At 41.8% G+C, this 49,948-nt stretch carries 46 protein-coding genes and 10 tRNA genes; 44 read left to right on the top strand and 12 right to left on the bottom strand.

The genetic code is table 11. The annotated features are described in order from the left end of the window. Positions 1-40 precede the first annotated feature (40 nt). The 22 genes from PV403_RS23170 (at position 41) to PV403_RS23065 (ending at position 15,433) form a co-directional block, all read left to right on the top strand. Positions 41-126, top strand: a tRNA-Tyr gene (locus tag PV403_RS23170). Positions 127-144: 18 nt separating this feature from the next. Continuing rightward, a tRNA-His gene (locus PV403_RS23165) sits at positions 145-220 on the top strand. A 19-nt stretch (positions 221-239) separates the two neighbouring features. Beyond that, a tRNA-Gln gene (locus tag PV403_RS23160) sits at positions 240-314 on the top strand. 9 nt (positions 315-323) lie between these two features. After that, positions 324-399 (top strand) — tRNA-Lys (locus tag PV403_RS23155). 10 nt (positions 400-409) lie between these two features. Next, positions 410-490: transfer RNA gene (locus PV403_RS23150), tRNA-Leu, on the top strand. Between the two features lie 10 nt (positions 491-500). Next, positions 501-572 (top strand) — tRNA-Gly (locus PV403_RS23145). Positions 573-584: 12 nt separating this feature from the next. Then, positions 585-661: transfer RNA gene (locus PV403_RS23140), tRNA-Arg, on the top strand. 30 nt (positions 662-691) lie between these two features. After that, positions 692-771, top strand: a tRNA-Leu gene (locus PV403_RS23135). Between the two features lie 10 nt (positions 772-781). Further along, positions 782-855: transfer RNA gene (locus PV403_RS23130), tRNA-Pro, on the top strand. Between the two features lie 9 nt (positions 856-864). Beyond that, positions 865-935, top strand: a tRNA-Gly gene (locus PV403_RS23125). A gap of 115 nt (positions 936-1,050) precedes the next feature. Further along, a complete protein-coding gene (locus PV403_RS23120; protein ID WP_213536313.1) occupies positions 1,051-2,583 on the top strand; it encodes an Imm26 family immunity protein in 1,533 nt (510 codons plus the stop codon). 428 nt (positions 2,584-3,011) lie between these two features. Next, complete coding sequence (locus tag PV403_RS23115) at positions 3,012-3,593, top strand: hypothetical protein (RefSeq protein WP_332086120.1); 582 nt, start codon at positions 3,012-3,014, stop codon at positions 3,591-3,593. Positions 3,594-3,845: 252 nt separating this feature from the next. Next, the gene (locus tag PV403_RS23110) at positions 3,846-4,940 is read left to right on the top strand and encodes a peptidylprolyl isomerase (RefSeq protein WP_332086119.1); all 1,095 of its coding nucleotides are present in this window, start codon (positions 3,846-3,848) and stop codon (positions 4,938-4,940) included. Positions 4,941-5,327: 387 nt separating this feature from the next. Further along, on the top strand, positions 5,328-5,762 hold the full coding sequence (locus PV403_RS23105) for a GNAT family N-acetyltransferase (protein ID WP_332086118.1): 435 nt from the start codon (positions 5,328-5,330) through the stop codon (positions 5,760-5,762). Between the two features lie 369 nt (positions 5,763-6,131). After that, positions 6,132-6,677, top strand: coding sequence for an RNA polymerase sigma factor (locus tag PV403_RS23100; protein ID WP_332086117.1), 546 nt, complete (start codon positions 6,132-6,134; stop codon positions 6,675-6,677). Then, positions 6,644-7,609, top strand: coding sequence for a hypothetical protein (locus PV403_RS23095; protein WP_332086116.1), 966 nt, complete (start codon positions 6,644-6,646; stop codon positions 7,607-7,609). The genes PV403_RS23100 and PV403_RS23095 overlap by 34 nt, the downstream gene beginning before the upstream one ends. 596 nt (positions 7,610-8,205) lie before the next feature. Next, positions 8,206-9,126 carry an ABC transporter permease gene (locus PV403_RS23090; protein ID WP_332086121.1) on the top strand — a complete coding sequence of 307 codons (921 nt, stop codon included), beginning with the start codon at positions 8,206-8,208 and terminating at the stop codon, positions 9,124-9,126. Between the two features lie 13 nt (positions 9,127-9,139). Beyond that, positions 9,140-10,012 (top strand): carbohydrate ABC transporter permease, encoded by an 873-nt coding sequence (locus tag PV403_RS23085; RefSeq protein ID WP_332086115.1) that lies wholly within the window; start codon positions 9,140-9,142, stop codon positions 10,010-10,012. A 63-nt stretch (positions 10,013-10,075) separates the two neighbouring features. Beyond that, positions 10,076-11,701 (top strand): ABC transporter substrate-binding protein, encoded by a 1,626-nt coding sequence (locus PV403_RS23080; protein WP_332086114.1) that lies wholly within the window; start codon positions 10,076-10,078, stop codon positions 11,699-11,701. Positions 11,702-11,751: 50 nt separating this feature from the next. Next, positions 11,752-12,546, top strand: coding sequence for a Nif3-like dinuclear metal center hexameric protein (locus PV403_RS23075; protein ID WP_332086113.1), 795 nt, complete (start codon positions 11,752-11,754; stop codon positions 12,544-12,546). A gap of 56 nt (positions 12,547-12,602) precedes the next feature. Further along, positions 12,603-13,277, top strand: coding sequence for a GntR family transcriptional regulator (locus tag PV403_RS23070; protein ID WP_332086112.1), 675 nt, complete (start codon positions 12,603-12,605; stop codon positions 13,275-13,277). A 68-nt stretch (positions 13,278-13,345) separates the two neighbouring features. After that, complete coding sequence (locus PV403_RS23065; protein WP_332086111.1) at positions 13,346-15,433, top strand: alpha-glucuronidase family glycosyl hydrolase; 2,088 nt, start codon at positions 13,346-13,348, stop codon at positions 15,431-15,433. Between the two features lie 98 nt (positions 15,434-15,531). On the opposite strand, the gene lpxA is transcribed toward PV403_RS23065, so the two are convergent. Next, positions 15,532-16,341, bottom strand: coding sequence for an acyl-ACP--UDP-N-acetylglucosamine O-acyltransferase (lpxA, locus tag PV403_RS23060; RefSeq protein ID WP_332086110.1), 810 nt, complete (start codon positions 16,339-16,341; stop codon positions 15,532-15,534). Between the two features lie 413 nt (positions 16,342-16,754). Here lpxA and PV403_RS23055 point away from each other — a divergent pair, with 413 nt between their 5' ends. The 11 genes from PV403_RS23055 (at position 16,755) to PV403_RS23005 (ending at position 28,822) form a co-directional block, all read left to right on the top strand. After that, on the top strand, positions 16,755-17,267 hold the full coding sequence (locus tag PV403_RS23055; protein WP_213532752.1) for a sigma-70 family RNA polymerase sigma factor: 513 nt from the start codon (positions 16,755-16,757) through the stop codon (positions 17,265-17,267). 48 nt (positions 17,268-17,315) lie between these two features. Beyond that, positions 17,316-18,485, top strand: coding sequence for a hypothetical protein (locus PV403_RS23050; protein ID WP_332086109.1), 1,170 nt, complete (start codon positions 17,316-17,318; stop codon positions 18,483-18,485). Beyond that, positions 18,482-19,480 carry an ABC transporter ATP-binding protein gene (locus PV403_RS23045; RefSeq protein WP_332086108.1) on the top strand — a complete coding sequence of 333 codons (999 nt, stop codon included), beginning with the start codon at positions 18,482-18,484 and terminating at the stop codon, positions 19,478-19,480. Before PV403_RS23050 ends, PV403_RS23045 begins: the two co-directional genes overlap by 4 nt. Continuing rightward, positions 19,477-20,364, top strand: coding sequence for an ABC transporter permease subunit (locus tag PV403_RS23040; RefSeq protein WP_332086107.1), 888 nt, complete (start codon positions 19,477-19,479; stop codon positions 20,362-20,364). The genes PV403_RS23045 and PV403_RS23040 overlap by 4 nt, the downstream gene beginning before the upstream one ends. Before the next feature lie 317 nt (positions 20,365-20,681). Continuing rightward, positions 20,682-21,458: an ABC transporter permease gene (locus PV403_RS23035; RefSeq protein ID WP_332086106.1), complete on the top strand. Its 777-nt coding sequence runs from the start codon at positions 20,682-20,684 to the stop codon at positions 21,456-21,458. Further along, a complete protein-coding gene (locus tag PV403_RS23030) occupies positions 21,455-22,303 on the top strand; it encodes an ABC transporter permease (protein ID WP_332086105.1) in 849 nt (282 codons plus the stop codon). Before PV403_RS23035 ends, PV403_RS23030 begins: the two co-directional genes overlap by 4 nt. Before the next feature lie 13 nt (positions 22,304-22,316). Continuing rightward, on the top strand, positions 22,317-23,294 hold the full coding sequence (locus PV403_RS23025) for an ABC transporter ATP-binding protein (RefSeq protein ID WP_332086104.1): 978 nt from the start codon (positions 22,317-22,319) through the stop codon (positions 23,292-23,294). Positions 23,295-23,558: 264 nt separating this feature from the next. Next, on the top strand, positions 23,559-25,952 hold the full coding sequence (locus PV403_RS23020) for a glycoside hydrolase family 95 protein (protein WP_332086103.1): 2,394 nt from the start codon (positions 23,559-23,561) through the stop codon (positions 25,950-25,952). Between the two features lie 538 nt (positions 25,953-26,490). Then, on the top strand, positions 26,491-27,267 hold the full coding sequence (locus tag PV403_RS23015; protein WP_213532762.1) for an amino acid ABC transporter substrate-binding protein: 777 nt from the start codon (positions 26,491-26,493) through the stop codon (positions 27,265-27,267). Positions 27,268-27,394: 127 nt separating this feature from the next. Next, positions 27,395-28,054, top strand: a complete 660-nt coding sequence (locus PV403_RS23010) for an amino acid ABC transporter permease (protein ID WP_332086102.1) — start codon at positions 27,395-27,397, stop codon at positions 28,052-28,054. Positions 28,055-28,075: 21 nt separating this feature from the next. Next, positions 28,076-28,822 (top strand): amino acid ABC transporter ATP-binding protein, encoded by a 747-nt coding sequence (locus PV403_RS23005; protein WP_283771272.1) that lies wholly within the window; start codon positions 28,076-28,078, stop codon positions 28,820-28,822. A 113-nt stretch (positions 28,823-28,935) separates the two neighbouring features. Here PV403_RS23005 and PV403_RS23000 read toward each other — a convergent pair whose 3' ends face one another. Genes PV403_RS23000 through PV403_RS22990 form a run of 3 tightly spaced genes read right to left on the bottom strand, consistent with a single transcriptional unit; the run spans position 28,936 to position 31,388 of the window. Then, positions 28,936-29,124: a twin-arginine translocase TatA/TatE family subunit gene (locus PV403_RS23000; RefSeq protein WP_213532765.1), complete on the bottom strand. Its 189-nt coding sequence runs from the start codon at positions 29,122-29,124 to the stop codon at positions 28,936-28,938. A gap of 26 nt (positions 29,125-29,150) precedes the next feature. Beyond that, positions 29,151-29,744 (bottom strand): RidA family protein, encoded by a 594-nt coding sequence (locus tag PV403_RS22995; RefSeq protein WP_332086101.1) that lies wholly within the window; start codon positions 29,742-29,744, stop codon positions 29,151-29,153. A 45-nt stretch (positions 29,745-29,789) separates the two neighbouring features. Then, entirely contained in the window at positions 29,790-31,388 is a 1,599-nt protein-coding gene (locus tag PV403_RS22990) for a flavin monoamine oxidase family protein (RefSeq protein ID WP_332086100.1), read from the bottom strand. A 245-nt stretch (positions 31,389-31,633) separates the two neighbouring features. Between PV403_RS22990 and PV403_RS22985 the strand changes: the two genes are divergently transcribed. Both PV403_RS22985 and PV403_RS22980 read left to right on the top strand, forming a co-directional pair. After that, positions 31,634-31,852, top strand: coding sequence for a MerR family transcriptional regulator (locus PV403_RS22985; protein WP_191803866.1), 219 nt, complete (start codon positions 31,634-31,636; stop codon positions 31,850-31,852). A 178-nt stretch (positions 31,853-32,030) separates the two neighbouring features. Then, complete coding sequence (locus PV403_RS22980) at positions 32,031-33,626, top strand: ATP-binding protein (protein ID WP_332086099.1); 1,596 nt, start codon at positions 32,031-32,033, stop codon at positions 33,624-33,626. Positions 33,627-33,836: 210 nt separating this feature from the next. Here the strand turns inward: PV403_RS22980 and PV403_RS22975 are convergent, their stop codons facing one another. Together PV403_RS22975 and PV403_RS22970 are read right to left on the bottom strand one after the other, a co-directional pair. Then, entirely contained in the window at positions 33,837-34,670 is an 834-nt protein-coding gene (locus PV403_RS22975) for a 1,4-dihydroxy-6-naphthoate synthase (RefSeq protein WP_332086098.1), read from the bottom strand. After that, the gene (locus PV403_RS22970) at positions 34,671-35,321 is read right to left on the bottom strand and encodes a futalosine hydrolase (RefSeq protein ID WP_285746454.1); all 651 of its coding nucleotides are present in this window, start codon (positions 35,319-35,321) and stop codon (positions 34,671-34,673) included. 214 nt (positions 35,322-35,535) lie between these two features. Here PV403_RS22970 and PV403_RS22965 point away from each other — a divergent pair, with 214 nt between their 5' ends. The 4 genes from PV403_RS22965 to PV403_RS22950 all read left to right on the top strand — a co-directional run bounded on the left by PV403_RS22965 (position 35,536) and on the right by PV403_RS22950 (position 39,971). Next, positions 35,536-35,934 carry a GntR family transcriptional regulator gene (locus tag PV403_RS22965; RefSeq protein ID WP_213532769.1) on the top strand — a complete coding sequence of 133 codons (399 nt, stop codon included), beginning with the start codon at positions 35,536-35,538 and terminating at the stop codon, positions 35,932-35,934. Continuing rightward, positions 35,927-36,832, top strand: a complete 906-nt coding sequence (locus PV403_RS22960) for an ABC transporter ATP-binding protein (protein WP_332086097.1) — start codon at positions 35,927-35,929, stop codon at positions 36,830-36,832. The genes PV403_RS22965 and PV403_RS22960 overlap by 8 nt, the downstream gene beginning before the upstream one ends. Then, positions 36,804-38,843, top strand: a complete 2,040-nt coding sequence (locus PV403_RS22955) for an ABC transporter permease (RefSeq protein ID WP_332086096.1) — start codon at positions 36,804-36,806, stop codon at positions 38,841-38,843. The genes PV403_RS22960 and PV403_RS22955 overlap by 29 nt, the downstream gene beginning before the upstream one ends. 315 nt (positions 38,844-39,158) lie before the next feature. Beyond that, on the top strand, positions 39,159-39,971 hold the full coding sequence (locus PV403_RS22950; RefSeq protein ID WP_332086095.1) for a hypothetical protein: 813 nt from the start codon (positions 39,159-39,161) through the stop codon (positions 39,969-39,971). A gap of 146 nt (positions 39,972-40,117) precedes the next feature. On the opposite strand, the gene PV403_RS22945 is transcribed toward PV403_RS22950, so the two are convergent. Continuing rightward, complete coding sequence (locus PV403_RS22945; protein WP_332086094.1) at positions 40,118-41,608, bottom strand: S9 family peptidase; 1,491 nt, start codon at positions 41,606-41,608, stop codon at positions 40,118-40,120. Beyond that, positions 41,575-42,132, bottom strand: a complete 558-nt coding sequence (locus tag PV403_RS22940; RefSeq protein ID WP_332086093.1) for a hypothetical protein — start codon at positions 42,130-42,132, stop codon at positions 41,575-41,577. The genes PV403_RS22945 and PV403_RS22940 overlap by 34 nt, the downstream gene beginning before the upstream one ends. 379 nt (positions 42,133-42,511) lie before the next feature. Here PV403_RS22940 and PV403_RS22935 point away from each other — a divergent pair, with 379 nt between their 5' ends. Next, positions 42,512-43,828, top strand: a complete 1,317-nt coding sequence (locus PV403_RS22935; RefSeq protein ID WP_332086092.1) for a serine hydrolase domain-containing protein — start codon at positions 42,512-42,514, stop codon at positions 43,826-43,828. Positions 43,829-43,908: 80 nt separating this feature from the next. Here the strand turns inward: PV403_RS22935 and PV403_RS25365 are convergent, their stop codons facing one another. Genes PV403_RS25365 through PV403_RS22920 form a run of 4 tightly spaced genes read right to left on the bottom strand, consistent with a single transcriptional unit; the run spans position 43,909 to position 47,062 of the window. After that, on the bottom strand, positions 43,909-44,583 hold the full coding sequence (locus PV403_RS25365; protein ID WP_442951790.1) for an ABC transporter permease: 675 nt from the start codon (positions 44,581-44,583) through the stop codon (positions 43,909-43,911). A gap of 18 nt (positions 44,584-44,601) precedes the next feature. Further along, positions 44,602-45,444 (bottom strand): DUF4097 family beta strand repeat-containing protein, encoded by an 843-nt coding sequence (locus PV403_RS22930; protein ID WP_332086091.1) that lies wholly within the window; start codon positions 45,442-45,444, stop codon positions 44,602-44,604. 17 nt (positions 45,445-45,461) lie between these two features. Beyond that, the gene (locus PV403_RS22925) at positions 45,462-46,142 is read right to left on the bottom strand and encodes an ABC transporter permease (protein ID WP_442951789.1); all 681 of its coding nucleotides are present in this window, start codon (positions 46,140-46,142) and stop codon (positions 45,462-45,464) included. Further along, positions 46,139-47,062, bottom strand: coding sequence for an ABC transporter ATP-binding protein (locus tag PV403_RS22920; protein WP_332086089.1), 924 nt, complete (start codon positions 47,060-47,062; stop codon positions 46,139-46,141). Before PV403_RS22920 ends, PV403_RS22925 begins: the two co-directional genes overlap by 4 nt. Before the next feature lie 456 nt (positions 47,063-47,518). Here PV403_RS22920 and PV403_RS22915 point away from each other — a divergent pair, with 456 nt between their 5' ends. The 4 genes from PV403_RS22915 to PV403_RS22900 all read left to right on the top strand — a co-directional run bounded on the left by PV403_RS22915 (position 47,519) and on the right by PV403_RS22900 (position 49,800). Beyond that, positions 47,519-47,887 (top strand): GntR family transcriptional regulator, encoded by a 369-nt coding sequence (locus PV403_RS22915; protein ID WP_332086088.1) that lies wholly within the window; start codon positions 47,519-47,521, stop codon positions 47,885-47,887. Beyond that, positions 47,888-48,586 carry an ABC transporter ATP-binding protein gene (locus PV403_RS22910; RefSeq protein ID WP_332086087.1) on the top strand — a complete coding sequence of 233 codons (699 nt, stop codon included), beginning with the start codon at positions 47,888-47,890 and terminating at the stop codon, positions 48,584-48,586. It abuts the gene before it with no gap. Next, entirely contained in the window at positions 48,583-49,368 is a 786-nt protein-coding gene (locus PV403_RS22905; RefSeq protein WP_332086086.1) for a hypothetical protein, read from the top strand. The genes PV403_RS22910 and PV403_RS22905 overlap by 4 nt, the downstream gene beginning before the upstream one ends. A 273-nt stretch (positions 49,369-49,641) precedes the next feature. Next, positions 49,642-49,800 (top strand): hypothetical protein, encoded by a 159-nt coding sequence (locus PV403_RS22900; RefSeq protein ID WP_332086085.1) that lies wholly within the window; start codon positions 49,642-49,644, stop codon positions 49,798-49,800. Positions 49,801-49,948 lie beyond the last annotated feature (148 nt).

Genomic DNA, 49,948 nt, shown 5'->3' with positions numbered 1-49,948 from the left:
GTTGGGGGTTCAAGTCCTCTCGCCGGCACCAGTTTCATATGGAGGATTAGCGAAGTGGCCAAACGCATCAGACTGTAAATCTGCTCCCTTACGGGTTCGGTGGTTCGAATCCATCATCCTCCACCAGATTTATTTTAAAGTTTGGCGGTCGTGGCGAAGGGGTTAACGCACCGGTCTGTGGCTCCGGCATTCGTGGGTTCAAGTCCCATCGATCGCCCCATTTTAAACCTTATCACTGTTGGGGATTAGCCAAGCGGTAAGGCAACGGACTTTGACTCCGTCATGCATAGGTTCAAATCCTATATCCCCAGCCATTTTAGTACGAGCCATTAGCTCAGTTGGTAGAGCACCTGACTTTTAATCAGGGTGTCGAAGGTTCGAGCCCTTCATGGCTCACCATCATTTATATGCGCGTGTGGCGGAATTGGCAGACGCACTAGACTTAGGATCTAGCGTCTTTGACGTGGGGGTTCGAGTCCCTTCACGCGCATCCTTTAATTGCGGACGTGGCTCAGCGGTAGAGCATCGCCTTGCCAAGGCGAGGGTCGCGGGTTCGATTCCCGTCGTCCGCTTTTATATTTTTTGCGCCCTTAGCTCAGCTGGATAGAGCGTTTGACTACGAATCAAAAGGCCGGGAGTTCGAATCTCTCAGGGCGCGCCATTATATTTTTAGATAAGAAACAAGAAATAAGCCGGTGTGGCGGAATTGGCAGACGCGCGCGACTCAAAATCGTGAGGGAAACCGTGGGGGTTCGAGTCCCTTCACCGGCATAATATATTACGGGATGTAGCTCAGCTTGGTAGAGCACCTGGTTTGGGACCAGGGGGTCGCATGTTCAAATCGTGTCATCCCGATATTTATACGCGGGTGTAGTTCAATGGTAGAACTTCAGCCTTCCAAGCTGATAGCGTGGGTTCGATTCCCATCACCCGCTTCATAGTAAACCTCTTCGCGAAAGCGAAGGGGTTTTTTTGCTAGAAAATGCGCGAAATCAAATTCACGAAAAAAATGAAGCAAACATGGGATTAAAAGATAATGGAGAATGAATCATGAGGAAAAAGAAAGTGAATATTGGTGATATTTTTACTATTTCACTAGATGAAAATCGTTACGGGTATGGACAAGTAGTTGAGATTGGAGAAATGTATGACATTCTAATTGCCTTCGATTTTATCAGTCGCGATAAAATATTAGATGTGCAAGAAATCTTAAGTAAGGACATCGTGTTTCTTTTAAGGACAACCATTGTAAACATAGATGATGGTTATTGGGATGTTATCGGAAATGCAGATTTACCTACAGACTTAAATATTCCTAAGTACTATATTCGAGATGGATTAGATGATTTTGAGGTAGTTACTGCGAGTGAGCATTTTGTTCGTATAGCTACAAAAGAAGATTTGAATAAGTATTCAGAGAACATCGCATACTCCGCAGGATATCTGGAAGATGCCCTGAATGCCATATTAGATACACAAAATTGGAAAACGTTATTCAAGGAAATAATATATAAGCCTATAAAAGATGATTATTACCCAAATTTCGCGTCTTTACCTAACAAAAAAGTAAACATGTTTAGCGAATTTTCCAGAGGTAGGCTTGAAATCATTAATAAACTGTCAGAAGAAGAAGTGTACAAGCTACTGGCTTATAAAGATTTAGAGATTATCCAGTTCTCAAATCCAGTTGATCATTACACATTAGAATTATTAAATAATATATTATTCTCTGAAAGAGATGATGTTGAACTCCGGATTTATGGAGATTATAACAGTGATTTAAGCTTTCTTTCTATAATGCACAATGTGAGTCGCTTAACTTTAGATTGTATAGTGAGCGAGGTAACGAATTTAGATACGATTACCCAGCTTAATAAATTGAAAGAACTACATATCGGTATTTTCAACTTGGATAGCTTTGAAATATTAAACCGTGTAACTGACAGCTTGGAGTCTATTACTTTAGGTCAGACGAAATCTAAAAAACCTGATCTATCAGTTCTTGAACGGTTCAGTAAATTGAAAAAAATATATATCGAAGGACATACCAAAAACATTGGTGTAATCAGTAGTCTTAATCATCTTGAGAATGTTACGTTGAGGTCGATAACAACAAAAAATATAGAGTTTCTAACATCTCTGAAAAAATTGTCTTCACTTGATATTAAGCTTGGTGGGATAAAAGATTTTTCTGCTATCGAAGGAATGGAAAATATCAAGCACCTGGAGCTATGGCTGATTCGTGGTCTTAAGGATCTATCGTTTATTTCTAGTTTAACCGGACTGCAATCCTTGTTCCTTCAATCACTCAAAAATGTTGAAGTACTACCAGCGTTAAAAGGGTTGTCTCAATTGAAGAAAATAAACATTGAAGACATGAAAGGGCTTAAGGATATCAGTAGTTTAGGAGAAGCCCCTGCACTAGCTGAATTCATACATTCGTCGGCAATGAATATGGATATTGATGATTATATCCCGTTATTAAAAAATCATTATGTAAAAAGAGTTTCTGTTGGGTTTGGTAGTGTTAAACGGAATAAAGCATTTGAAACATTGTTAAAAAGTTATGGTAAAAAAGAATGAAGGTATCATCTTTATTATCTCTGTCTAGAGAAAGAGCAGTCCGAATCAATGTCCGGCTGCTTTTTTTAGGTTTTTCAAACCTATATATGGTAAAATGAGGGTGTGTTTTGGATTTTAGGAGTGAGGTAACCATGAAAGGTCAAAGGGGAGAGAGCTTTGGCATAATTCGGATCTCGTATATTCTAGGAATCATTGTATTATTGTCGATAATGTTTTTACCTATTGTATTTAGCATTACGTTTTCAATATTATCTATAATCGCAAGTTTTATAGCAGTTATTTTTTATAAGAATCGAAGGGCTGTTAATGTGCTCGTATTTAATGTAGTCGTGTTTTTTGTATTTGTTGTAGGGCTGTATTTTCTTTTTTCGAGCTTTGTCATTTTGGAATAGTGATTTTCTAATGAAGTGAGAAAGTAGGGGAATCTGATGAGGAAATTATTGATCGTAGCTATTTGTGGCTTTACACTGCTAACAGCTTGTTCTCAGAAAGATGATTCATTAGAAGGGTATGAAAGTAAGCTTGAAGAAGAAAAAACAAAATTTACGGAAACATTAAATGAAAAAGAAAAAAAGATAGAAGAATTAAATCAAACGATCCAGCAGCTGAATACACAGATTGATAATTATAATACAGAAAAAGAAAACTATGCTTTTATAAGTAATATTTCAATGGAATTTGTTCAAGCTCACACAACAGGAGATAAAGATAAACTTCGCCAATTGTTATCAGACGACATCGTGCTTGAAGTAAAAGATAACAAGTTATACGCCAAAAACGCTCAGGGTTATGAATGGCTCTTATTTAATAATGAAAAAAAGACTCAATTCGATGATTGGGTAATCCAGGGGTATGAATATGATCGTGAATCAAATACATTTCATATCTTTATAAGAGAATTCTACACCAGCTTAAATGTTGAACCTGAAAGTCCTCCAACATTCCTACATTTAAGCTTTATAAAGGTTAACGAGGAGTGGAAGATTCATAGTTTAGAATTTGACGTATAGAAATTAATAGTGTGCTTATTCATTTGAACAAACGTGCAAAAAGACCTTGTTAAGGTCTTTTTTATTTATTATTAGTTTCTATCAAATTTCTATCGAGAGTGAACTCGTGTGGACTAGTCTAGTATCTATCTTTTGGTGAAAGTTATTGAATTTGATATCTTTTAAAATTTTTATGTTATTTTAATGTTTTGTTTTATAAAACCTTTATATTTAATAGAGTGAGAAGGAAATCGCGAAGGGAGATTTTAAAAATTGGATAATAAGCCATTACAAAACGATAATGAAGAAGAAAAGAAAGATTCTTTAACTGAAGAGCAGGAAACAGCACAGCAAGAAACATCTCCAGAGACAGTAGTACAAGAGGAAAATGCGGAGAAGTTAGCAGATGATAAATCTGAGGTTACTACAAAAGGGAAGAGCAGCTTAGTATGGATGATTGTATCAGGAGTTCTTGCTGTAATTCTTATTATCGTACTGATCAAGCCTCCGTTTGGAGGAGACAATGAAGCCGTGGCTTCAGTCAACGGTACCAAGATTACTAAGGATGAACTATATAACGAATTGGTGGCACTCGGAGGCACGTCCACACTTGATAACATGATTACTATGGAACTCATTGACCAGGCGGCTGCGGATGCTAACGTTACTATTACCGATGAAGACGTGAATGCTGAGATTGAATCGCTGAAGACTCAATTTGGCGGTGAAGAAGCGCTGAATTCAGCTCTTGCTCAATCAGGCATGACACTAGATGACCTCAAGAAAAACACAGAAATTCAAGTGAAAATTCGTAAAATTCTGGAGCCGCAAACGAAGGTGACAGACGAAGAGATTAGCACTTACTATGAGGAGAACAAAGATACGTTTGCAACTCCGGAGCAAGTAAGAGCATCCCATATCCTGGTGGAAACTAAGGAAGAAGCCGATGCGATAAAGAAAGAGCTGGATGAAGGAGCAGACTTTGCAACTTTGGCTAAAGAAAAATCTACTGACTCTTCTGCAGCAAATGGCGGAGACCTTGGATTCTTCGGAAAAGGGGACATGGTAGAAGAATTTGAGAAAGCGGCTTTCTCCATGGAGATCAATGAGATTAGCGAACCGATTAAGTCAGATTATGGCTACCATATTATTAAGAAAACAGATTATAAAGAAGCCACAAATCCAACGCTTGAAGATAAAAAAGAAGAGATTCGTAAGTTGCTAGTAGATCAACAAGTTAGTGAACTTTCTTCAACATGGTTGTCCGATCTGCGTTCCAATGCAAAGATAACCAATAAACTTGAGGAAGAAGAGACTACTCAATCTACAGAGTCCACTGATCCTACAGAAACGACAACAACTGAATAAACGACGGAATTCCGAGGAAATAAGAAAAGAAGGCAACCAATAAAAGGGGTTGCCTTCTTTTTTGCTAACAATAGGATCGTTGTATACTTAGCTTGCTATATTTTAAATGTGATAAAAAGTTCGGTACGATTTCTCTCGGTGTTAATGCGATAAGAAATTATATTAATACCAAAAAGATAGTGGTTAATCGGTTTTACTAGTTAATCTTTTTTTGCAGCTGATCAGGAAAGTTTGAACTTAATTAATTATTCCCTTGTCCGAGTGTTGCTAATTATGAAATGATATACCAAAATAAAGAGGGTTTCTCAAATAGTATAAAGTTGAACTAATGGGAAGGGCTGTTCACAAACAAATCGGGATAACTGATAACTTATGGGGGCATAGAATATGATTGAATTTAGGGAGATCGATAGAAATAACTTTTTTGATGTGATTAAGCTGGGTGTGGCAGATAGACAGAAAGAGTTTGTAGCGAGTAATTTGTTTTCTCTGGCACAGGCTAAGGCATTTCCGGAGTGTATCTGTTTGTCGATCTACCACGATGACCTTTTAGTAGGATTTACGATGTACTGTATAGATGATGAGGATCAGGAATACTGGATCTACCGTGTAATGATTGATGAGAAGTATCAGTCAAAAGGCTATGGCAAGGCTGCAATGGAGAAGTTAATCGACAGGATTAAAGAGGATGAAAAGCATGAAGTAATCTACATAAGCTTTGAACCAGAGAATACTTGGGCAAAGCATTTATATGAGAAGTTAGGTTTTGCAGCAGATGGTCGTGTGATTGAGGGAGAAGTAGTTTACAAGCTGGAGTATTAATACGAGATGGAGATGCGAGCCTTGATAGATTATCAGGGTCTTTTTTGTTGTGATGAATGTAAATAAAGCCCCCTTATCATTAGCGGCATAGCAACGTATTAGGGGTCATTTTTAGAAGTAATGTACTTGAATCAATTTCATAATACCTTTCGTTGCTTTAGTCAAGAGTATATATAGATCAAAATGGTTCTATTTGTCTATATATAGTTACAAATTTATCGTTTTAATGAGTTATGAAATTGATTCACTTAAAGAGAATTTATATATTTAGCTTACTGTGTCCGTTTTCTAAGTTCACAACTGTTATATAGATAAACAAGCAGAAAGGGGGAGAGGGAACTGGAGCGAATCGAACAATACATAGCTGACGTGAAGGCCGGAGACATCGAGAAATTCAGTTATATTGTACATCAATATGAAAGGCAGATATTCATCTATTGCAGTCGGATTCTGAACAGCGAACAAGATGCGGAAGATGCGATCCAAGAGATTTTCTTTAAGGCGTACAAGTCGATTGATTCCTATAAACCGAGGTATAGTTTTAACTCCTGGCTGTACAAGATCGCTTATAACCACTGTATTAATGTCTTGAGAAAAAGAAAAGTATATGAAAAGGCTAAGTCTTTGCTTTTTATGGAGGAGAGAAGCAAAACAAATACGGAAGTTCATGAGCGAAGTATTTTTAGTCCTGCATTTGAAAAAGTATTTCTCAGTCTCAGTCATGCGGAGCGGAGTCTACTTATTCTTCATGTATTTCATGAAAAAACCTATCAAGAAATATCGGAGATCACAGGAACCAGCTCAGAAGCTGTCCGAAAAAGAATCAGCAGAACAAAGATGAAAGTGAAAAAAACATGGATGGAGCGGGAGGATGAGGAGGAATGGACATTTTCACTAATGAGAACCAAAGCATAAGGCGGCATAGTGTAACGGACGAAGAACTTAGGCAGATTTCGGTTGCCTCTCGTGTTATAGATCAGATCACGAACTCAACAATGAAGAAAAAAAGTAACCATAGATGGAAAACAGTGTCTTTGTTCCTTCTCTTCTGTGTGTGTATTGCTTCGGTAACAACCTATGCTGCCGAGGAATTTGCGAAAATCTATAATAAGAAGGGGAAAGTCGTCGTTGACACGTATCCTATGAAAGATCGTAACTATTATTCAAAAGAATCTAAACGGATAGAGAAATTGAAACCAGAAGCCAAACCCGGTGAACTCATAGCATATTTCCCCATAGAGACTGACTTGCAAGCCTATCTTGGCCCAACTAAAATTCTTTATGAGTATAAACCCATCCAATATTACGATATCAACGAGTTGTATAAGAAAGCAAAAAGTACAAATGCACCAGATCTGATATCCCCCTCCTATTTGTCCAAAGGATACACGTTTCATTTTGCAACAATCTGGCCGAAATATCCTTCAGCTGGAGATGGAGAAGGTTCTAAATATGATAAGCTGCTTCAAAGGCTTAGTTCGAAGGCAATAGGAACCAACGAGAAAATCACCTCAGAGACTCTGCAGTGGAGTAAGGCCGGTAGCGTTCATCTCTACTTTTCTACAAAGAATGAACCAAACAGTCTTACAGTTATAGCTTCATATGGTCTAGGACTACAGGTACCTCAACCAGCTGGCGCGATAAGCAGGAAAATAAAGATAGGTACACAGCAAGCACTAATTATGCATGATTCAAGTAATACTTACTTTAACACCAAAATCGCTTGGTATGATGAATCAACTTCCACAGCATACTTTATGGAAGATAGTGCAAGTGAAGCTTTAAGTGAAGAAGAGATGGTGAAGATGGCGGATCGTCTAATTCATGCAATATCACAAAAAGAATAGATGAATAACTATAGCACTTTTATAGAATAGGTAACTAACCATAGGGTTAGGATACTTGATTCTTGAGGGTGCTTTTTTGTGAGCAAATGGAAGCAGTTAGAGAGCCTCAGAAAAAAATCGGGACCAAATACAAGAAATATATTGAATTAATGGAAACGGTAGATTACAATAAACCCAACTAACATACTAGTATGACTAGTATTCAAAAAGTAGCTGAAGTCAGTTTTGAGGCATTTCCGTAGTTGCTTGTCATTCAAGGGGCGTTTTGTAAAGAGTCTATTGAAAAAGCGGTGTTGTTTTAAAGTTGTATTGTAAGCGCTTTTTTTAAATGAGTGGGTCCAAAGATACGTTATGTAACATGGAATGTGTCTATTGTAGAGACCTATTGATCTAATAGAAAAGGGGGATTGAATCGCAGATTTAATAGAAGTGTTACTCATCGGGTGATGGGGATATTCATACGTGAGCTCATTCGTGAGTTGAAACTTAGATTCCAAGAACCGTAATGACACCAGTCAGGGCCGAGCTTAAATGGATTGGAGTGAATGATGAACATGGATACGAAAACCGTAAGCAGTACACAGCCCCAAATAAAAATGGCACCCAAAAACAAACTGCATATGATAGGATCTCTTCTTCGTAAAGACTGGCAGCTATACTCCTTGCTTGTACTGCCTATTATCTACTTACTTATATTTAAATACGGACCGATGATTGGAAATGTGATTGCGTTTCGCCGTTTTGTACCGGGAGGAAGTATCTTCGGAGAAAAATGGGTAGGACTGCATTATTTCCAGATGTTCATCCACGATCCTACATTCTGGCGAGTGTTCACAAACACGATTATTCTAGGCGGACTTACGATGCTTCTTACTTTTCCGATGCCGATTATTTTTGCCCTTCTGCTTAATGAAGTGAAGAGCAAAAAGTTTAAGAAATTTGTGCAGACAGCATCTTACCTGCCACACTTTCTATCCATCGTTATCGTCGCAGGGATGATTCTGCAGTTGACTGCTACGAATGGTTCCATCAATGCATTGGTGCAATTCTTCACAGGTGAGACAATTAACTTTATGCAGCGTGCGGAGTGGTTCCGTACCATCTATATTACTTCTGAAATCTGGCAAGGCATGGGCTGGGGGGCTATACTCTATCTCGCAGCACTCACTACAATTGATGACTCCCTATATGAAGCAGCAAGAATTGACGGGGCGAATCGCTGGAAGCAGACGTTGCATGTAACTATTCCAGGTATTTTACCAACGATCGTAACGCTGCTCATTCTAAATATGGGAAGTTTTCTTGCGGTAGGATTTGAGAAAATTCTCTTACTATACAACCCACTTATCTACGAAACTTCCGATGTGATATCCACTTATCTCTATCGTGTCGGAATTGGGTCTAGCAACTTCAGCTATGCAACAGCGATTGGTCTGTTTGAGTCCATTATCGGGTTAATCCTTGTTTTCTCGGTGAATGCCATCTCACGCAGACTGACAGAACGAAGCTTATGGTAAGGGGGAGTGAGATATGAAGGAATCCATGTCCTATAAAATTTTTAAAATTTGTAATGCGGTCTTCTTACTATGTATTGTCTTTATCACTTTGTATCCCTTTCTCAATGTAGTCGCACAGTCGTTCAGCAGTGAAGCCTATATTAATTCGGGAAAGGTGAATCTCATTCCGAAAGGATTTAATATTGACACTTACAAGACCGTAGTAAAAGACAATATGTTCTGGACTAATTACAAAAACACCGTTGTTTATACTTTAGTGGGAACTGCTATTTCTATGTTTTTGTCTACGATTTTTGCCTACGCCTTATCTAAAAAAAGACTCATGGGGCGCAAGTTTCTAACGATGTTTGCCGTCTTCACTATGTTTTTTAATGGGGGACTGATTCCAAACTACGTACTGATTAACAGCCTTGGATTTAGTAATTCCATGTGGGCTCTTGTTATTCCGGGGGCAATCAGCATATATAACATGCTCATTATGAAATCTTTCTTTGAGAATATGCCGGAAGAATTAGAAGAAGCCGCAGCTATTGATGGACTAAGTACGTACGGGATTTTATTTCGTATCATTCTGCCACTTAGTAAAGCGGTTATGGCCACGATGGTTCTATTCTATGCCGTTGGGCACTGGAACTCCTGGTTTCCAGCCTTTCTGTACCTTGATCAAAAAGAAAAGTTCCCGGTTACGATTTACCTTCGAAATATGATTGCTGCTGCTACGGGAGGAACTTCGGCAGGGGCTACATCTGCTGATAATTTGACTCAAATTTCTGCTAACATCAAATCAGTCACCATGGTTTTGACGATTTTACCTATTTTAACGATTTATCCTTTTGTCCAAAAGTATTTTGTATCCGGTATCATGCTTGGATCGGTCAAGGGTTAACACCTAAGACATGAAAAGATCGTTCAATCGTAAGTGAATCATCAAATTATGGGGGGAAACAAAATGAAGAAACCTTCTCTTCGCGTTATGGGAAAAACAGCACTTGCAGCTATACTCAGTCTATCACTGGCGGCATGCAGCAATGGTATGGGCGGAAAAGAAGCAGAGATCCAAAATAAAGGAGCAATGGAATCCTACGCTGTAGGAGAAACTTTTAAAGCAACGGAACCTTTTAATCTATCGATTATGTATAGTGATCAGCCGCTTTATCCTTACAAAAAAGATTGGTTGTTATTTAAGAAAATCACAGAGATGACCGGTGTTACGCTGGATCCTGTTATTGTACCCATGAGTGATTATCCTCAAAAAAGATCTTTGCTCATTAGTTCGGGTGATGCACCGCTCGTTATCCCTAAAACGTATCCGGGTGAAGAATCGGCTTTTGTTTCTTCTAATGCGATTCTGCCTGTCAGTGACTACATTGACTTGATGCCGAATTTCAAGGATAAAGTAGAGAAGTGGGGCCTTGATACTGAGCTAGAAGGTCTTCGCCAAGAAGACGGAAAATACTATGTTCTTCCGGGACTACACGAAGAAATTTGGCCAGATTATACGCTGATCGTACGTACAGATATTTTGGAAAAACATAATCTTACAGTGCCGAAGACGTGGGATGAACTGAAGACGGTCATGCAGCAGCTTAAAAAAGAGTATCCGGACTCTATCCCATTCTCGGATCGTTTTAAATTCCTAAGCACACTGAATGTTGCTTCAACTGGATTTGGAACGAAAGGCGGATGGGGATTTGGCAGCGGCCTGACTTACAAGCCAGAACAAGATGAGTTCGTATATACTGCGGCTACCCAAGAATACAAGGATATGCTGACCTATTTCCACGAGCTCGTAGCAGAGGGTCTGCTGGATAAAGAAAGCTTTACTCAAGACGATGATCAGGCGATTCAAAAATTTATAAACGGGAAATCGTTTATTATTAATGGGAATTCTCAAACCGTTGTTCTGCACCGTAATGATATGAATAAGACCCTTGGTGAAGGTAAGTTCTCAGTTGCCAAAATCACGGTGCCTGGCGGGCCTGCAGGTCAGCTCATGTCTGGAGGAAGACTTGAGAACGGTGTCATGATCTCTGCAAAAGCAAAACAAAGTGAAAATTTCGAAGCGATTCTCCAGTTTATCGATTGGCTGTATTACAGTGATGAAGGTCAAGAATTTGCGAAATGGGGAGTCGAAGGAGAGACATATACGAAAGAAAATGGGGTGCGTAAACTCGCTGATGATATTAACTTCAATGGTCTGAATCCAAAAGGTACAAAAGATTTACGTATCGATTACGGTTTCTCTGGTGGAGTATTCGCCTATGGCGGGACGACGGATTTGCTGCACTCTATGTTTAGTGAAGAAGAACTGAAGTTCCAAAATGACATGAAAGAAGTCAAAGAGGTCCTTCCAGCAGAACCTCCAATCCCGTATTCTATAGAAGAACGTGAGAGAGTTACACTCCTCAGTACACCGCTTAAAGATTATACAGATCAAAATACACTCAAATTTATTCTGGGTGACCGAGATTTGTCCGAGTTTGATGCGTTTGTAAAAGAACTGGAGAGCCAAGGACTAACGCAGTATCTGGAACTTGCAAACAAAACATATAAAGAGTACAAAGAAGGAAAATAAGCTTTCCGTTATCAAAATTAAATCACAGAGGGTAAGGTGATCATTTGTCATTGACCGTTCAAGACGTGATTCGTGTACTTCCTCGTTCATCTGGACCTAACGGTTCTACGGTGGATGGGCTTATCACGGGGAATCTGAACCAAAAGGTTCAGGGAGTGGCTGTTTCCTTTATTGCTTCCCATGAGACGATTGAGAAAGCAGCACAGCTTGGAGCAAATCTTTTCATCACCCATGAAGGTGTGTTTTATGAACATCATGGGAGCAGAGCAGAAAAGGAACTAAAGAATCCTGTCATCTTAAGAAAAAAGGAACAGATTAAATCGCACCAAATGATCTTATACCGATATCATGATGGCCCGCATCAAGCGGTTCCCGATATCATCACGCATGGACTTCTACAAGCGTTAGACTGGGATACGTATCAATATAGCCATCTGAAGTATGCTTGTCTGGTTACCCTTCCCGAGCCGCTTAGCGTGCAGCAGATCGTTCATCATCTGAAGGATAGACTTGATCTTCCTTATGTTCGTTTTGCTGGAGACAGTGAACAAAAGTGTTGTGAAATTGCTCTTACTTCCGGTTATCGGGGCGGGGGTAATATCTCGCTTCCTTTATTCACGGAACATAAAGTCGATTTACTAATAGCAGGAGAAGGTCCTGAGTGGGAAACACCCGAATATGTACAGGATGCGGTGAGTCAAGGAAGCACGCTATCACAAATCCTGATTGGTCATGCAGCTAGTGAAGAGCCGGGAATGAAGGTAATTGCTCAGCAGATTCGAGATCATTTTCCGGATCTCCCGGTTTATTTTATACCCACATCCCAGGTCCTTAAGGTGCTGTAACATAGTCAATAACTAGAGAAAAGCGGTTAAGTATTGGAGAAGAAAGAGGGAACCGTATGTCTACAGAATCAAAGCTCAAAGGCTCTACTCGGGCTTACTCTTATCATTATTTAAAAGATAAAATCATGCACTTGGAATTAGAACCGGGAAAGAAAATTTCCGAGAAAGAGATATCAGAAGAACTGAATGTAAGCCGAACTCCGGTACGTGAGGCTTTTATGAAACTGGCAGAGGAAGAGCTGCTAGATATTGTTCCGCAAAGTGGAAGCTCGGTATCTCTGATTAATCTTGCGCATGTGGAAGAAGGAAGATTCATACGAGAGAAAATTGAGAGAGAGATTGTAGCTCTTGCATGCGAATCTTTTGATGAAGAGTACAGGTTTCGGATGGAAACCAATATTGCTTTGCAGGACGTCTGCGCAGGCAGAAACAACGTTTACAAACTGTATGAGCTTGATGAAGAGTTCCATCAGATTTTGTTTGAGGGTACAGGAAAAGCACGGACATGGAAAATGTTGCAGCAGCTCAATATTCATTTCAATCGTCTTCGACTGCTAAGATTGTCCAAAGATTTGAACTGGGACAACATCATTTCTCAGCACAAGGAAATATATCAACTGATTGTGAACAAAGAGACATCACAAGCTGTTCAAATCATGGAGAATCATTTGCGGCTCGCTGTAGTGGAACAAGATTTCTTGTTAGAGAAATATCCGCATTATTTTGTCTAATTGAATCCATTTCATAGTCCATTCATTGGCTTTAAAAACTTTCAGAAATAGAGAGGATGAGTGACCTCATGACTGAGCTACAACAGCTTCCTTATTCTTCGGCCGACAAAGGTTGGTTACGATATGAGAAAAGACAGAATTCACCTTGTTTATCCACGATTGTAAGACATAGCTCCGCATCAGGAGAAGCAGTAGAGTCCGCCATACGGGAACTTCGTTACGCTATTCTCCAGATGACTGGAAATGAACCTGAACTAACAACGACAGCGAACTTATCTGATGATGCTGCTCATGGTTCATATATTCAGCTTGCTTTGGTCTCTGCGGAAGATTTGCCTGAAGCGTTACAGACAAAGGAACTCTCTCAGCAGCTGGGGGAGGAAGGGTTTGCCCTGAGGTCATTGCCGCAAGAAGAAGGTGAATCCGTATTTATTATAGGAAAAACAGAGAAAGGCTTGCTGTATGGTACGTTCCATCTGCTGCGGCTTCTGCAGTCAGAGGGACAGACGCTCACTCAGCTGGAAGTTATCGAAAATCCGAGAAACCCGCTTCGCATGATGAATCATTGGGACAACATGGACGGTTCCATTGAACGAGGATATGCAGGACGGTCTATTTTTTTCAAAGATAATCAGTTTGTGCAAAATGACGAGCGGATTCGGGATTACGCAAGGATGATGGCTTCGATTGGGATCAATGGAATTTCTATTAATAATGTAAATGTCCATAAAGTAGAGACGAAGCTGATTACGTCAGAGTTTTTACCGGATGTAGCGAAAGTAGCTGGGATTTTTAGAGCTTATGGGATCAAATTATTCCTAAGTGTCAATTATGCGAGCCCGATTCAACTTGGAGGAATTGAGACGGCAGATCCTCTTGATGAAAGAGTCGGTGCATGGTGGAAGACGAAAGCGGAGGAAATATATCATGCAATACCAGACTTCGGCGGGTTTGTAGTCAAAGCAGATTCGGAGCACAGACCCGGACCATTTACGTATGGAAGAACCCATGCAGATGGCTCGAATATGCTCGCTGAAGCACTAGAACCTTATGGCGGAATCGTGATTTGGCGCTGTTTTGTATATAACTGCCTGCAAGACTGGCGGGATCGAACAACAGATCGTGCAAGAGCAGCATACGATCATTTCAAACCGCTCGATGGACAGTTTAAAGATAATGTGATTTTGCAGATTAAGAATGGTCCGATGGATTTCCAAGTGCGTGAAGGGGTATCTCCGCTGCTTGGTGCCATGCCGAATACAAATCAAATACTGGAATTCCAGATCACTCAGGAATACACGGGACAGCAAAGGCATCTCTGTTATCTGATTCCGCAGTGGAAAGAGATACTTGATTTTGATACATACGCCAAAGGTTCCAAATCCGAGATTAAGAAAGTAGTGTCTGGCGAACTGTATCCGTATGCACATAGCGGGATTTCAGCTGTAATTAATGTCGGGGATGATGAGAACTGGACAGGACATACGCTTGCCCAAGCGAATTTGTATGGGTACGGACGATTGACTTGGAATCCAGATTTGTCTGAACAGCAGATCACTTCGGAGTGGATCCATCAGACGTTTGGAAATGACCCCGATGTTGTAGATCATGTAAGCTCCATGCTTGAAGCGTCTTGGGGGATCTATGAAAGTTATACCTCACCGCTTGGAGTAGGCTGGATGGTCAATCCAGAGCATCATTATGGTCCTAACGTGGATGGATATGAATATTCGGTCTGGGGTACGTATCATTTTGCCGATTGCGATGGGATTGGGGTGAATCGTACGGTAAAAGACGGTACAGGGTATACAGGTCAATATTTCCCGGAAAATGCCGAACGATATGAATCGCTTGTGACCTGCCCGGATAAGCTGTTGCTTTTCTTCCATCATGTGCCTTATACGCACAAGCTGCATTCGGGAAGTACGGTAATTCAGCATATCTATGATACTCACTTTGCCGGAGTAGAAGGAGTAGAGAATCTTATTCAGCAGTGGAGCAGTCTGGAAGGGAAAATCGATGCGAAACGTTATGCAGGTGTAATGGCACGACTTGAACATCAGCATAAGCATGCTAAAGAATGGCGAGATATTATTAATACCTATTTCTATCGTAAATCAGGGATTGCAGATGAACAGAACCGGACGATTTATTAGGGTTTAATTCTCCGGTACGTAAACTAAAAAAGCTGCTGAGGAGCCATTCCTCGGCAGCTTTTTTGAGTAATCTGAAAATAATAGTGCATTGTTACTATTTAGGAGGAGTGAACTTTATCGTTCATTCTTGCGATTCCTTGTGTGGATTTATTAATAAATTGGAGTGTATGGTGCTTGCATTCCGATGAAGGTAAGGCATTTATTGCTTCGATCGATTTAGCAAGTGATAACTTCTGGCGAAATAAAATAGAGTGTATTTCTTTTATGATCTTCACTTCATCCCTGGATATTCCCTCTTTCCTTAACCCGAGAATATTTACACCACATATATCTCCACGTTCACCGTTAGCAAAAGAGTAAGGTACAATATCTTGGGAAACACCGCTCATCCCACCGATCATGGAAAGCTTACCAATTTTACAGAATTGAAGAATACAAACCTGGCCGCCAATAAATACACAATCTTCAATCTCCACGTGACCGGCTAATTGAGCACTATTAGCAATGACGATGTGATTACCCAGTATAGCATCGTGCCCGATGTGGACGTAATTCATAAGGAGATTGCCATCTCCTACACGTGTTACACCATCACTCTTGTGTGTTCCTTTACTAATTGTTACATACTCCCTTATGGTGTTGTTATCACCAATAATCAGGCGATCTCCACCGTTTTTACATGATTTATCCTGTGGGACTGCACCAATGATAGCACCTTGAAATATCTGATTATTTCTCCCTAACTGTGTGTGTGAACCAATAAGAACATGGCTTCCAACTTTGCATCCATCTCCGATTCTGACTCCTTCTTCAACAATGCTGAACGGCCCAATGGTAACATTCTCTCCAATTACCGCTGTTGGATGAATAATAGCTGTGTCATGAATAGTCAACGTTGAACTGAACATTTTTATCCCTCATATCTAAAGTGATTTATAAATCTATCAGTTTATGTCGAATTGTGGTTGTTTTAGGAAGTTATAAGATGGATGTTCTATTTGTTTCTTCTTATCTGGACAAGCTGAGTGCACTATTATTGCCCCTGTTATCAGTTTAACAAAGAACTAATCTTACACGTCTCTTCAGCAAGTTATTCTCCAGAAAATTTCCATATTTTCTATAATTCGAGGTTTTTTCTACATCTCCTTCTTATCAATCTATTTGAACGCTGAATTAGGATGTTCGATATTTTATAATAAGTGAAACCATTTCTTAACTCATTAAAGCAACTAAAGATATGTTGAAAATTGATTTTAGTGCTACAAAATAAATATAAGGTCCGTCTTATAGATAGCTGCAGCTGAAAGGAGACGAATAACGCATGGAAGGACCAGAAATTGATATTTTCCGCACCGTGTTTGAAGAGCATTATCCGATCGTGAGACGTAAACTCGTTGCACTGGTTCAGGATGAAGCCGCGGCGGAAGATCTTGCGCAAGAAGTTTTTATCAGGTTATACCGTAATCCGCCTGATGATCCGGCCGCAATGGGTGCATGGTTACATCGTGTACTGACTCGCATCGGATATGACTATATAAGTAAACAAATTAGAGAGCGAAAATTAAAAGATAAACAGGAGCAACATTATGATATGGGGCAGCAGATAGCCTCCGGAGAGGAAGTAGTTCTTAGGCGCATGGACCAAGAAGAGGTTCGGAAGTGGATGGAAGAGCTGCCTGAACGAGATCGTAAGGTGCTGATGCTAAAATACTCTGGTTACAGCTACGCTGAAATTGCCGAGGAACTGAATATAAGACCGCCTCTTGTCGGCTCCATGCTGAGCCGGGCAACGAATAAATTGAAACGGAAAGTACTAAGAAAATCGGTGACTTAGGATCTTCGCCTCACGAGAATATGGAATGATAAGGAGTTGAATGAATCCATGACCTCTATAAAAGATAACAACGAAAATGAACGGATAGATGAAGCATGGCAAAAGCTCACATCCAAGCTCCAGAAAGAGGAGATGAGCCCCAAATGGGCAGCTTGGGCGTCGAGCCAACTGGATATGAAGAAATCAGAAAAGCTGGAAATAGATCAAACAAATCGAGTTTCCACAAATACATTCAAAGGAGAGATGAGAGAAATGAAGATAAATGAAGATAATAAGAACTCAATGAATAAGAATCAAGACAATAAGCCAAAGAGGAAGAAAGCAAAGAGACATCCTGCTAAAAAGTGGATCAGCATCGCAGCTGCTGCAGCGATTGCCGGCGTGATGGTAGCAACACCTATTGGTGATAAAGCACTTGCTGCGATCCTGAATCAATTCCGAATGGAGGAAGTCACATCGGTAGATGAAGGAGAACTGATGAACTTGTTTAACACGATCTCAGAAGGAGCCGGTGAGCAAGAGTTTATAAATAAGTATGGAACTTTTACGAGTGAATCTGGGGAGTACATCAAAACGGAGAACAAGACAGCAGAGCAGATCGCGAATATGATCGGTTTACAAGCCGTAACTGATGAATTGATTGATCCGAAACATTCTGGAATTGCGAACAGTTCACAGACGATAACGATGAAGCTGGATATACCTAAAGTGAATGCAACGATGAAACGACTGGGAGCAGATGATCTTATGCCAGAATCACTAGATGGTAAGCTTATTACATTCGAGATTCCTGCAATGTTATACCAGATCTATCAAACAGATGATAATAAAAAAAGCGCATCTCTATATCAACAAAAAATTCCGACAGTTAACGTAGACTCTTCTGTGGCAATTGAAGATGCAGTAAAAGCAGTGCTAAACTTTCCACTATTGCCAGATCGAATGAAGTCAGCAATCCAAACGGAACAGATATTGAACGGAAAACTGCCGATTCCAGTAATTACTAATGGTACTGTTGAGAAAATAAGTGTTGATGGCAATTCTGTCATTTTAGAACAGAATAGTGACAATTACTATGGAGAATCAGGTAAAGAAGAGATTGTTAATTATACGGCTACATGGACTAAAAATGATGTGGTGTATCGCTTGAAGGGATACACTTTGTTCGATACAAAAGAGAAAATGATCGAAGAAATCAAGGAGCTGATGAACCAGTGACAGCAGCTATTCATACCGAAGGATTGACGAAAGAGTTCGATAATGGTCGTGGTTGCCGTGATGTATCGATCACTGTTCAGAAAGGGGAAGCCTTTGGCTTCCTCGGCCCGAATGGAGCAGGGAAGAGCACTTTTGTGAAAATGCTGGTTGGTCTGATTCATCCTACAGAGGGAACGGCAACCATCTTTGGACATCCGATTCATAGTCTGGAAGCGAAGAAGCGGATTGGTTACTTGCCGGAGTTATTCAGGTATCAAGAATGGCTGACAGGAGAAGAGGTAATTAAACTTCATGCAAAACTATGCGGAGTAGATACAAGAACAGCCAAAGAGCGAATTCCAAAATTGCTTGATGAGGTAGGACTTGGCAGCCGGGGAAAAGGCAAGATTAAGAACTATTCTAAAGGGATGCAGCAACGTCTTGGACTTGCGGCAGCGCTTGTTAGTGATCCGGATATTATCTTTCTGGACGAACCATCCTCAGCCCTGGATCCTGTTGGGCGTAAAGAGGTTCGCTCTATTCTGATGAAATTGAAAGCAGAAGGTAAGACCATCTTCTTGAACTCTCACATGCTTGAGGATGTAGAAGCGGTATGTGACCAGATTGCACTACTTAATAATGGGGAGATTCTACGTACGGGCGATGTAGGAAATGTCCTTCAGCAAAAAGTAACCTATCGCTTTAAAGTAAGCGGGTATACACCGCTTGTTAGAACTTGGCTTCAGGATGAAACGGGTTTTGAATTTGAAGTAGAAACGGTACATAAGCCGGATTCTTCTACTAATACAGCGCAGCAAGAACTTGTTATTTCAGGACATGATACGGTCTGGCTCAAAGCCGAATTACAGAATGAAGAACAGGCGGGATGGATTAATTCATTACTCATTGAACAAGGGCTTACGCTTTATGAAGTTGGGAAAGAGAGTGGTAAATTGGAAGACTGGTTCTTAACGGCAGTGAAGGGGCTTAGTCATCGGGGGGAACGAGACGTATGATGCTCATTATGCAGATGACCTGGAAAGAGATGATTCGTAAGCGGGTTATGGTGCTCGCTATGATTCTTACGATACTATTTCTAATTGCTTATTGGTTTATTGCGGATGCTGTCGCAGGAAGTGAGAGCTTTGGGATGTTTTCGGAGGGGAATTCTCTCATTACTAACTATACGACGGGAGTTCTCATGATGATGATCGGCTTCTTCTTTGCTGGTTTTGTCATTGCGCTGCTCTCAATCTTTAGCTCATTCTCTTCGATCGCTGGGGAAGCGGAGCAAGGAGTCATGCAGGCGCTGCTTACACGTCCGATATCAAGAACACAGTTTTATATTGGGCGGTGGCTCGGATTTGTCACGTTGCTCTGCTGTTACACGCTGATTTTATATACAGCAATTATGGTCATTACGGATATCCATGCAGCAATCCCTAAAGCCTTTATGGTTCATGTTAAGGCACTGCTCTTGCTTGCTCTCATTATTGTTCTGCTCGTTTCACTTACGATGCTCGGTTCTACTAAATTTTCATCGCTCGGAAACGGTGTGTTTATAACCATGTTATTTGGAGCGGGCTGGCTTGGCGGTATGCTGGAGAAGGTGCAGAAGATCGGGATTTTTGAGGCCTTTGGCGCAGAAGAAATCGGTAATACGCTGTCTAATATTTCGGGACTCATGTCCATCATTATGCCAGTGGATGCGTTGCAGCGAAAAATGATGCATGGACTCATCGGTCTTGATGAACTAGGCAGTATCGTTAATGTAAGCCATATGATATCCGGATTTTTCATCGGAGATGTTCCATCGGGCACCTTTGTGATCTATGCGATGCTATATGCTGCCATTGCTTTTGTATGGGGCGTCCTGCGATTCCGCAAGAAAGATCTGTAATTTTAATTTCAAATAAATAAATAATTAAATAAATAAGACCATCGGGACAACGAAGGAAGGCTGCTGCTTTCATCTCTTCTGCGTAGATTTTAAAGCTCTGTTACTAGCGCAGGAAGAGATATTGTAAAAAGCATGAGACAACTTGGACCCGGTGGTTTTTTTGCGTATTTTAAAGTTCTAAGACGTAAATTTCTACCTGCAAAAAACAATTGTATTTACCTTCCATATTTGGTATGATAGTGGCCTTCTCGCATTTCACCTTGTCTGAAGTAGACGCACGGCTGGCGTCTCAACCAAGCTTATCGGAGGTGTATTCATTGCTCTATTTCACCCTGGCCCGTAAGGCCTATGCAAGGAACTTGCAGTACCGCGGTGCACATATGGTGCACAATGTCGCAAGCGCTTTATTCGGTTATCTGTACGCCTGTATCTGGATTGGAATTGGGGAAGGACGCTCTCTTGGAGAATACGGAACACAGGGGATGGTCAGTTACATTGCATTTACGCAAGCATCCCTTTGGGTAACGTCTTTTCTAACGAATGGCCTTGGGATCCCGGAGTCTGTAAGAACAGGTCATATCTCTATGGATCTGATGAGACCCGTTCATCTCTTTACGCATCTCATGTCCAGAGAATGGGGGCAGATTCTCTATCAGTTTCTATACAAATCCATTCCTATCTATCTCGTTTATCTCATTGCCTTCAAGCTTACGCTGCCAGAGAACGGAATGACGTATGTCTTAACCACAGCAAGTTTGCTCGGAGCTGCTTACATGGGAATCTGTATCAACTATCTCATTGGAGTCACTGCGATGTGGACCACCGAATCAAGCTGGCTGCAATGGGCAAACCATGCACTTGTTAATTTACTTGCAGGATTTTTCATCCCTATTGAATGGCTGCCTAAGATTCTCCAAACGATTGCCTGGTGGTCACCCTATCCGTATCTTCTGTATGTACCGACTCGCATTTACCTTGGTTATGAGGATGGCTCTCTACTATTAGGAACCATGGTGTGGATGCTGCTGCTCACGCTGATTTGTTTTCTTGCTACCTACTATCTTCGGAGAAAAGTGGAGGTGCAGGGAGGATGAACACAAAGACGGAGACATATTCATCACAAAAATATACCACTTTCTATCCACTTCGCACCTACTTAGAACTTTACGTATTACTGATCCGCACGAGCATCAAAAGTTCCATGCAATACAAACTCAATTTCTTTCTCGGTTCTTTTCTCGCCGCTTTTATTCAAATTGCTGAATTTCTGATGATTGCGATTGTGCTTCATCGGTTTGGAGCCATTCAAGGTTGGAATATCTATGAGGTTGGTTATCTATTTTCCATCATGACTTTATCAAAAACGGTATACCGTTCCATTGCGAACGAAGTACATCATCTCGAAAAATATTTAGTCAGCGGAGATATGGACCAGTTGCTGACAAGACCGTTGCCCGTTCTTTTCACTCTACTGCCGCAGCGCTTTCGTATCATGCTTGGGGAGTGGCTGCAAGGAGGATTTGTCTTTGGCTGGTCTATTCATGGAATGATGAGCAGCGGCCAGATTGGATGGATTGCTGTGCCGCAGTCTTTATTGGTGGTCTTGACGGGGGCCGTTCTTTTATTTTCTATTGGCCTTGCTACTGCGACAATTGGATTCTGGACGACAAGAATCAGCGAACTCCAGACATTTACGGAAGACGCGGCAGGTACGGCAGCAAGATTTCCGCTCTCCCTTTATCCGAATTGGCTTGCCGGGATGCTCCTTTTTGTGCTGCCAGTAGGTCTAGTCAATTATGTACCCGCCCTTTATATCTTGAGAGGGGAGTGGGGGCCGTGGATTTTTCTCATCATTCTTTTGGCAGCGATGGGCTTTCTCGCCCTCAGCCTGCGTTTTTGGAAATTTGGCATGACAAAATATCAGAGTACAGGTAGCTAAGGAGGAGTCGGGTATGATCGAAGTACAAGGCTTACATAAGGAGTTCAAAACGCCTGTCGTGAAAGACGGGAGTTTTGCGGGACTCCGCGCTTTATTTTCTAGAGAATACACGGTCAAACAAGCCGTTCAAAATATCAGTTTCCGGATTGAACCTGGAGAATTTGTAGGTTATATCGGTCCGAATGGTGCAGGAAAATCGACGACAATAAAAATGTTAACAGGTATCCTTCATCCGAGTTCAGGAAACGTACGAGTAAATGGAATGAATCCGCATCAGCAGCGAAGACAAGTCGTAAGACGTCTTGGAGTTGTGTTTGGTCAGCGCAGTCAGCTGTGGTGGGACCTTCCGGTAAAGGACAGCTATGATATCCTCGCCAAAATGTACCGGGTGGATGATAAGGATAAATACGAGCGGCTGGAAGAGTTTGCAGCTCTTCTCGACCTGAAAGAATTCTGGGATACGCCTGTACGCAAATTGTCGCTTGGACAACGGATGCGTGCCGATCTAGGTGCAGCAATGCTTCATAATCCGGATATTCTGTTCCTTGATGAACCAACGATCGGGCTTGATGTGAATGCAAAGCGCAATATCCGCTCATTTTTGAAACTGCTGAACAGGGATTTCGGAAAAACGATTCTGCTGACAACCCATGACATGGATGATATCGAACAGCTATGCAGCAGAGTAATGGTCATTAATCATGGACAGCTTACTTATGACGGTACGGTGCAGTCTCTAAGAGAGAATATAGGTCTTCCTACCATTATTAAAGTCTCGTATCTTGAGGATATCAAGAGTTCAAATCTCGGGGGATTCCATCACGAAGCGGTGAAGATCATAGACTGTACCGAGCGAACAATTACCGTAGAAGCGAATCGAAACCGCATTGGTACAATGCAAATCTTGGCTCAGCTTGGCGAATGGGGTGAACTTGCAGACGTAGAGATGCAGGAACCTGATTTTGAAGATGTTATTCATAAAGTATATTAGGTTATATCGGAAGGCCATTTCCCGCTGTGGGAGTGGCCTTTTCTTATTAATTGAAGAATTCTTTTAGCTGTCTTTCTAAAAATATTTTATGGTAAAGGCTTGCTTTTTGAACTGATTTTTAGGACGATACTAGTAGAGTAGAATCCGCTTACATAAAAGAAGAGATTTATATGGTTCATTGCCTCGACAATAAGGGTTTAGAGGTATTCTAAAACGTTTTAGTTTTTCTGTTATAACAATAGTGATTATATTGGGGGAGACGATATGTTTTTAACGTATAACCGTCCAGCTAAGGAATGGACCGAAGCACTGCCGATTGGGAACGGAAGAATAGGGGCGATGGTGTTTGGGCGTGTGGAGCAAGAACGTTTACAACTGAACGAAGATACATTATGGTCAGGTCCACCGAAAGATTGGAACAATCCGCGTGCCAAAGAAGTGCTTCCGCAGGTGAGACAGCTTATAAAGGAAGAGAAATATGCTGACGCAGACAAGCTGACAAAGGAAATGCTAGGGGCTTATACACAGTCTTATCTGCCTTTTGGCGACTTACAGATTACGTTTGATCATGGAGATATCACAGCAGATTATAACCGGAGACTGGATCTCACGGATGGAATAACAAAAACGATATACCGTATTGGAGATACGACGTACACACGGGAGATTTTTGTATCACACCCTGATCAGGTCATCGTCATCCATCTAGAAGCAAGCGTACCAGGAAGATTGTCTTTCCATGCGAGTCTTAGCAGTCTTCTTCGTCATGAAACAGAAGCTAATGAGAACCATGCGATTATCAAAGGATATGCGCCAGAGGTTGTGAATCCAAGTTATTATCCTACGGATGATCCAATTCGTTATGGCAAACCAGATGAGACGGATGCAATGCGTTTTGAAGGAAGATTAGCAGTTCGTCATAAGGGTGGAAGCGCGGGAACTCATGCCACGGGGATTCGGGTGGAAGGTACAGATCAGGCAACTCTTTATTTTAGCTGCGCAACAAGCTTTAACGGTTATGATCGCTCTCCGGGAAAAGAAGGCAAAGACGAGTCACTCCATGCACGAAATGATCTAGAAAAAGCTCTTGTGTATGAATACGAAGACCTGCGGAATCGTCATGTGGAAGATTATCAGGAACTGTATAATCGGGTAACGCTTGATCTTGGACCCGCTCTCGAATCAATAGATCTGCCTACCGATGAGCGTATCGTAAAATATGGCGGGAAAGACCCTTATCTGGTTCAGCTTTTATTTCAATATGGCCGTTATTTACTGATTTCAAGCTCACGTCCAGGAACACAACCTGCCAATCTGCAAGGGATCTGGAATCACGAGACGAGAGCACCGTGGAGTAGTAATTATACGCTTAACATTAATGCCGAGATGAATTACTGGCCAGCTGAAACGGCGAATTTATCCGAGTGTCATGAACCTTTAATTGATCTGATTACCAGGCTCTCCGTTAATGGTAAGAAAACAGCTGAGATTAACTATGGCGCACGCGGATGGGTAGCTCACCATAATTCTGACCTTTGGGGACAGACTGCACCGGTGGGTGCTTTTGGACATGGGGATCCGATATGGGCATTGTGGCAGATGGGCGGCGTATGGCTGTGCCAGCATTTATATGAGCATTATGTTTTTACACAAGACTCCGATTTCCTTAGAAATAAAGCGTATCCGATCATGAAGGAAGCCGCCTTGTTCTGTCTGGATTGGCTGATTCAAGGGGAAGACGGTTCTTGGTATACGGCACCTTCGACCTCACCGGAGCATCGCTTCCGCGTGAATGGGGAACTTCATCAGGTGACTACAACAGCAACGATGGATCTGGCTTTAATCTATGATCTATTTACGAATCTTATCGAAGTGACAGCAATTCTCGGTGAAGACGAGGAGTTTGCAAAAGAGCTTCAGCAGCGTAGAGATGAACTTCCTCCGCTGCAGATTGGGAAGTATGGACAGCTGCAGGAATGGCTTCATGACTATGAAGACGAAGATGTGGAGCACAGACATGTGTCTCATCTCTTCGGTGTATACCCAGGACGCCAGCTGACAGCAAAAGTTACACCGGAGCTGATGGAAGCTGCGAAAGTATCGTTGCGGCGGCGCGGTGATGGAGGGACGGGCTGGAGTCTGGGCTGGAAAGTCGGACTGTGGGCACGGTTCAAAGATGGAAACCGGGCGCATCGCCTTATTTCAAATCTGTTACAGCTCGTACGAGACGGTTCCGAACGCTATGAAAGTGGCGGCGTGTATCCGAACATGTTCGACGCACATCCGCCATTCCAAATTGACGGCAACTTTGCGGCAACATCAGGGATTATTGAGCTTCTTCTTCAATCTCATCAGGGGTATATCGAATTGCTCCCAGCTCTACCAGATGCCTGGGCGGCAGGAAGTGTTCGTGGACTGCGCGCACGCAGAGGATACGAAGTTGCGATTTCGTGGTCTGAAGGCAAGCTGAAAGAAGCAGAGATAAAGCCCGATCAATCAGGAACTTGCACCATTTGTATAGAAGGAATGAAGGCAGATTCCCTTGTTGTGAGAACAGTAGATGGGCTAGAGGTTAGCACCACTGACCTGGGTAGCGGTCTTATTTCCTTCCTTGTAGAGGCGAAACAAAGCTATATTGTGACAGTACAAAAGGAGTAGTAGGAAACGCTTAGTAGGAATAGCGAAGCAAGAACATTTAAAAAAAGGATAGAGACTTCAGAGTGATTCTGAATCTCTATCTTTTTTTGTCTTTGTATAAACTACGCAGCCAATAGCTGAAGTGTTATCTTCTCCTTAAAGTGAGGTATAGAGGAACAATACCTCATCTCCCTGCTCTATAAAAATAAGAGAAGAGGCCGATAGCGAAGGGGACAGAATGGGGGTGAAGAAGCGGAGCGTTCGTATTTGGAGCTGGATGGTTACATCTAGAGGGACTTCATGAGAATCCAGCTCCAACGACGATCGGAACCCCCATTTGTTACTGAAGCACTCCAGCTCTTGGCGAGGAACGGAACCCCCATCTGTCTCTGAAGCACTTCAACTCCAACGACGATCCGAACCCTCATCTGCTACTGGAGCACTCCAGCTTTTCATTCCCTCTTGGCAGCTTCACTTATTTTGTGATATGATAGTTTTACTTTGGTAACATGGTAGCGAACTAAAGCGTTTTGATATAGATACAACGGAGGGAAACAACATGAAAAAGTCATTATGGATTACATTAAGTTTAAGTTTAATGGTCGTTATTCTTGCAGCCTGCGGAAGTGATACAAGCGGAAGTGGAGCAGATAAGATTGTCATCGGTATTGACGATAAGTTTGCCCCGCTGGGATTCAGAGATGAGAAGAATGAGATTGTTGGATTCGATATAGATTATGCGAGAGCAGCAGTTGAAAAAATGGGTAAAGAAGTAGAGTTCCAACCCATCGACTGGTCTTCCAAAGAATCAGAGCTGAACAGTGGACGTATCGATCTAATCTGGAACGGCTATACGATTACAGAGGATCGCAAAGATAAAGTATTGTTCACCAAGCCTTATCTTAAAAATAGTCAGGTTGTAGTAACGCTGGCTGACTCACAACTTGCAACACTTGCTGATCTTGCTGGAAAAAAAGTAGGGTTGCAAAATCTTTCTTCTGCATCGGATGCACTGAGTGAGAATCCGATCAAAGATCAGATCAAGAGTATATCCGAATTCCCCGATAATGTACTTGCTCTAAGTGATTTGAAGAGCGGTCGCCTCGATGCGGTTGTCATTGATGAAGTGGTAGCTGACTATTATATGTCTCTTGAAGAAGGAACGTATAAAATCTTGGATGAAACGTTGTCTCCAGAGGAATACGGAATCGGTGTGAAGAAGGGGAATGAAGAACTGCTGACGAGTCTGCAAACCGCTTTAGACGAATTGATTGAAGAAGGAACAGCTACTACGATTTCGGAGAAATGGTTTGGTGAAGATAAGGTGCTTCGGTAAGCTTAACTGAAATCATATATAACATTTATAACAATCATATTAGACCTGATGTAAGAAATTCATTAATAGGATTGAAAACCGGGAGTTTCTTAATCCGGTTTTCTTTTTACTTAGGAGCCTGAGAAATATGACACTAGATTATCTTTGGAGTATTACACTTCCGATGCTCGATGGTGCACGGACAACACTTTTACTATTTTTCACAGCAATCATCTTGTCCATTCCGCTTGGATTTTTATTTACCCTGATGGCGAACAGTAAGTTTAAGCCGCTGTCGGCTTTTGCACATACGTACATTTATGTGATGCGAGGCACACCGCTGCTGCTGCAACTATTGTTCTTCTGTTATGGACTACCCATGTTGCCTGTTATAGGGGAGCATCTCGTAATGGATCGTGCCGTTGCTGCAGGACTTGCGTTTGTACTGAACTATGCTGCTTATTTTGCGGAGATTTTCAGAGGCGGCTTGCTATCGATCGACAAGGGACAATATGAAGCTTCGCAGGTACTCGGACTGAACAAATTCCAGACGTTAACCAAAGTTATTTTACCGCAGATGATTCGAGTCGTTCTTCCATCTACAGCAAATGAATCGATCACACTCGTCAAAGATACGGCATTACTGTACGCAGTAGCTGTACCGGAAGTGCTCCATTTTGCACAAACGGCGGTGAACAGGGATGCAACGATTGTACCTTTTGCGATTGCCGCCATTATCTATTTATTAATGACACTTGTGCTGACGCTGATCTTCAAAGCGCTGGAGAGAAAGTACAAATTTGAATAAACAACAAAGGGATGTCGTGTAATGACAAATATGATAGAAGTAACGAATCTGCAAAAATCGTTTGGTGATTTGCATGTGTTGAAGAAGATAGATTTTAATGTGAAGCCAGGAGAAGTAGTCGCTGTAATAGGACCTTCGGGCTCTGGAAAAAGTACGATGCTTCGCAGCTTAGTGAATCTAGAACAAGTTAATGGAGGAAGCATTCGCATCGGCGGTGAAGCCATTGTATCGGATGGAAAGTATGTGAGTGCAGCGGAAATTAAGCGAATTACGGCACGCATGGGAATGGTATTTCAGCACTTTAACCTGTTTCCACATTTAACAGTCAATGAGAATTTGGAACTTGCCCCAAAAGTGGTGAAAAAAGAAAGCAAAGCAGCGTTAAAGCCACGGATGGCCGATCTGCTTGCTAAAGTGGGTCTTTCTGATAAGGGAGATGCATATCCTGCTAATCTCTCAGGCGGGCAAAAACAGCGTGTGGCCATTGCCAGAGCGCTGATGATGAACCCGGAAATCCTGCTTTTTGATGAACCTACCTCGGCGCTCGATCCTGAGCTAACAGGAGAAGTGCTTCGCGTTATTCGTAAACTCGCTGATGAGAACATGACGATGGTTATTGTTACACACGAAATGAATTTTGCCCGTGATGTAGCGGACCGTGTGATCTTTATGGACCAAGGTGAGATTGCAGAAGAAGGAACTCCGGAACAGATCTTCGGAAATCCGAAGCTGGAGCGGACAAAAGCGTTCCTTACTCGAAGCGAGTAGGGTAAGACGAATTATATAAGATAAGAATCCCCTTCACAGAAAACAGCGTTAGGTACCTGTTTTCTGTGAAGGGGATTTTTTGTATCTTATTTAGGTTATATTGATTAAATCTATTAGTCTATTTTCTTCGCAGAATCTTCATCGTCTTTACTATCCCCTACAAGCTCACGCGCGGAAGATTTGAATTCGAATAAAGTGCGTCCTACGGCTCGCCCAAGTTCGGGGAGTCTTGAAGGACCGAATAAAATCAGAACAAGGACAAGGATCATAATGATGCCGGTAATTCCTATATTTTGAAGCATCGTTCATCTCTCCTTCGTAGTCAGGTTTATTTCTTCGGGTAAACCGCAATAGCCTCAATTTCAATGAGCCAATCGGAACTGACAAGTCCAGCAACACCAACGGTAGAACGGGCAGGTTTCACCGGATTTATCTCATTATTAAAAAATTCACTGTAGGCTTCGTTCCACCCCGCAAAATCGAACTTGTCCTCCTTTGCAGTGTCTGCCACTAGGTAGGCACGGAGATATACGACATCCTTCATAGAAAGTCCTTGATCTGTTAGCTGCTTTTCAATGGTTTTCAATACGCCAACAGCCTGGGTCTTGGTATCACCATACCGTTCATAGATCGTGCTTCCCTCTTTGTTCAGCACGGGTGGAACAGTACCACTCGTATACAGGTATGCAGCTCCTTCAGGAACAATGGTTCCACTAGAAATGGAGGAAGTAGGGTTGCCATAAAAAGTTGCACCGGAATCGGTGGTTACCGCTGGGCGTGGCGTGCTTGAAGCGGGGGGAGTGGAAGTGACACTAACCACGGTCCCTTTAACTTCTACAGGTGCATTCTCTGCGAATGCAGTCATACTGAAACTTCCCATTAGTACACCCGCGAGCATGATCCTTTGGATTGTCTTTTTCATCTTGTATTTCCTCCTCTTATTTAAAATTCCTAAGTGGCCGTCGATCTACGCCTGCATGACCCGCTGATGAATATGTCCTACAACCGACCGCGCAGAATCAATTGCACCTGCCTGCCACGCGACAATATGACTAATGTGATCACCTGCCAGATAGATTCGGTTATCGGGTTCGCACAGCGTCTTATAGATTCCCGATCGTTCTTCTGCGCTATACGTTGCCCAGGCTCCTTCTTGGAAGGGGACACGTTTCCAGTCAATAGAGTAGGAAGATTCGAATTCCTTTATATACTGCGGATGAATCTTGGCTCCTTGAGCTAAGGCATGTTTCTCACGTTCAAGATAGCTCATACTGCCAAGCTTATCCGCGTTCGTTCCGGTTACATAGTAGCCAAGGAGGACTCCTTTTTTACTCATATAGTCTGTAGGAGGGTAGTAGATTTGGGTAATGTCCATGTTCGTTAAGCTGCTGCCGCCATAGAGATGCTCGTCTTCCTCCCAGAATCTGCGCTTAAATTGCAAACCAATCTTGCCGGCAGAAGCATATTTGGTTGCAGCAATGGCATTTGCCATTTTTGCAGAGAAGTCTGTTGGGATTTTGCGTAGAACGGAGAGAGGGATCGTGCATATGCAGTAGTCGCCAGTGAATTCTAGTTCTTTATGTTTTTGCTTATAACGAATGCGGACTCCATCAGCGGATTGCCGGATTTCGGTGACTTCTGCTGAGAGTTTAACCCGATTGCCGAGTCGTTTCTCGAACCCCTGAACGATCCTGTCCATGCCTCCAACGGGGTGAAACATCATCATCTGCTGATCATATCCATATTCATTACCAAAATAGTTACCGAAACCTGAGTTGATAATGGCTTTCAGGTCAAAAGGGTCACGGATAACGCCTGCATCCAGATGGCCGCCGGGCTCCGCTTTATAACCGCCGCGAGAAGATCCCCGGTAAAATAAATCTGCGCTTAGATCACCTTCGCGTTTTAGATAATCGACGAGTTTCTGTTTCTCTTCCGAAGTCAGAGGCAGATCGAGTGCAGACTGGTTAACGGCTTTTGCCAGCATCTCGGAAACATAGCCCCTGACATCCGCTTTTGCCGCACGTTTTGGAATCCTTTGACCCGACAAGCTGCCCACATTTTCGTTGTAGTAGTAGCCACTTTCATTCACGTTATTAAAGGGTTCGATCGGGATGTTAAATTCTCGGCAGTATTCAAGCGTGGAGTGGAACTGAGGAATTCGCATCGGACCCGCATTCAGGTAGGAGCCTGGGTCAAACTGAGCAAATTGAGTTTTTGAACCGATCTCAGCCAAGGAGGTGCCGCGGCGAACCGTGAAGTTTCGTCCCCCCGCAAAAGGCTTTGCTTCCAGAACGGTACAATCATATCCCGCTTTTTCTAATTCATAAGCTGCCGTAAGGCCTGCGATTCCGGCTCCGAGAATAATGATCTTTTTACCTTTGCGGCCAGTCAGCGAAAGATCATTCTGGCCAGGCGGGGTATAGCTTTGAGCTTTCATGGTTTCGGGGGAAAGTAAGCCCATGGTCCCCATGAGGCTAAATACAGCAAGAGATCCGCCAACTTTTCCGACTGTGGTCAGAAACTGTCTTCTTGACATATCCTGCGGGCGTTCTGATTTACTCATTAGGGATCAGCTCCTTTTACGTGTTTGTCATATAGCTGATGTTAGCAAAAAAAGAAGCATTTGCGATATTTTCTGGAAGGTAATCTAACATGGTTTTTTTATTTTATAATAAATATTGAATTCCAAAGAAAAATTACATACAATTATTTCCATAATCAAAAAAACAAAAATCACATGCCGAATATTTCTTCTTGTTAATGATATAAAATATGACATGAGGAGTGGTTCTATTGGATAATCAAATTATGAGCATTGGTATGGTGAAGGAGTTAACCGGACTATCGGAGAGACAAATTAGATATTACGAAGAAAGGCAGCTTGTATTTCCGGCCCGAACGAAGGGAGGAAGCCGTAGATATTCTTTTGAAGATGTACGTAAGATTAGAGAGATTCATCAGAAATTAAAGGAGGGATTTAATACGTTTGAACTTAAAGAGAAGAGAGGAAAAAAGAATGTGATGTAGAGAATACTTGAAGCCGTTCTTCGAGCAGGTTACTTGGGATGCAAAATAACAGTGTATTTTACATTTATTTGCCATTATTCTGCAGTAAAATTCGGAATAGTAGTATATAATACAGATTATGTTTGTCCAATAAATGGAAATGCGAGTCCAAAGTACATGCATGAGGGAGTGCGGCTTGTTGTTAATACATCGAATTAAATTAATCTTTTTTCCTTTAGGCTGTTTCTTTATCATTATCTCTTCTTGTATGTTGGATACATCTCATAATGAACCGTTTATGTTTTTGTTTGCGGCTTTGTTTTTGAGCAGTGTTTTATTAGATGCCAAATTTCCAATACTTAAAAAATTCCAATGGCTGATGTTAGGGTTATTTCATTATTCTACACAGCTGAATTGGTGCGTTATACTGTATTATATATTGATGTTGAGCGTCTTTGACGAGAAAAAAAGATATCGCAAAACGTTACCTATCTCTATTTTGCTTATTATAGAGTACACGATCGTTCGCCTGACCTATGTCCCCATTGGTACTTACACCCTTTTTGTAACTATATTTGATCTCATCTCTGCTGTCGTTGTTGTCATTGTGTTTCATCATGTTCTGCGCGGGGAAGCAGAGAAACAAAAGCTTCTTGAGGAAAACAGCTATCTTGCCGCACATGATCCTTTGACAGGACTGCTTAATTATTTTGGTTATATGAATCAGATACAGGAACTTGTTAAAGAGAAACACTCTTTTTATCTGACGCTGCTTGATCTTCAGAACTTTAAATCTTTTAATCATGATGGGCTCGAAAGCGGTAATGAAGCTTTATCTACCGTTGGACAAGCGCTCAAGTCTATATTCCCTAACGCATTCGGAATTTCGAGATATGCCGGCGATCGGTATGCGATTCTCATCCCCTCAGAAAGTTACACTCCCTCGCATATTGCACAGCTGTTGGAACCCGATGAACTCGGTTATCAGGTGTCTTTCAGTATTACACATTATCCTGAAGAGACGGATGATCTCAATCAATTAATTCAAAGGGCAGAGGACAAGCTCTTTCGTATTCGCAGAGAACAATGGCTCCAGCGCGAAGAAGATTTATTTCGTTCAGAGAAAATGAAGGTAGTAGGTGAACTTGCTGCCGGAATGGCTCATGAAGTTCGCAACCCGCTAACGGCAATACGGGGATTTGTTCAACTTTCTAAAGTACAATCCTATAACATTCAGCCTTGGTATGATGTCATCATGAGTGAGATCACGAGGGTTACCGAACTCACAGCAGAATTTTTACAATTCTCGAAACCGCATGCAAGTAACATGAGGGCGGAATCTTTAAAAGTATGTGTGGAGCGTGTCGTCTCCTTATCAGAATCGGATGCTATTTCACGTGGACATGAACTGCTGCTAAATATCCAGGATGATTCACTTTACATCTATATGGACAGAGACAAGATCGTGCAAGTGCTATTGAACCTTGTGAAAAATGCGCTGGAAGCTATGGATACTCCGGGGCAGGTTAACCTTGAAGTCAGCAGATTAGAACAAAATGCAATCATACGGATTCAAGATACGGGCAGTGGTATACCACCAGAAATGCTACAGCAGATTTTTAATCCTTTTTATACAACAAAAGATGAGGGCACAGGTCTTGGACTTTCATTATGTCAAAAAATTGCGCAAGATCACGAGGGATCCATTACCGTACATAGTGTGCTGGGATCAGGTTCAACATTTACGTTAATACTCCCTTTATATGAACCTGCCGATGGGACATTTTCTATCTGATCAAGATTCGAAAAGTCTTTTTGCTTAGAAGAAGACAAAAACTCCACTTTAAGTGGAGCTTCAGACGGTAGGTAATCTAGATACAGAGCTTCAGACGGAGTAGGTAATTTATATGTAAAGCTTCAGATGGTAGGTGAATCTAGATGTAAAACTTCAGACGGCAGGCAAACTAGCCTAAACTAGTTCGCCTACCGTCTTTTTGTATTTTCGTTAACTGCGTAAGGCAGAAAAATCAATCTCAGGAACAAGTCCTTCTTTAGCAGCGCGGCCGAGCAGAGCTTCGATCGCATGATAACCTTCATCGCCAAGCTCTCTAGTAAACTCGTTTACATATAAGTCAATGTGCTGCTGGGCTACGTGCTCGTCCATTTCTTGCGCATGTTCTAGGATATAGCTGCGAGATGCTTCAGGATGCTTCCATCCATAATCAATGGAGCTTTGAATCCAAGATGTGATGAGCGCAGGATCAAGGGAACGGCGGGCAACAATAGCACCGAGCGGAATCGGAAGTCCCGTATCTGCTTCCCACCAGGTTCCCATATCAGCCATCAATTGAAGATGGTAAGAAGGGTAAGTAAAACGTGCCTCGTGGATGACGAGACCAGCGTCTACCTGTCCATCACGAACGGCTGGCATAATCTGATCAAATGGCATCACTACAACTTCACCAATGCCGCCGGGAACATTTTGAGCTGCCCATAATCGGAACAACAAGTAGGCAGTGGAGCGTTCACTTGGGACAGCCACTCTTTTTCCTTGCAGCGAACTTGGGTCTGTATCTGAATTTGCTGTAAGCACTAGTGGACCGTTTCCTCTGCCGAGAGCTCCTCCGCAAGGAATTAAGCGATATTCATCTGACAGCCAAGGAAGTGCAGCATATGAGATTTTTAAAATGTCATACTCATTTGGCGTTGTTACTAGACCATTCGTTAAATCAATATCTGCATATCTTACTTCAAAATCAGGTGTATTTGGAACGAGCCCATGTACGAGTGCATGGAAGACAAACGTGTCGTTTGGACACGGGGAATATACAATTTTCATTTATAAAACCTCCAATAGCTTTGAACTGGCCAGTGTAAGTGCTCTTAGTGCATCAGGAATTCGCCATGCTTCACGGTCGCGCGGTCCTACTACGTTAGATATAGCTCTAATCTCGACAAAAGGGATTCCAAAATGTGCTGCCGCGGTCCCCACGCCAAATCCTTCCATTGATTCTGCGACAGCACCGGGTACGCGTCTTTGCAGTTCATCGGCTGTAGATTTTGTACCTGTTGTGGTAGACACAGTAAGAATGGGCCCTGTATAAACATGGGTTTCTTCGCCTTGAAGTGCCTCGGCCCATCTTTGAACGACGGTACGATCTACAGGCACACTTGATTTACCAAAACCCAGTTCATCTACACTGCGGAATCCTTCTGCAGTTTCAGAGCCTAGGTCAGCTGCGATCACTTCTGTCGCAAGGACAACCGAGCCTACCTCGGCTTCTGCTGGAAAGCCGCCGCCGATCCCAGCATTAATGACGAGGCGATACGGATGCTTTGCAAGTTCGGCAGAGGTTACAGCTGCAGCCGCTGCGGGTCCGGCTCCTGCTGCAATCACCTGAACATCTGCTGACAAACCCGCAGGCAAGCCATTTTCAATTGCTTTTTGCTCCGCTTCTACTGCAGTCACGATGAGAATGCGTGAGGTCATTATATAGCTCATCTCCTCTAGTAAGGTGATATATCTTGTACATACGAGATATAACGAGAGTAAATTTTTGATCTTATTATTATAGCACTTTCACTTTCTATCGGAAGGTTTAGATTGACAAGACCAAAACATACTGTATTATGAGTTGTAGTACAGTTAGTTCAGTCAACAGAGATTAGGACGAAGAACAATCTGTTAAGAAAGGAGGCATCACATGTTTGAGTTAGATGTGCGCAGTCGCAAGCCGATATATGAACAGCTAATCGAGAGAATGAAGGAGATGATCATGATGGGTGTATTGCAGCCAGATGAACAATTACCTTCCGTCAGGCATTTATCTGGGCAACTTACAGTAAACCCCAATACGATCCAGAAAGCCTACCGGGAACTGGAAAGAGAAGGTTACATATATTCTTTGCAAGGAAAAGGAAGTTTCGTTGCTAAACCTGAACATAGACCGGATGATAAGCGGAGAGAAGAAGTAAAGACGGAGCTACGGAAGCTCTTTGCAGAAGCAGTGTATCTAGGCATCAAAGACTCAGATATTACACTTCTCTATAACAACGTAAAGAACGAGATTCATATCAAAGAACAGGAGGAAAACCATGATTGAGGTATCTGGAGTTACCAAACTGTTTGAGACCGAAGCGGCAGTCAACCAATTGTCGCTGACCATCCGAAAAGGGAGTATTTTTGGATTGTTAGGTTCGAATGGGGCAGGTAAAACGACATTACTGAAGACAATAGCAGGTATCTATCAAGCGGATCAGGGGAGTGTGAATGTAGAAGGTGCACCTGTATATGAGAATAATGCACTGAAACAGCGGATCATTTTCATGTCGGATATCCCTTACTTTTTTCCGCAGACCTCTTTAGATCAGATGGCTGTTTTTTATAAAAGAATCTATCCCAGCTGGAGTGATGAACGTTATCAGCAGCTAGATTCAGTGTTTAAACTAGATAGGAAACGTAAGCTGCACCGGATGTCCAAGGGGATGCAGCGGCAAGCTGCTTTTTGGCTGGCACTCAGCTGTATGCCGGACATTTTACTGCTGGATGAGCCCATCGATGGTCTGGATCCCGTGATGCGCAGACAGGTGAAAAACCTGCTGTTCCAGGAAGCGGCTGAACGTGAACTTACCGTCATCATCTCTTCTCACAACTTACGGGAGATAGAAGATTTATGTGATCATGTCGGCATTATGCATCACGGCCAGCTGATTGTAGAGAAGGACCTTGATGACCTGAAAGCAGATACACATAAAATCCAGGTTGCTTTTCGAGATCAATCTCATGAAGAGTCACTTGCTAACAATGTACGCATTCTCCACGGCGAGAAACGAGGCAGTGTAGAAACTTTTATTGTAAAAGGTAATGAAAAAGAAGTAAGGAAGGTGTTTGAAGCATATGGGCCTTACTTACTCGATGTACTGCCGTTAACACTGGAAGAAATCTTTATTTATGAAATGGAGGACGTGGGCTATGACATCCATAAGGTCGTACTTCAATAAAGCCATCATTCGTCAAGACCTGAAACAGTATGGATGGATCGGAATCTTGTATCTGCTTGCCCTGCTATTTTTCATTCCATTCCTTATGTTGTTTGCTGTTCGTGAAGGTCAGCCGGTTCAACAATTGAACTCATTATACGAAGTAACAAACAGAATATCACTTGTCTTATTGCTCATTTTCCCCGTACTCGCTGGAACATTTATCTTTCGTTATCTTCACGCGAAGGCGCCGTCGGATCTCTACCATGGACTGCCGATCACAAGGAGCCAGCTGTTAACATCACACCTATGCAGTGCACTTGTGCTCATTACGGTTCCGGTATGGATCACAGCTGTTTTATCTGCACTGATTCGGCCCTATGCTGATTATTACGTGTATGATCTTACGATGGTATGGGAGTTTGGAATTATATACACGATTCTGGGGCTATTTGTATGTGCTTTTACCATCTTGATGGCGATATGTTTTGGACAAACGTTGATTCAGATGGTCCTTACCTATGGGCTGTTATTTACACCCGCGTGGCTCATGGTGCTGGGTATAATGCATATACGTCAGTTTTTGTTCGGATTTCATGACTATTATTTTGAAAATGGGTACAGTAACTTGTTCACAATAGAAAAAGTAACCCCTATGCTCCGAATTGCGGGAGCTTCAAGAGAATCTTTTGGCTGGTTTGAACTTACGATGTATCTCGTGTTTGCTCTCCTTTTCTTGGGACTCGGATATTTTCTTTATCGCAAAAGAGATGGGGCAGCGGCAAGTCAGACGATCGTATACCGTTTTCTCACCCCATTATTCGTCATTCTAGTTATGTTGTTCTGTTCTCTGGTTGGCGGATTCTATATGTCTGGAATGAGAGACAACAGCAGGGTAATACTGATGATCGGCTATATCCTTGGAGGAATATTCGGATATCTAGTTGTGCAGATGGTCCTTCATCGGACCTGGCTGGTGTTTACACGAAAGGTGCTTGTACATGGTGTAATCTACATGATTACTTTGGCGGCTATTCTGTATATTCCTGTATCGGGTATCGGAGGATATGAGTCGCGTGTTCCTGAACAAGCGGATGTAAAAAGTGTTCTGTACAGTGACTCTTATTTATCATTTATTAATAAATATGATTCTTCAGGACAGCGGATTGACAATAATATAAGTTCTTATTTCACAGAAGATAAAGAGTACACTGCAGCAGTGATTAAGCTGCATGAGGCAATAGTAGAAAAGTATAAAGAGGGCAAGTTGTCTGAGAATGAAGAGTATAGCAGAGATACTATGGACTTTACCATCGGATATGAACTGAATAATGGGCATAGAATTTTGCGTAAATATATTGTTAAAACATCGGAGTTCGGTGATTATCTAAAACCGCTTATGGAAAGTACCTATTATAAAGAGCTGGGATATAATTTAAAGGGATTAAATGAAGATGAGACATCTAGTATTGAATTATATAATCCATATTTAAATAAGCAGATTAAGATTAATGAACCAAAAGAAATCGAAGAATTGAAAAATCTGTTTATTGAAGAAACAATGAATATGAGTTATAAGGATCAGATAGATGCAAGAAAACAGGAAGCATGGGCAAGTATCCACTTTATTAATTATGAAAGTAGAAATAATAACTATTACGGAAGCTGGAAAAAATCGTTTGCGGAGCTCGAAGCTTGGTTAGAGGAAAAAGGGTATGCTGATCAAGTGCGCATGACTCCAGCGGATATTACTTCTATGACCATTACACGTAATATTAATAATACTGGCTTTGTGCTAGATCGGAACGCTAACAATCCTGCACTGGATTATTACGCTTATATGGCTAAACTTGCAGGTGAAACCCGGGTAACGGAGGATATGGATAAAGAGAATATCATTCTGAATCAGAAGTATTTTGATGTGTATGTAGACAAGAGTAAGGAGGATACTCCTTACCTCGTAAAAGTGACTCTTAATAACAGAGAGAGCGTCATCTGGTCGCTGGAGGATTTTCCTGAGGGTTTACAGTAAAAAGAAACATTGAAATTATCGTTGAAATCGAAAATAGAAAAATAGTTAAAAAAGGTTAAACAGAGCTAGATTAGCTTGACGGTTAGAGAGAGAATACAGTATATATAAAAGGATAAGAAAATTTATACAGGAACGGCATATATGGGAAGAACCCGTAAGAGAAGGCGAATCAGCCTCTTCTTGCGGGTTTTTTTGCGTTTATGTTGATCCGGAAAAGAGGTAATCAAGTGATGCAGCAGGCAGAAGGAACAAGTGAGTAGTCTCTTGGAGCGGAATAGGAACAAGACTAGGGACAGAAAAAGCAGGTTACTATCTATGTGTAAAAAAGGAGTCATCTCCTTGTTCACTGCCAGTTTACTCATGACGATGACGGTGATGCCGTCTGTAGAAGCAGCTGGTTTTGAACTGTCCATTACCGGTAAGAAGATGCTCGCACAGACAAAAACTTCGTCAGCGACTTCGATCGCCCAGGCTTTAGCGAAGCAAGAAGCCAATCTTGTTAGTCTTCAGCAAAAAGATACTACGCTTTCACAGCAGACCTCAGCTATCTATTATGAGAACAAAGAAGCGGAAGCTAGACTGCGTACTCAGTTAAAGCAGCATCAGGCAGACAAAATCGCGACACTTAATCAAGATGTGACGAGTACCAAGAAACGATATGAACCGCTGTTCACCTTATACTCTTCACTCACCAAAGAGCTGGCTCTCGCTCGGAAAATAAAAAACAAGGAACTGACTGCTGCCGTAAAAGCACAAGTGGATACGACAAAAGTAGCGGTTACCTTGGCAAAAGAAGATATTCGAAGAAAGCAGGCCAAGCTTAGCGCGGCAAAGAAAACCCGTGATGAAGCGGTCAAAAAGGTGAAAAACTCACTCGCTCAACAAGACCCCGTAAAAGTGCAGATCAAATCTACGAAAAGCAATATGAGTGCGGCGAAAAAACGATTCACCGCAGAAATGAAAAACTTTAATGTCATTGTAAAGAAGAAAGAAGGCGCAGAAGTGCTCGCGTCGCTAACAAAGCTGGCAACGATTGCGGGGGAGATTGTTGCCCAGAAAGAGAGCATCATCAGCCTGGAAATGAAGGTCAAACAAATCATTGCCGGAGCAGGCAAGCAGTTGATCTAGGAGAATGGTAGTATGTGATGTGTTTCTAAAAAAGGAAACAGCCAGAACAAGATTTGTTCTGGCTGTCTCTTTTCGTTTATTTGGTTAAAAGAGGGGATGATTCCGGATGATTCCTCATGTTTAAGTAATTGATTTATGATACGGTCCTACAGATCTTTATGCTCATCAAACCAGCGGACAATATGATTCAGACGTTTTACCCGAAGTCCAGGATGACCGCCGCGCGATAAGTCATGGTTTGCTTTAGGGAAACGAATAAACTGTGTTTTCTTACCCAAACGTTTCAAGGCATTAAACAGCTGCTCTGCTTGTTCGATCGGGCAGCGAAGATCCTCCTCACCGTGTAAAATAAGGAGCGGTGTCTCTATTTTGTGAACATAAGCTAGCGGGGAGTGTTTCCATAGTAGTTCCGTATTCTCCCACACATTCCCGCCAATCTGATCTTCCGTGAAGAAGAAACCGATGTCGCTTACCCCATAGAATGAAATCCAGTTGGAGATGGAACGCTGCGTTACCGCTGCCTTAAAGCGATTCGTATGACCGACTATCCAGTTTGTCATAAAACCGCCGTAGCTTCCTCCCGTAACGAGTAGTCTTTTTTCGTCAATATAATCATAATGTGCAACCGCATAATCGGTAAATTCCATTAAATCTTGATAGTCTCTTCCGCCATAATCGCCTCGTACACTGCTTACGAATTCTTGGCTATATCCATACCCGCCGCGCGGATTGGTGTAGATTACCGCGTATCCTCTTGCCACGAGCAACTGAAATTCATGTATAAAGGTGTATCCATACATGGCATGCGGACCACCATGAATTTCAAGCACTGTCGGGATTTTGTCTCCTTTTTTCGTACCTGTTGGTTTCATAATCCATCCTTGAAGAAAAGCGCCATCAGAAGCTTCCATTTGGAACTCTTCGGGAGTAGCAATGATCAGCTCGTTTAGTAATTGTTCATTATGCTGTGTAAGCCGGTTCTCTTGACCTGTCTCAGGGCTCAATTCATATAAATCACCAGGATGAGTCAGGTCTGCTGCTGCGAGGATGAAATGGCCGCCTCTCAACAATTCGAATTGATAGATATCTCGCTTACCGTACGATACCCATTCGTATCCTTCGCCGTATACGGAAGTCTTTGCTAGATTAACGCCGCCTTCACGAGTAACAAGAGCGTAAATGTAGGCACCATCTTCGCTAAATACAGGACCATTGGAACGAATACCGGAACGCATATCTGACACCATGGAGTTCGTTAGCTGGATATCATATGACTTGGTTAGCGGTTTCCAAGCTGCATCTTCATCAAAAGATCGGATGTACAGTCCGGCATGAGTGGCATTAAGGTGGGAATGATCACTTCCAAACACGGCTAAAGAGTGTCCATCGGGAGAGAAACAAACCGAATAAATGGTTGTACTCGACGATGTGTATTTACGGTGATTTTCTCCGCTATTTGTCATGACATAGACGTCATTCATCAGACTGAGATCGAGGTCCTCTAGACTATGTTCCTCCGCTATACTCGAAGTGAATGCAATCTGACTTCCATCTGGTGACCAGCAAAAATCGCCAATATCGTAATCACCCATTGTTAGCTGAGTTACTTCCGTATTTCCAAGAGTATGTACAAACAAGTGAGATCTACGGCCATTCCACCGTCCGCTTTGTACCGCAAGCGATCTATAATTTCTTCTTCCAACGGTTTAGGAGGGGAGGTCTTTGATGTATTACTTATATCGTTTTCTATAGAAGACTCTTCTTTCGCAGAAGGAGCTTGGCTGCGATACAGCAGCTGCGAACTGTCCGGTGACCATTGATATCCGCTGACCCCATGTTTCGCCGAGGTAACAACCTGCGCTTCTCCTCCATTTACAGCGATTGTCCAAATTTGACGTTGCCCTTCTTTATTACGTAAAAAGGCCAGCTTGCTGCCATCGGGGGACCAAAGAGGATTGCTATCTTGTTCTCCACTGGTAAAAGGCATATCTACGTGGCTGTTTCGTTCAAGTATGCGGATATGAGAGTGATAGCCATCTCGGTCCGGATTGACCTTTTTAGATACATAGGCAATACGATCACCATTTGGGGATACGGATGGATCACTGGTCCAGACTAGGCGGTACAGATCTTCGGCAGTAATGACGCGTTGTTCACTCATGCATTCGTCCTCCATTTACTTATGTGAGTTTCTCTACAGGTGGTGCTGTTAATAACGATTTATAAAGCATAAAGGTCCCATATAAATGAATATCATCCTATTTTATCCTAGTTACTTCTTACTTCACAACCTTATATAGGGGAATACGTATCGGTAGAGGTGATTCGTAGAGTTTTATTATATCTATTTAATACAATGCCATAAAATGTAAAACTGAGTATTATTACTAAAGTAAGATTTACTAAAAAAACGAAGAGGGGTGTACCCATTGATCCTTTATAACCAACGCGGCAAGTTTACAGAGCGAGTCCACCGAGTACAGAAAAACGGAAAAAATACAGATACATTGCCATAGTTATGGCCAGAAATCGGAGGAAGTATGAACGCAGAAATATTAATGATGAAGAAACAAAGAGTAGATCAGATCATCCAGCAATTTATGAAAAATACAGGTGTGCCTGGGCTTGCTGTCGGCATTGTCCATCAACATGAAATCATCGCAGCAGACGGCTATGGTGTAAAAAGTATAGAGACAAATGAACCTGTACAGGGAGATACCTTGTTTCATACGGCTTCCGTCTCGAAGACCTTTGTAGCAAGTGCAGTCATGCAGCTTGTAGAGCAGGGAGCCATCTCTCTCGACAGTAAGATCGCAGATCTTATTCCTTATTTTTTGATGAAGGATGACAGGGCGAGTGAGATTACGGTTCGCCAGCTGCTAAGCCACACTTCCGGCATGCCGGATGAAGAGGATTATGAATGGCATTCTCCTGTATATGAAGAACATGCGCTTGAGCAGTATGTACGCGGGATTCGTGACAAGAGCCTGGATGCGGCTCCTGGAGAGCAGTTCGGTTACAGCAATATCGGATATGAAATCTTGGGTCATCTCATCAGCCGAATTTCGGGGTTATCTTTTGAGTCCTATATGAAAGAATATCTCTTGAATCCGATGGGGATGAACCATAGTGATTTTTATAAACGGAATGTAAATCCAGAGCAGATCGCGAGTCCCCATGTTTTTGATGCAAAAGGAAGCTACAGGACATGTGTGAGCCAGATCTTCCCTTATCACCGGGCTCATGGGCCAAGTTCGACTCTTCTTTCGAGTGCAGAGGAGATGTGCGAGGCGGCTCTTGTACATTTGGCAGCTTCTGGTGCAGCAGGGAAGAGGTCTCCTTTCACAAAGTTCACACCGATCCTACACCGAAAAAGTTATCAGGAAATGTGGTCACCACATGCAGAGACAGGTTGGGGCGGGCAGATGAGTGATGTGGGCTGTGCTTGGTTTATGGGTGACTATAAGGGAGCAAGAGTACTATCTCACAGCGGAAGAGATACAGGTTTTCGTTCGAACTTTCTTTTGTTGCCGGATACGGGATCTGCGGTAATTCTAATGTGTAATGCTGATCATATAGGGTTACAGGTGCTGAACAGAACGCTGATGGATATTGTGCTTGGGGAAGAACCGGAAGATCTTCCTTATGCCATCGCAAGACCTCTTGCGGAAGTAATGGTCCATCAAGGGGTAGATCAGGCAGTGGCTGCTTATGAGCGGATGGTATCGACACGAAGTCCCAATTCTCTTCTTATTATAGAAGGGGAATTTGAAGCGATTGCAGAGGAGTTTGCAGAGGCGCATCGGGAACAAGAAGCAATCCAGTGGAAGAATGTGTGTATGAAAGTTTTTTCGTAAAATAAGAATAATGAAATAAATTGATCATGCAGGGCATCACCTCGTCTGAGAAACGGGGAGATGCCTTTTGCTATAAATTATTAGATTTCAGTCTTTCTGAAGTAAAGCAAGGAAGCTATAAATATAGAAAAAGTGAAAACGATCCAGCAAATCAGCGAGAAGACAAACCCTGTATCCGGAAAAATAATCATGCTCGGCAACATTTGAAAAGTACCCATGAGCATAAGACCCACTAGCAAATACATATAAATGTTACGAATAAAAAGAGATAGAGCAAAAAATAAAGTAGAATAGAGCAGGAAGGAGATAAGTTTGAGCTGAAAAACGAACCCTAATTGTATCCCATGATGAGTGGTAAGAGGTTCATATGGAGCTATTAAAAAACCTATTAGGATACAGGATATGAAACTAAAGATGACAAGGAGAAAGGAAAATTGCAGGGTTGAAATCAATTTGGACAGTATGATCTGAAGCCGGGAAAATGGCCGAATAAATAACAATTTTGCTGTACCGGTGGAGAATTCTTGATTGACAATATATGAGGTTGCCACAATCAGAACCAGATATAGGATCTGGTTCTCTGTTTGAAAAAGATTTGAGATGCTATTCCATAAGCTTTGGTTTTGCTGGTTTTGCAGTAAGTAGACGAGCAAAACAACGAACGTTGAGAAAAATGAAGTACATAGAAGAACCCATGTGGAGGTTTTGTTATACAACTTCATATTTTCATTGCGAACCAGAAATAACAGTCTCATCTTATACTCTCCTATTGTTTACTCGATAATAATTTGTCCGGTATCACTACCGATTTGAATACTTCTTGAAGGTGACGGGAAAGTTCCTACTGTTCCGTAAATCCGATGTATGCCATTGGATGAGAAGCGATCTGGATACGGAATGTGCTGAACATCAAGAGTTGTACTTAAGTGACCGTTAGTGTATAGATGGAGCTTGGACTGAAGAAGCGGTTTTGCGAGGGAGATATGAATATTTCCTTTATTCGTATGAATAGTTTGATTTTCTCCGATCGGCTCCCAGTTTAGGATAGAAATATTTCCGCTGTCTGTATGGACCTGGGCTTCTCCAGATAAATGGTTAATTTGAATATTACCTAAACTAGTATCAATTACTAATTTCTTGGCTTGAACCTTTTCAAGGTAGACTCCACCTAGGGTGCTCTTGAATGTCAACTGTTTTGAATCCATATTTTCATCTGCGTATAAACTTCCAAAGGTTGTATAAATCGATAAATCATCCAGCATAGATGAAGGAAGGTATACCTGTAGGGTTATCGTTTTTGAAAAACTGACAGAGGTCGCTACGGCGTTGGTTTCCAGTGATCTAATGTTCAAAGTATGTTCATCCTGAACAATGTGAATATCGTAGCTGCTTAATTTGGAAGCATAACCACTTATTGAAGCATGGATATGTTCATCCTTACTTTCGTATAACGTAACGTCTAAGAGTTCTGTACGAATATTTATTTTCTTAATGTCAGCAGCGTCTAACGTTTTGGTATGGTGTAGCTCTGTAGCATACAGGGAGTTAAACGTGAGCAGCGCACCAATACAAAGGAATAAACCGGTAAAGACTGCAATCCAAATCCTTCTTATCATATTTTTTTCTCCTATTTTTATACTTCCTGATGCTTGAATCTCTCCCAACTGATAATCATTAACACTACGTAAATTACACTCCAAATTACGATGGAGATCGGGGTGCTTAGTCCTGGAATAATGGGCATCATGTTCATCGTGAGCGCGGTGACCGTAACGGAAAGGAATAATGAAGTTCCTGTATCTCGTGCTATGATTCCCCATGTGAAAGCAAGGGTGATAAAAAATGGGGACAAAATGATCTTGAACAGAATGATTTCCCTTACGAATGAGATTCTCATAAAACCATCATTCCACTGTTCGGGAACCAACAATAGAGTAGTTAAGGGCAGAATAAGGAGTAGGTAGATTGAAAATCCCTTTAAAGAAAAAAGAAGCATAGCTACATATTTGGAAAAAAGAATGTAATTGCGTGAAACGGGACGTATGATCAATAATTTTATCGTCCCATCTGCGTATTCGCTGCTGATGAGATGAACGGCTTGAATGACGATCCCAAGGATAAATATCTGTGTGAATAAATGATCTGCATAAATAATAAAGTCAGCTGCCGCTCGAAATGGAAGCATATCATTGAGAAGTTGAAAGAATAAAACGGTAGTAGTTAATAGATAACTTGTTACTAAAATAAGAGTAGAAGATCGCTGATGATGCATCTTCATGTTCTCATTTTTTATTAGATTTATGACCGTATTCATATTTGATTTCCAGTAGTGATTTCAAGAAAACGATCCTCTAGTGTAGGACTTTCATAATGAATACCAAATACTTTACAGTGGTTCTCTAGTAACTCCTTAATAAGAAGGGGGATTTTTTCTTTTTGTAATTGAATCTTTATTCCTCGGTCTGTGACCGCAATCTCATATTGAGAATAGTATCGCTGCAAATAAAGCAGTGCATGCTCTTTGGGGTCAACTTGTAAATAAACAATAGATTGACCATCTGGCTTAGTAAGTTCTTCAGTAGTTAGTATTTTTAATATTTCCCCATGTTGCATGATCGCGACTTTGCCGCATAGTTGTTCAATTTCAGAAAGTAAATGTGAGGACACAAGGATGGCAGTGTTGTACTCTAAGGAAAGCATTCTTAAGTAATTTCTTAACTCTCTTATTCCAGTTGGATCAAGACCATTGGTGGGTTCATCTAAGATGAGAAGAGACGGGGAATGGAGAAGTGCTTGTGCTAATCCTAGCCGCTGCTTCATTCCGAGCGAATAGAATTTAACCTTCTCATGTAATCTTTTGTCCAGGCCTACAATATGGCCTACTTCTCTAATTCTTTCTTTCGATATTCCTTTATGCATACGTGAGTAATGAAGAAGATTTTGATATCCCGTTAGATAATTGTATAAATCAGGCATTTCAATTAATGCTCCCACGTGGGAAATCGCTTCGGTGTAATGCTCTCTGGTGCTGACGCCATGGATAAGAACATCGCCTTCATCTATTAAGGATAGGCCGACAATGACGCGGAGCGTAGAGGTTTTTCCAGATCCATTAGGCCCTAGTAAACCAAAAATTTCACCCGCATAAATTTCAAAATTTAAATTGTTTAATATGGGCTTGTCATTTATGACTTTACTAACATTGGTTATTTTCAAAACGGGTTGTATTGACATAGTCCCCCCCTAAATCTCCTTGTTTGTTACAAAGCTTATCTAGCTCTTATTTTTCTTTTTGGTTACAAGCCAAAAAGCTCCTGAAACTATGCCGATAAAAATTGCAGGAAAGATGCTATACAAGAGTTCTTGTTTATGAATTCCAAAGTAAAGAAAGCCATTGAATAACAAGGTAATGAAGCATAGGATAAAAATCCATTTGGAAATTTGCTGTATCGTCATCCTTTCAACTCCTTCTGAATAAATTTTAAACTGTAAAAAATATCCATAAAATTGTACTACTGAAATAGTACACTATGTGTTTATGGTAAATCAAGAGTGAAATTGAATTATTTTACATGAATACTCGAAATGTAATTGAATTTAATAGAGATGTTCTACATAATGTACACATTGCCTGATTTACAAATTTAGAATAATATAGGAGAAAGTGGAGACTAGAAGCGAGGAATACGAATGGAATTCTCCAATGAACATCCGATTTACTTACAAATTAAAAACGATATTTACTATAAAATCTGTAAAGGAAATCTCCGTCCTGGCGATAAGCTGTCTTCTGTAAGGGATTATGCGGTTGAAGTAGGTGTGAATCCGAATACCGTTCAGCGAACCTATACTGATATGGAACGAGAAGGCATTGTTGAGAAAAGAAGAGGACAAGGCTCCTATGTTACAGAGGACTTTCAGACAATTAAGAAGCTTAGAGATCAAATGGCCTTTGAACAAGTTCAATTATTCTACAGCTCCATGACACAGATGGGGTTTACGGATGAGGAAATTGTGGACCAATTACAGTGTGTAATGAAGGAAGGAGGAACATCCTAAGTGGCTCCGGTTCTAGAGATGAAGCGGCTAACGAAACAATTTGGAAGCGCTAAAGTGATTGATGAGCTCTCCCTTTCCCTACCGGAGAGTGGTTTTGTAGGATTAATCGGTTTGAACGGAAGCGGTAAAACGACACTTCTTCATTTGATGTCAGGCTTGATGAAGCCCACTTCAGGAACCATCGAGTTAGATGGGAATCAAGTTACTCGGCAATTGAGCAGCCAAATCGCCTATGTTGCAGACGGCCATTCTTTTTATGGTTATTATACGGTTAAAGAAATAATCGACTATGCTGAAAAAGTGTACCCGGATTTTGTAAGATCGGAAGCAGAAGAAATTATTCATTTTTTTGAATTTAATTCGAGTAAAAAAGTCTCACAACTTTCAAAAGGGAATAAGATGCGTCTTAATATAGCGATCGCATTGTCACGAAATGTACCCCTTGTTTTAATGGATGAACCCCTTTCAGGTCTAGACCAGCTTGTTCGCGAAGAAATACTGAAGTTATTTGTGCTTTTTGGAGGGGAAAAAGAGCGGACGATTGTAATCTCCTCTCACGAAGTATCTGAAATTGAGCCCTATTTAGACTATGCTATTTTTCTAAAAGAGGGGAAATTAATGTTGTTTTCCTCGGTCGAGGAGATCAGAGAAGAACGAAAACAAAGCGTGCTAAATGTGATGAGGGAGTACTGTATATGACATCATGGAAAGCATTGTTTTTCAAGGAATTTAGGGCCTCTAAACTATGGATCTATTTAAATATAGCTGTCATTTTGCTTGGAGGATTGTATTTTATTCTCTTTTATCATTCTTCCATGGTACTCCAAGGCCTTATGTTCATTATTGTATTTCACATCGTATACCTGCCTATTTGGATTGTTTACTCCTTATTCAGTGAATGGAGGGAAGGGGCCATTACGCATTGGTATGGGCTTCCGCATAAGGGGAGTGTTCTAATCTCTTCTAAATTTGTTGCGGGGATTGCTATGATGTTATTATCACTACTTGCATCGAGCACAGTGCTTGCCTTATTATATACATTTTTCCTTGACGGTACTGACCGGATCATAGCAGAAGGAAGCTTATGGTTTCTACATAATTACTGGGGTATATTCTGTGGAATTGGAATCATGGGAATCTATGCAGGATCTCAAATTCTATGTGCCTTCTTTATCGGAGCAAGTGTGACGCGGTACAAACCGGTATGGATTATCAGTTTCTTACTGCTTCCCAGCTTGATACAAATATGGCTTCGAGACCGTACATTATATGAAACGATTGCACGTTGGGGGATGTTTACTTCTCCATCGGATAAATGGTTGTTGCCCCTACTTCAATATGACTATGAAGTATTCAAATCGGCTACAGTTCTATCAAAGGTCACCGTTTTTTCTTTAGGTGTAATGGGTCCTCAGCTTGTGATTTCTTTGCTACTTGTTTGGATCAGCAGCAAACTTCTCGATCGCTATGTTCACATTTAAAAAGTAGCCTCAATGTCGAAAATGACGTTGGGGCTTTATTTTTTATTCAAAATCAGTACAGTCTGGCCCATTCGTCTGGGAGCTAAACCAACAAGAGGATTAGTCCGACCTTGAAAGAATGACCTGTTTTTTTACATGTCTTTGCTACGCTAGGCATTCCAACATCCGTAGCATTTAAGAAGCATGCAGATATCTCTCCCCACCAAGTATCGTCCGCGGTCATCGGCGAAGTAAATAGAGGGAATGGAAGAGAAGAAAGAGAAGGAGGTGCAGGTGGATCACTTAACGGCCAATCCCATGCTCCTCGGTGTGGATCTATTAGGTTATATTCGGCATCGCAGTGCGTTTTGCAGTGCGGTTCATATAAAAAGAATCCGACATCTATTAGAGACGGTGCCGGACTTCTTCTATAAAAAATCCCCTTCCCATTAAACAGGAAGAGGATTTTTTTTACATGTGCGCCCGGCATGGGCGATAACTAGGTGGTGCAAGTCCACTACAGGCTTGGCAGTAGGAACTGTTAGCTAAAGGCAAGGGTGTCCGCCGCGAGGCGGAATCTGAAGGAAGCCGGAGGCAAACC

Source organism: Paenibacillus sp. GYB006 (genome assembly GCF_036577645.1).
Lineage (GTDB): Bacteria > Bacillota > Bacilli > Paenibacillales > Paenibacillaceae > Paenibacillus.
Note: the sequence above shows the minus strand (reverse complement) of the source record. Positions and strands in the feature narration are given on the sequence as shown.

What these genes read in the sequence shown, in the direction of transcription:
- PV403_RS23120 (WP_213536313.1), top strand. Translation starts at nt 1,051, where the DNA reads ATGAGGAAAAAGAAAGTGAATATTGGTGATATTTTTACTATTTCACTA.
- PV403_RS23115 (WP_332086120.1), top strand. Translation starts at nt 3,012, where the DNA reads ATGAGGAAATTATTGATCGTAGCTATTTGTGGCTTTACACTGCTAACA.
- PV403_RS23105 (WP_332086118.1), top strand. Translation starts at nt 5,328, where the DNA reads ATGATTGAATTTAGGGAGATCGATAGAAATAACTTTTTTGATGTGATT.
- PV403_RS23095 (WP_332086116.1), top strand. Translation starts at nt 6,644, where the DNA reads ATGGACATTTTCACTAATGAGAACCAAAGCATAAGGCGGCATAGTGTA.
- PV403_RS23090 (WP_332086121.1), top strand. Translation starts at nt 8,206, where the DNA reads ATGGCACCCAAAAACAAACTGCATATGATAGGATCTCTTCTTCGTAAA.
- PV403_RS23085 (WP_332086115.1), top strand. Translation starts at nt 9,140, where the DNA reads ATGAAGGAATCCATGTCCTATAAAATTTTTAAAATTTGTAATGCGGTC.
- PV403_RS23080 (WP_332086114.1), top strand. Translation starts at nt 10,076, where the DNA reads ATGAAGAAACCTTCTCTTCGCGTTATGGGAAAAACAGCACTTGCAGCT.
- PV403_RS23070 (WP_332086112.1), top strand. Translation starts at nt 12,603, where the DNA reads ATGTCTACAGAATCAAAGCTCAAAGGCTCTACTCGGGCTTACTCTTAT.
- PV403_RS23065 (WP_332086111.1), top strand. Translation starts at nt 13,346, where the DNA reads ATGACTGAGCTACAACAGCTTCCTTATTCTTCGGCCGACAAAGGTTGG.
- lpxA (WP_332086110.1), bottom strand. Translation starts at nt 16,341, where the DNA reads ATGTTCAGTTCAACGTTGACTATTCATGACACAGCTATTATTCATCCA.
- PV403_RS23055 (WP_213532752.1), top strand. Translation starts at nt 16,755, where the DNA reads ATGGAAGGACCAGAAATTGATATTTTCCGCACCGTGTTTGAAGAGCAT.
- PV403_RS23050 (WP_332086109.1), top strand. Translation starts at nt 17,316, where the DNA reads ATGACCTCTATAAAAGATAACAACGAAAATGAACGGATAGATGAAGCA.
- PV403_RS23040 (WP_332086107.1), top strand. Translation starts at nt 19,477, where the DNA reads ATGATGCTCATTATGCAGATGACCTGGAAAGAGATGATTCGTAAGCGG.
- PV403_RS23030 (WP_332086105.1), top strand. Translation starts at nt 21,455, where the DNA reads ATGAACACAAAGACGGAGACATATTCATCACAAAAATATACCACTTTC.
- PV403_RS23025 (WP_332086104.1), top strand. Translation starts at nt 22,317, where the DNA reads ATGATCGAAGTACAAGGCTTACATAAGGAGTTCAAAACGCCTGTCGTG.
- PV403_RS23020 (WP_332086103.1), top strand. Translation starts at nt 23,559, where the DNA reads ATGTTTTTAACGTATAACCGTCCAGCTAAGGAATGGACCGAAGCACTG.
- PV403_RS23015 (WP_213532762.1), top strand. Translation starts at nt 26,491, where the DNA reads ATGAAAAAGTCATTATGGATTACATTAAGTTTAAGTTTAATGGTCGTT.
- PV403_RS23010 (WP_332086102.1), top strand. Translation starts at nt 27,395, where the DNA reads ATGACACTAGATTATCTTTGGAGTATTACACTTCCGATGCTCGATGGT.
- PV403_RS23005 (WP_283771272.1), top strand. Translation starts at nt 28,076, where the DNA reads ATGACAAATATGATAGAAGTAACGAATCTGCAAAAATCGTTTGGTGAT.
- PV403_RS23000 (WP_213532765.1), bottom strand. Translation starts at nt 29,124, where the DNA reads ATGCTTCAAAATATAGGAATTACCGGCATCATTATGATCCTTGTCCTT.
- PV403_RS22995 (WP_332086101.1), bottom strand. Translation starts at nt 29,744, where the DNA reads ATGAAAAAGACAATCCAAAGGATCATGCTCGCGGGTGTACTAATGGGA.
- PV403_RS22990 (WP_332086100.1), bottom strand. Translation starts at nt 31,388, where the DNA reads ATGAGTAAATCAGAACGCCCGCAGGATATGTCAAGAAGACAGTTTCTG.
- PV403_RS22985 (WP_191803866.1), top strand. Translation starts at nt 31,634, where the DNA reads ATGAGCATTGGTATGGTGAAGGAGTTAACCGGACTATCGGAGAGACAA.
- PV403_RS22975 (WP_332086098.1), bottom strand. Translation starts at nt 34,670, where the DNA reads ATGAAAATTGTATATTCCCCGTGTCCAAACGACACGTTTGTCTTCCAT.
- PV403_RS22970 (WP_285746454.1), bottom strand. Translation starts at nt 35,321, where the DNA reads ATGACCTCACGCATTCTCATCGTGACTGCAGTAGAAGCGGAGCAAAAA.
- PV403_RS22965 (WP_213532769.1), top strand. Translation starts at nt 35,536, where the DNA reads ATGTTTGAGTTAGATGTGCGCAGTCGCAAGCCGATATATGAACAGCTA.
- PV403_RS22960 (WP_332086097.1), top strand. Translation starts at nt 35,927, where the DNA reads ATGATTGAGGTATCTGGAGTTACCAAACTGTTTGAGACCGAAGCGGCA.
- PV403_RS22955 (WP_332086096.1), top strand. Translation starts at nt 36,804, where the DNA reads ATGACATCCATAAGGTCGTACTTCAATAAAGCCATCATTCGTCAAGAC.
- PV403_RS22950 (WP_332086095.1), top strand. Translation starts at nt 39,159, where the DNA reads ATGTGTAAAAAAGGAGTCATCTCCTTGTTCACTGCCAGTTTACTCATG.
- PV403_RS22940 (WP_332086093.1), bottom strand. Translation starts at nt 42,132, where the DNA reads ATGAGTGAACAACGCGTCATTACTGCCGAAGATCTGTACCGCCTAGTC.
- PV403_RS22935 (WP_332086092.1), top strand. Translation starts at nt 42,512, where the DNA reads ATGAACGCAGAAATATTAATGATGAAGAAACAAAGAGTAGATCAGATC.
- PV403_RS25365 (WP_442951790.1), bottom strand. Translation starts at nt 44,583, where the DNA reads ATGAGACTGTTATTTCTGGTTCGCAATGAAAATATGAAGTTGTATAAC.
- PV403_RS22930 (WP_332086091.1), bottom strand. Translation starts at nt 45,444, where the DNA reads ATGATAAGAAGGATTTGGATTGCAGTCTTTACCGGTTTATTCCTTTGT.
- PV403_RS22925 (WP_442951789.1), bottom strand. Translation starts at nt 46,142, where the DNA reads ATGAATACGGTCATAAATCTAATAAAAAATGAGAACATGAAGATGCAT.
- PV403_RS22920 (WP_332086089.1), bottom strand. Translation starts at nt 47,062, where the DNA reads ATGTCAATACAACCCGTTTTGAAAATAACCAATGTTAGTAAAGTCATA.
- PV403_RS22915 (WP_332086088.1), top strand. Translation starts at nt 47,519, where the DNA reads ATGGAATTCTCCAATGAACATCCGATTTACTTACAAATTAAAAACGAT.
- PV403_RS22905 (WP_332086086.1), top strand. Translation starts at nt 48,583, where the DNA reads ATGACATCATGGAAAGCATTGTTTTTCAAGGAATTTAGGGCCTCTAAA.